Origin of the sequence: Streptomyces taklimakanensis (assembly GCF_009709575.1) — a bacterium.
In the GTDB taxonomy this organism is placed as follows: Bacteria; Actinomycetota; Actinomycetes; order Streptomycetales; family Streptomycetaceae; genus Streptomyces; species Streptomyces taklimakanensis.
In genome coordinates this window covers 1-57671 of record NZ_WIXO01000001.1, presented here as the reverse complement: position 1 = coordinate 57671, position 57671 = coordinate 1, and the positions used below count along the sequence as shown (strand labels likewise).

The window sequence follows — 57671 nt, the reverse complement described above, 5'->3', positions numbered from 1 at the left end:
CTTGGCGCGGCTGACGTGTGGTGCGTTGTTGAGGGCGCGGGAGGCCACCGAGCGGGAGACCCCGGCGAGTTCGGCCACCGCGTCGAGCGTCGGCTGCGGGTGGGGCGCGTCCATTGCCATGAGCCGTGAGCCTTTCCCTCTCGACCGGACGAGAAGCATCTCACTCCGCTCCGCTCTGCCGCCCCCCACTCGACCGATGACGGCGGACAGCAGGTATGGGACAGGTATGGGGCCCTGAAGGGCCGGAGGGCTGGAAGCGCTTCCAGTCCGTGGAGTTTATGAAGCTTGTCGTCGTCACGCGAAGGGCGGCGGTACGTCGACCCTTGACACTTCCACCAGCCCGTCACATGATACCGAGCATCCCTCAAGGTCCTCAGGGACTTTGGGATCGCTTCCAGCGGGACCGCTCCCAGTGTGCTGCTGACGGCCCTTCGGGGAGGTCGTCCCTGCCGACCGGTCGCCGCTGCGGAGGGACGTCGTACCACCGCACTTCCTCAGCGCGTCGCATGTTCGGGACGAGAGCGTGCGGCGCATCCCTGCCAGGAAACCGAGGTACAGCCATGCGCCGCAGAATCCGCGCGCTGGTGGCAGCGTTCTTCGCGCTGCCTCTGGCACTCACCGCCGCACCGTCCGCCCACGCGGCCGACCCGACCACCCTGACCAACGGGTTCTACGTGGACCCCGACTCCAGCGCGAAGCGATGGGTCGCCGCCAATCCCGGTGACGGTCGGGCGTCCGCGATCAACGCCTCCATCGCCAACACCCCGACGGCCCGCTGGTTCGGCTCCTGGAGCGGGGCCGTCGGCAACGCCACGAGTGCGTACACGGGAGCGGCGGACCGCGCGGACAAGCTGCCCATCCTCGTCGCCTACAACATGTACAACCGCGACTACTGCGGCGGGCACTCCGCCGGCGGAGCCTCCTCGCCGTCCGCCTACGCCACCTGGATCTCCCAGTTCGCCGGCGGGATCGGCAACCGCCCCGCCGTCGTCGTCCTGGAACCGGACTCCCTCGGGGACTACGGCTGCATGAACCAGGCCCAGATCGACGAACGCGAAAGCATGCTCACCCATGCCCTCGCCCAGTTCAGCCGCCAGGCCCCCAACACCTGGGTCTACCTCGACGCCGGCAACCCGGGCTGGGCCGGCGCGCAGACCATGGCCGTGCGCCTCCACGAGGCCGGCCTCCGTCAGGCCCGCGGCTTCTCGCTCAACGTCTCCAACTACTTCACCACGGCCGAGAACATCGCCTACGCCAACGCCGTCAACAGGGAACTCGGCGCCCGCTACGGCTACACCAAGCCGTTCGTCGTGGACACCAGCCGCAACGGCAACGGCTCCAACGGCCAGTGGTGCAACCCCGCGGGACGCCGTATCGGCACTCCCACCCAGGTGGGCGGAGGCGCCGAGATGCTCCTGTGGATCAAGGTCCCGGGCGAGTCCGACGGCAACTGCGGAGTCGGGGGCGGCTCCTCGGCCGGACAGTTCCTCCCCGAGGTCGCCTACAAGATGATCTACGGATACTGACGCCGGGATCGCCGTGGTCCGGTCCGTCCCCGTCCCACGGCCGGTGATCCCGGGAAACGGGTGCGGGAGGAGGGGCCCGGCCGTGTCCCTGCGGGCCTCGCCGCGAGTGCGCCGCAGACCTTCCTCCCGACCTCCCGGTCTTCCGGCCGGTTTCGGCGGGCCGACCCGGAAGTCGGCGGACCGCCCGGAAGGACGACCTGCGTACGCGCCGTCTCCGGCCCTGGTCCTCCGGGTTCGTGCCGGTGCTCGTCGAGGAACGTGAGACGTCGGTTCCTCGTGTGCTCCTCTCCGCCGTGCTTGCCGGACCCGCCCCATCCGGCGGTACCGGACACGTTCCGGCTCTGTCGGGGCCGCTCTCACCCTCCCCGGCATCACCGAGAGAGCAGGCTGCCGTCGGCTTCACTCCGTTTGCTGTGCCGGCGAGTCGGTGCAGGTCCTCCGCCTCCAGCCGGGCCACCGGCGCCTCACTGCGCAACACGAGAGCGGGACAAGCCCGTTCGGCGGGCAGCCCCGGAACCGGAAGGCATTGACATGTCCGGAAGCCTCCCTGGTGTCCATGAATGCCCGGCGATGCGAATGGCGTTCGAAATGGCGAACAAGTGCGGTCGTCGCTGCTCAAGGCTGCTCAGGGAAGAAGCAAGCGCCATCTCTTCGCCCCGCTCAGGCCGGCCCTCGCCGTCGATCGGGGCAGGAGCCCCGATGCCCAGGCGGTCGGGCGGGCACTCCTCCGCTTCGTCGCAGCCGCCGCGGGCGCACCGGCGGCAGCGGCCGGCGGCCGGGCGTGCCCCGGTGGCAGCCCGGCCGCGCAGCGCGTCCTCATACGTCGCGCACCTCTGACTCCTGTCCGCCCAGGAGACCACACCCCGGCACAAGGAGAGTGACAGGATGACAAGAGCAAGACCCCTCTTATGGCCCGCCGTGGTGGCGGTGCTGCTCACCCTGACCATGGGAGGCACGGCACTGGGCAGCGGCCACGGCCCGAACACACCGCGCACGGCCTCCGGCCCGGCTGCCACGACTGCCGGCACCACGGCCGCCACCGCCGGATGCGGCAAGGCTCCCACCCTGACGAGCGGTACCCACACGATCCAAAGCGGCGGCAAGAACCGGAGCTTCATCCTGCGGGTTCCGGACGGCTACGACCGGAACCACCCCTACCGGCTGGTCTTCGGGTTCCACTGGTTGGGCGGCACCTCCACCGACGTCGCCACGGGCCGCACCGTGGAGGCGGGCACTTGGGCCTACTACGGGCTCCAGCGGCTGGCGAACAACAGCACCGTCTTCGTCGCGCCCCAGGGCCTCGACAACGGTTGGGCCAACACCGGCGGCGAGGACATCACCTTCGTCGACGACATGATCAGGCTGATCGACGCGGAGCTGTGCATCGACACCACGCAGCGCTTCGCGCTGGGATTCAGCTACGGCGCCGCCATGTCCTACTCGCTGGCGTGTTCCCGGGCGACGGTCTTCCGCGCGGTCGCGGTCCAGAACGGCGGACAGCTCAGCGGGTGCAGCGGCGGCACCCAGCCCATCGCCTACCTCGGAGTGCACGGCGTCCGGGACACCGTGCTCGGCATCTCCGGCGGGCGGGCGATGCGGGACAGGTTCGTCAGGAACAACGGCTGCACCCCCCAGAACCCGCCCGAGCCGGCGCGGGGCAGCCTGACACACCGGGTCACCACCTACTCGGGGTGCGCGGAAGGGTATCCGGTCGCCTGGGCCGCGTTCGACGAAGGGCACATCGCCGCTCCGCAGGACGGAGCCCCCGGTGACAGCGGCTCCCGGACCTGGCTGCCGCAAGAGGTGTGGAAGTTCTTCACGCAGTTCCGGACCTCCACCCCGCCCCCCGACCCGTCGCCCGGGACGTCGACCTGCGAGGTCACCGACACCGTCACCGCGTGGAACACCGGCCTGGTCTCGAACATCACCATCACCAACACCGGAACCACCCCGATCGACGGCTGGTCCCTGGTCTTCACCCTGCCCGGCGGCCAGACCATCACCTCCGGCTGGAACGCCGAGTACGCACCCGCGTCCGGCCGGGTGACGGCCGGGAACACCCCGCACAACGCCACCATCGCCCCCGGCGCGTCCGTCGGCATCGGCTTCCAGGCCACTCACACCGGCGACACCGCCACGCCCACCGCCTTCACCCTCAACGGCACCGCCTGCACCGTCACCTGACCGGCAAACGGCCCGGAAGCGGCATCGGACCGGCTCCGCGGGAGCCCCCGCCACGGCGGGCCACCTTCCTGCCGTCCGGCAATCCTGTCGTCCGGCAATCGGGACCGCGCCAGGAGCAGGCCACCGCGCAGGAATGGTTGCCCCGACCGCTGCACCGGCTCCGTCCGGCCCCTCCGCAACCGATCCAGCGCGCCCGCGGTGGCCGGGGCAGCGGAGGAGCCGGACGGAGCCCACCCTCGCCTTGACACCAACGGTTCCGTCCACGGAACGGAACCGGGAGGAGGCCGGGTCGGTTCGCTGCCCCACCACCACGGCAACACACCAGGCCCCGGACGTTTTCGAATCGAAGGAGAACCATGTTCCGCCACCCCCCGCCCCGAGGCCGTCGCACGGTCGGCCTCCTCGCCACGGCGTTGGTGACCCTGTCGGCCGGCCTGACCGCGGTCGCGTCCACTCACCCGGCCCACGCCGACACCGCCACCCTGGGCGAACTGGCCGAGGCCAAGGGCCGTTACTTCGGCTCCGCCACGGACAACCCCGAGCTGTCCGACACCCGGTACACACGGATCCTGGGCAGCGAGTTCGGCCAGATCACCGTCGGCAACACCATGAAGTGGCAGTACACCGAGCCGTCTCGGGGCCGGTTCGACTACACCGCCGCCGAGGAGGTAGTCGACCTGGCCGAGTCCAACGGCCAGTCGGTGCGCGGACACACCCTGGTGTGGCACAACCAACTGCCGAGCTGGGTCGACGACGTACCGGCCGGTGAACTCCTCGGGGTCATGCGCAACCACATCACCCACGAAGTCGACCACTTCGAGGGCCGGCTGATCCACTGGGACGTGGTCAACGAGGCGTTCGAGGAGGACGGCAGCCGCCGGCGGTCGGTCTTCCAGCAGAAGATCGGCGACAGCTACATCGCCGAGGCCTTCAAGGCCGCCCGCGCCGCCGATCCGGACGCCAAGCTCTACTACAACGACTACAACATCGAAGGCATCGGCCCCAAGAGCGACGCCGTCTACGAGATGGTGAAGTCCTTCAAGGCCCAGGGCGTCCCCATCGACGGCGTCGGCATGCAGGCCCATCTGATCGCCGGCCAGGTCCCGGCAAGCCTTCGGCAGAACATCCGACGCTTCGCCGATCTGGGCGTCGATGTCGCCCTCACCGAACTCGACATCCGCATGACCCTGCCGCGCACCGCCGCCAAGGACGCCCGGCAGGCCACCGACTACGGCGCCGTGGTCGAGGCGTGCCTGGCGGTCTCCCGGTGCGTCGGCATCACCCTCTGGGACTACACCGACAAGTACTCCTGGGTCCCCTCCGTCTTCCCCGGCCAGGGCGCTGCCCTGCCGTGGGACGAGAACTTCGCCAAGAAGCCCGCCTACCACGCCATCGCCGCCGCACTCGACGACGGCAGCCCCACCCCCGGCGGCAACTGCACCGCCACCCACCGCGTCACCAGCCGGTGGCAGGGCGGCTTCACCGCCGAGGTCACCGTCGAGAACGACCACACCGCGCCGATCACCGGCTGGGCCGTCACCTGGACGCTGTCCGACGGCCAGTCCGTCGACCATGTGTGGAACGGAGCTCTCACCGCCGACGGACAGAACGTCACCGTCCGCGACGCCGGCTACAACGGCACCCTCGGCGTCGGCGGAAGCACCACCTTCGGCTTCCGGGGACAAGGCGCTGCCGACGTCCCGACGGACATGGCCTGCGCCTCCGGTCAACCATCCAGGACCCCGGCGTAGTCGGTCGGCGCACGTTGCCGGCGGCTCGCCGTGTCGGGAGGAGGCGGTGAGGTGGGGGACTGCCACGGCCGGATCCGTGCTCCGGTTCCCGGCTCGCCGCCACGAGCGCCCCGGCCGTCGGTTCCGTCCCGGCGGTACGGGCCGCCGTCCGTCGGCGCGCCCGGCCCCGGACCCGAGTCGGACGGTGCGTCCCCCGGCCGAGCGCCGTAGCCGAGTCCCGCGGCGACGCAGCCGCCGGGACGCTTCCGAAAGCGACCGCCCGGTGGAGGGGCGGCCCTTTCGGACCCGACCGGCCCCAAGCGGCAGCGGCCCGCCGCCGAAGACCCGGGGCCGGCGGGGGAGCCTTCAGGACCGGTTCACGGAGGTGTCGGAGTCCTCGGTGCCGAGGCCGAACAGCCGGTTGTCGTTCCACCACTCCGGCGTCTCGTCGACGACCGGGACGAGCTCCAGCAGCGTCACCTCGTTGCGACCCAGGACGAGGTCCACATCGGCGCGCCCGTCGGTGACGGGCACGCTCCGATGCGAGTGGGCGGGTTCGCCGGCTTCGCGCAGGGCGTCGAGCCGGCGGTCGTCGGGCGCGAGCGGCCGCCCCATCTCGCACCAGGCGGCCCAGGCGTTGCCGGCGTCCTCGCTCACGGAGTGGCGGCGCGCGAAGGCGGAACCCCGCGCGTTCGGGGCGCCGACGGGCAGGGACAGCCGGACGGTATGGCCGTCGACGGGCTCGCCGCCGGTCGGGTCGGCCGGTGCCCAGGCCAACACGGTGACGCGCCCGTCACCGTGTCGTGTCACCAGGTGGTCCTCGCCTCGGGCGAGCACCTGCTCGCCCATCTCGGCCATGAACGCGTACAGGTGGTAGGTGGGCTTCTTGATCTGGCGGTGTGTCAGCAGGCCGAAGCCGCCGTGGAACGGCGCGGTGGGGATGCCCACCTCCTCGAACACGTCGCTGAACGTCCAGTACGAGAAGGAGTCCGCGATGTCACCCCCGTTCACCAGCACCGGTGCGAGGTACGCCGCGTGAAACGCGGTGTCGTGGATCGGGTTGTCCGGTCGGTACGAGGAGTTGAACTCGGTGATGTGGACCGGCAGGTCCGCGAGCCCGGTGCCCGCCAACTGCAGCCGTGGGGCGCCGAACTGCTCCAGCAGCGCCGACGCGGGCATGAGCGTCTGGTGAGCGCCGAACGGCACGGGCTGGACGGGGCCGGAGGAGTAGGCGTGGCGGCTCACGAAGTCGATCGGCAGGTCGCGGGCCTCGACGAACTCGGCGAAGCGCCGGATCCACTCGTCCTCGTAACCCGGTGCCAACGAGGGGCCGCCGACCTGGAGGTCGGCGTCGACCTCCTTGACGGCCAGTGCGGTCACCTCGTAGAGGCGGTGGTAGGCGTCCTGGTCCGCCGACCAGAACGGCGCCAGGTTGGGCTCGTTCCACACCTCGATCGGCCAGCTGCGCACCCGGTCGACGCCGTAGCGGTCGACCAGGTGCCCGATGACGGCGCGGACGAGGTCCGCCCACTCCCTCTCGTCGCGGGGAGGAGTGATGTTGCCCTTCCACCAGAACACGGTGTCGTCGCCGGAGGCGAGCCCGGACGGCATGAAGCCGAGTTCGAGGAAGGGCGCGATGCCCATCTCCAGATAGGAGTCCACCACTTGGTCGACGTACGTGAAGGCGTGGCGTACGCGCCGCTCGCCGGCGTGGTCGTAGGGGCGATGGATGCCCATCCCGTCGCTGAGCAGGCCGTGTCCCCGGATGTACCGGAAACCGATCTCCTTCTGAACGAGGTCGAGCGACTCCTGGTAGTCGCGCCGCAGCGCGAGGTCGAGCCGGCCCGTGCCGACGCAGTGGCGCCAGGCGTCGGAGAGCCGGGCTGTCGGCTGCCGGGGAACGACGGTCCGCATGGTGTGGGGATTCCTTTGCTGCGCTGCGGTGCGGGGCGACGCTGGGCGGGGCCCACCGGAGGTTCTCGACATGGAGGTCGGCCTTTCGGACCGGGGCTCGGAAGTCGGGACCCGGCCGGGTGCGACCGAGCCCGTCTCCGGTCGTCACCGCCCCACTCGTGACTGCCTGCGACGGTGGTTGCGTCGGTAACGATTGGGCAACTTGCGAAAACTCTTGGTTGCTTCTCGCTCGTTTTCGACTGTACACCTTAGCTCCCGCTTCGCGGACGGCCCATTATTTTGCGCAAAACAAAAGCAGTTGGATCACTGACAACAGATCAGGGAGTTCCCACGATGATGAGGAAAACCCGCAGCGTGACGGCTGCCGCGATCGGCTTGGGCATCGCACTCGCCGCCACCGGCTGTGCCGGCGGCGGCGACGGTTCGTCCGGCGGTGAGGGCACACTGACCCTCTGGACGAACGCGATGGAAGGGCGCGGCGCGGAGTACTGGAGGAGCGCCGCGGAGGAGTACCACTCGCTGCATCCGGACGTCACGATCGAGATCCAGTCGGTCCAGAACGAGGACCTCGACGGCAAGCTGCAGAACGCGCTCAACTCCGACTCCGCGCCCGACATCTTCCTGCAGCGCGGCGGCGGCAAGATGCAGGCCATGGTCGACGCCGGTCAGATCCGGGCGCTGGACCTGACCGACACCGACAGGGCCAATGTGGGCGATGCGGCCCTCGAGGGCGTCTCGATCGACGGCAAGGTCTACGCGATGCCGCTCGACACGCAGCCCGAGGGCATCTACTACAGCAAGGACCTGTTCGAGAAGGCCGGCATCGCCTCCCCGCCGACGACGATGGACGAACTCGAGGACGCCGTCGCGAAGCTGAAGGCGATCGACGTCGCGCCGATCGCGGTCGGCGCCAAGGACGCCTGGCCGGCCGCGCACTGGTACTACAACTTCGCCCTGCGCGAGTGCAGCCGGGAGGTCATGCAGGAGGCCGCCAAGTCGCTCGAGTTCGACGACCCCTGCTGGATCAAGGCCGGTGAGGACCTGGAGTCGCTCCTGGAGGTCGACCCCTTCCAGAAGGGCTTCCTGACGGCCTCGTCGCAGCAGGGCGCCGGGTCGTCGGCGGGCATGCTCGCGAACCACAAGGCGGCCATGGAACTCATGGGCAACTGGAACCCCGGTGTGATCGCCGACCTGACCCCGGACAAGAAGCCGCTCCCCGACCTGGGCTGGTTCCCCTTCCCCGCCGTCCCCGGCGGCCAGGGCGACCCGACCGCCATCATGGGCGGCGCCGGCGGGTACTCGCTGTCCAAGAACGCGCCGAAGGAGGCCCTGGACTTCCTCCGGTTCGTCGTGACCAAGGACCAGCAGGAGGCCTACGCCGGGGCCTTCGACACGATCCCGGTGAACAAGGACGCCCAGGGGGTCGTCACCGAGTCCTACAACATCTCGGCACTGCGGGCCTTCAACAAGGCCGCCTACTCGATGCAGTTCCTCGACACCGTGTACGGCCAGAACGTCGGCAACGCCATGAACATCGCCGTCGTGAACCTGATGGCCGGCAAGGGCTCCGCCGCCGACATCGTCAAGGACGTCAAAGCCGCCGCCGAGAAGGGCTGAGTAAGCGACATGAGCAACACCCTGGGCACCGACACGGCCGCCGGCCGTCGGCCGCAGGGCGCGCCTCGAGCCGGGGACGCGGACACGGCCACGTCCCCGGCTCCGCCGCGGGCGGCTGCGCACCGCCGGGGCCGTACCAGGACGCGACTGGAGATCGCGGCCCTGTCCGCACCGGCGATCATCACGTTCCTGGCGTTCGTGATCTTCCCGGTCGCGCTCGCCGCGTACTACGGCTTCTACCAGTGGAAGGGCTACGGGGACCCCACCGACTGGGTCGGCCTGAACAACTACAGGCTGATCCTCACCGACCCCGCCTTCCACGACGTCCTGTGGCACAACGGCCTGATCCTGGTGCTCTCACTGCTCATCCAGGGCCCGCTGGCGATCGCCCTCGCACTCCTGCTCAACCAGAGGATCCGCGGCCGTTCGACCATCCGCGTCCTGATCTTCGTGCCCTACATCGTCTCCGAGGTCATCGTCGGCACCGGCTGGAGCCTGATGCTGCAGAGCAACGGAGCCGTCAACGACCTGCTGCACCGCATCGGCCTGGGCTCCCTGGAGGCCGACTGGATCGCCGACCCGGACCTGGCCATCTGGACGCTGATGGCCATCATCACGTGGAAGTACATCGGCTTCGCGGTGATCCTGATGCTCGCCGGTCTGCAGTCGATCCCCGACGAGATCTTCGAGGCCGCGCAGATCGACGGCGCCTCCTACTGGCAGATCCAGCGCCGCATCACGCTGCCGCTGCTGGGACCGACGATCCGCATCTGGGCGTTCCTGTCGATCATCGGCTCGCTGCAGTTGTTCGACCTCGTCTACATCATCTGGGGCCAGTACGTCTCGGGCACCGCGGGCACCTCGACCATGGCGATCCACATGCTCGCCCAGGGCCGCAACGCGGGCAACTACGGCTACGGCAGCGCCGTCGCGGTCGTGATGTTCCTGATCTCGCTCGTCGTCGCGCTGCTCTACCAGCGCTTCGTCCTGCGTCGCGACCTCCGGGGCGCCGTCACCGAAGGGACCGTGTGATGAGTGCGACGACCGCCACCTCCCGGATGTCCTCCACGACGAGGCCGAAGCCGCCCGCCGGCCGCCGCGGCAAGCGTGACAGGCCACAGAAGTGGGGGAGTCCCGTCACCTACTTCGTCGCACTGCTCTTCGTCGGCGTCTGCGTCGCACCGGTGCTCTTCATCGTGCTCGGCGGGTTCCGCACCAACGCGCAGATCACCACGGAACCGGCCGCCCTTCCGAGTCCCTGGGTGGTCGGCAACTACCTCGACGTCCTGAAGTCGACGATGTTCTGGGGGCAGTTCGCCAACTCCCTCGTCGTCGCGATCGCGAGCACCGTCGGCATCGTCGTCCTCGGCCTGATGGTGAGCTTCGTGATCGCACGCTACGACTTCAAGCTCAAGGGCGCGATGTACTCCCTGTTCGCCGCGGGACTGATGTTCCCGATGGTCGTCGCGATCACTCCGCTGTACCTCGTCATCAAGGACCTCGGCCTCGTCGACAACCTGCTCGGTGTGATCATCCCGCAGATCGCCTTCGGCCTGCCGGTGACCGTCATCATCCTGGTGCCGTTCCTGCGGGCCATTCCGAACGAGATCGAGGAGGCCGCCGCGATCGACGGCACGAGCCGACTCGGGTTCTTCTTCCGCATGGTGGTCCCGCTGTCGCTGCCCGGTGTGGTCACCGTCGGCATCCTCGGGTTCGTCGGCAGCTGGAACAACTACATCCTGCCCCTGTACATCCTCAACTCGCAGGCGAACCACACCCTGCCGCTCGGCGTCCAGGTGTTCTCCTCGCAGTATTCCACGGACACCGCGAAGGTCCTCGCCTTCACCTCGCTCGCCATGCTGCCCGCACTGATCTTCTTCTCGGTCTTCGAGAAGCGGATCGTCGGCGGTCTCACCGGCGCCGTGAAGGGCTGAAACCGGAGCCCGAATCGGAACGTTCCGCGCCTGGCCCTACCCCTACCCCTACCCCTACCCCTGCCGCTGCCTGTGCTGCTGCCCCTGCCGCGGCTGCGGCGGGGGCAGGCCGCCGACCGGCGTCGTCGCTCGGCTCACGGCCCACGGCCACCCCGTGTCACCCCTCGGAAAGGACCGCCGCATTGCCCCGCGCCCACATCGAGTTCGACAGGCGGCAGGCCGTCATCGCATCGGTCCGACGCCGCACCTTCGGCTCCGGGGTCCGTCGGGAGGACTCGGTCGGCCCGCGCGAGAAGCGCCCGGTGCGCCGCGACCTCGCCTGGCGCTCGCTCGAACCGAACCGGGTCGGCCTCGACGAGTTCGCCAGGTGGCTCAAGCTCACCGGATCCGAGTCGATGCCGGCGGTCGACGTCGCCGCGCGAGGTGTCCTGCTCGCCCCGGACCTGCTCGAGTACGCCGACCACCCGTCCGACACGACACTGTCGGACCCGCGTATCGCCAACGGCACACCGGACCCGCACGACGTGCGCATGTGGTGCGTCGGCGACGAGACGGACGAGCCCTGGCGGATCGGTTCCACGACGGCGGACGACCACGCCGAGGCATCCGTCGTCGACGCCGTCGCGACCGTCGACGAGGGCCGGGCCGCGGTGTTCCTCGTCAACCGCGACCTGGCCGAGGCCGCGCGGGTCACGATCGATGTGCGCGGCCCCGGCTTCCCGGGTATCGCCGAGGCGGTCACGTTCGCCGAGCGGCACCGGGCGACCCCGGCCGCGAACTCGAGCGCGGCACTCGCCGACGGCCTGCTCGACATCGAACTGCCGCCGGTGTCGTGGACGGCGGGCGCCCTGCGATGAGCGACGACACCGACCCCCGTCGGCAGCCGGCTCGCCTCCGGGACGGCGGCCCGACCCGTGAAGCGCCGGGCCCGACAGCCGAGCACCGCGAGGTGACCTGTGCGTTGCGCGATGGGACACGGCTTCGGACCGTCCTGTTGGTTCCGTACGGGACCGGGCCGTGGCCGGCCCTGCTGACGCGTCATCCCTACGACGCGACCCGTGACGAACACGACGGGACGCTCGACGTCGGGCGTCTCGTCGCCGCCGGATACCTCGTCGCGCTCCAGGACGTGCGGGGACGCTTCGGCTCCGAAGGCGTCTTCGACCCCTGTGTGCAGGAGGTGGCCGACGGCGCCGACGCCGTGGCGTGGCTCGCGGCGCTTCCCGAATGCACCGGCGCCGTCGGAATGTGGGGCGCCTCCTACGCCTCGGAAACCCAGTTCGGCGCTCTTCTGGGCGGCGCTCCGGCTCTGCGGGCGATCGCTCCTGCCATGACGCCGGCGATGTCGGCGCTCGACGGGTTCCGGTTCCGCGGCGGGGTGCCGGAGATCGGAAGCACCCTCGCGTGGACGCACTACGCGATCGCCCCGGACCTGATCACACGCATCGGCTCCGCCCGCGAACGGGAGGCCGAGCGGAAACGGTGGGAGGCGACCGAGCGTGCGATCGCGACCGGGGAAGCGTTCCGGGCCGGAGCTCTGCACGCCTCCCCGGACGCCGAGGCGATCGTGGTGTGGGGACTGGACCGGCTGCGGGAGCCTCTCGGGTCGGCGCACCACCGCGCTGGGAAGATCGTCGACCGGATCGACGCGATCGACGTCCCGGTCTTCCTGGTCGGCGGATGGTTCGACGTCTTCCTCGGGTCGACTCTGGAGATCTACCGGCGTCTGCTGCGCCGTGCGAAGGACACCGGTGGGCCGGTGCCTCACCTTCTGGTCGGCCCCTGGTCACACGACAACACATCGGGCCGGATCGCCGGTGTGGACTTCGGTCCGGGCGCGTCCGCCGACGACCTCGGTGGCAGTGGGGACCTCACCGCGCGGCACGTGCGGTGGTTCGACGCCGCCCTGCGCGCGGGCGCGGCGGACACGCCGCCGGTGCGGGTGTTCCTGATGGGCTCGAACCGGTGGATCGAGCTGGACGAGTTCCCTCCGCGCGACACGCGGACGCTCGAGCTGTACCTGGGCGCCGGGGAGTCACTTGCGGCCGAGCCGGCCGGGAGCGGCGAACGGCGGCTGACCAGCGATCCGGCATCCCCGGTGCCGACGTGCGGCGGAGCGGTGCTCCTCTTCGCGCCGTTCGAGGCGGGGCCCGTCGACCAGGCGGCGATCGAGTCGCGGCAGGACGTGGTCGCGTGGCGCACCGTACCGCTCGCCGAGGAGCTCACGGTGATGGGCGCGGTCCGTGCCGTCGTCCACCTCGCGACCACGGGGACGGACGCGGACGTGGTCGTGCGGCTGTGCGACGAACACCCGGACGGCAGCAGCCGCGTCGTCGCCGATGGTGTGCAGCGGGGGTCGGCGCGGTGCGTCGATCCGATCACGGGCCTGGGCGACAGGCGGCCGGTCGAGCCGGATCAGGAGCAGGAGTTCGTCGTGGACCTCTGGTCGACGGCCCACACGTTCCTGCCGGGCCACCGGGTGCGAGTCGACATCGCACCGAGTTCGTCACCCCGCTGGGAGGTCGGACGCAACGTCTTCGAGCCGGCCGGGATGATCGAGGCGCCCACCGCGGCGGAACACACGATCCGTTATGGCGCTGCCCATACGAGCCGCCTCGTCCTGCGGGTGGTGGCGGCGCCGCGGTGAGATCGATCGGGACGCGCCCGCCCGCGTCATCGACGCGGCGCTGCGGCTGCCGGGGCCGGTCCGGTGGAGGCGCGGACGACCAACTCGGTGGCCAACTCCATGCGGGCGGGGGTCCGGGTGGCGCCGCCTTCGCCCCGGGAGAGCTCGATCAGGAGCTTGACGGCCGCGGCACCCAACTCGGTGCTGGGCTGTCTGACGGTCGTCAGGCCGGGGGTGATGTACTGCGCCTCGGGCAGGTCGTCGAAGCCGATGACACTGATGTCCTCGGGAATCCGCAGACCGCGAGCGTCCAGGGCGTCGTAGATGCCGAGCGCCATGGAGTCCGCGCAGGCGAAGATTCCCGTGATCCCCGGGTCGCTGTCGAGTAGGCTGTGGGTGGCGGTCGTCGCCTTGGCACGATTCCACCCGCCATAGGCCACGGACACCGTGGCGCTGTCGGCGGTCGCCGTGTCGGCCGCCGCGCGGAAACCGTCGACGCGCGCTCGGCTGAAGAGGTGGCGGGCGTGGCCGGCGACAACTCCCATCCGCACGTGGCCGAGGGACAGGAGGTGCTCAGCGGCCGTGCGACCGCCGTCCCAGTTCGCCACGCCGATGCTTGCCACCTCGGGCGGCGGTGTGCTCATCGGGTCGATCAGCACCACGGGGACACCGGCGGCACAGAGCGCGTTGAACTGCGGCGAGGTGGGGTCGATCAGCGTCCCGATCGTGCCGACGGTGCGCCTTCTCAAGACCCGCGACACCCAGTCGCCGTGCGGCTCGGCGAGCGTCAGCACGACGTCGAGTCCCGCTGCTGCCGCCTCTCGCCCGACCCCGGCTATCAGCAGGTTCGCCCAGGACCCCTCGAAGTGGGTGACCACGAGGTCGAGCGTGTTGGACAGGCCGCTCTCGTCCCGGACGCTCTCGCTCTTGGACCCGGCCCGACGGGTGTAGCCGACGGCTCGCACGGCTTCCATGACCTTCGCGCGCGTCTGGGCCGAGACATCGGTTCCGCCTCGCAGCACCTTGGACACGGTGGGCACGCTCGTACCGGCAGTTTTGGCCACCAAGGACAGGGTGGGGCGTGATCCGACGGGTCGGGGGGGCATGGCGACAAGATTAACCGGCGAGGAAGCCGTTCAGGACGCCGGGGCGGCCCCGCGGCCGGCCGAGCCGGCTGCGGGTGGGGGCCTCGAGACGGTCGGGGCGACCGGGGCGGAGGAGGTCTCCTCCCGCCCCGGGCCGACGCGTCCGGCTCCGGGGTGGGGGCGGCCCCGGCCTCGCGGCACGCCGCGTGCGTCGCCCGCGCGGACGCGGGTGCCGCACGCGGCCGCACGTCGAGCGTCACACGGAGGACACCGAGGCCGGGACGTACTCGAACCAGTCGAAGGAGACCGCGCCCTCGGTGGCGTACATGCCGATCACCCGGCCGGTGAAGCCGCAGGCGACCTCGGTGGACAGATAGCGCCCGTCCAGTTCGGCGAGCGGTCGGGCGCCCGGGGCGTCGGGATCGCCGAGCCAGAAGGCGATGGTGTCGGGGCCCGTGGTCCCGCCGTCGGGGAGTTCGGGCGACGCGGGCACGAGGTCGGACGTCCGGATCGTCACGGTGAGGATCAGCGGCCCGGCCGGGACCGGTCGGCCGGCCACGGTCTGGCGCAGTGGACCGATCCGGGCGACGACGCCGGCCTCCCCGTTCCCGACCTCCAGTTCGTAGTGGTGGGCCTCGTCCAGGCGCACGCAGAGGCCGCCACGTCCCGTGCCCGGGTCGATCGCAGCGGTGACGCGGCAGTCGTGGTGCTGCTGGCGGCGGCCGACGAAGGTGTACCCGGGGCGGTCGAGGGTGGGGCCGGTGGCATTGAGGACCAACCGGCCGGGGTGCTCGGTGAGCGACCAGGAACCCTCCGGGCGGGCGAACGGCGAGATCCAGTGCGGCGCGAGGGCGGGCTCGTCGAAGTCGTCGCGGGCGGGCGGGGTCGGGACGGGGTGCCAGGCTCCGCCCGGGGCCGCGTGGCGCTCGGGAACGGGCGCGATGACGGGCCAGCCGTCCTCGTTCCACTCCACAGGGGTCAGGAACGTCTCACGGCCGAGCACGTGCACGTCGGGCGTGAAGCCGCGGGGGCGGACGCCGAGCAGCACCATCCACCAACTGCCGTCGGGAGCCTGCACCAGGTCGGCGTGGCCGACGTTCTGGATGGAGCGGGCGGTACCGCTGTGGGACAGCAGGGGGTTGGCGGGCGCCCCCTCCCAGGGACCGCGCGGCGAGCGGCCGCGGGCGACGGACACGCTGTGGCCGCGTTCCGTGCCGCCTTCCGCGATCAGCAGGTACCACCAGTCGCCGATGCGGTAGAGGTGCGGCGCCTCGGGGTACTTGAGGCCGCTGCCCGACCACGTGGCGAAAGGCCCCTCCAGCACCTTGCCCTCGACCGGATCGATCCGGGCCGTGTTGATGCCGCCTTCGGGCCCGGAGAAGGCGCACCAGCAGGTGCCGTCCTCCTCCCACGCCAGGTCGGGGTCGATCCCGGGCAGGTCGATCCACACCGGGTCGCTCCACGGGCCCTCGGGCCGCTCGGCCGATACGACGAAGGTGCCGCCGCCGTCGATATTGGTGTTGACGACCCGGTAACGGCCGTCGTGGTGGCGGATGGTGGGGGCGTAGAGACCGCCGGACGCCTTGGCGCCGGGGAGGGGCAGCGGCAGTTGCTCGGGTCGGTCGAGCACGTTGCCGATCTGCTCCCAGTGCACGAGGTCCTTGCTGTGGAAGAGCGGCAGTCCGGGGAAGTACTCGAAGCTGGAGCACACCAGGTAGTAGTCGTCACCGACCCGGCACACGCTCGGATCGGGGTGGAACCCGCTGATCACGGGGTTGTCGTATGTATGCACGGAAAACGTGTTCCCTCCGAGCCGCCGGGCGCCGTGAGGCGAGTGTGGACGGCGTCCCCTGAAGGTCCGGGGACGTGTCGGTCGACCTGCTTGTCTGCTCGTCGTTCGGCGCGGGCGCCGTCCTCGCCGAACTCCTCCGGGCGCGGGACCGGCGCCCCATCCGGACATCCCTGCCCGGACCACCAGGATCCCCTGTCGACCGCGGCCGGGTCGCGCTGGACCGGGTCGGGGCGGGCGGCCGCGTACGGATCGGGAATCGTGGTGCGATACCGCCGTCTGCGGTGCCGGCCCGCCAGTTCGGCCGGGCGCATCAGCCGGGCCACCCTGCGGCGCCCGCACTCCTCGCCCCGGCCCACGAGGAGCGCGTGGACGCGCGGGGCTCCGTAGGTCCTGCGGGACTGCTTGTGCACGGTGGTGATCTGCTCGGTCAGCTCGGCGTCCCGCACCGCGCGGGGAGCGGGGAGGCCGGTGCGGCGGGCGGAGAAGGCGGCTCGGGAGACCTGGAGCGGTTCACACGCCCGTTTGACGTTGTGACCTGCGGTTTTCTCTGCCTCGATGAACGGGTGCACCGTCACCGGGTCTTCTTCGCGAAGAAAGCCGTCGCACGCTTGAGGATCTCCACGTCCTCCCGCAGCCTGTGGTTCTCCCGCCGCGGTGCGGCCAGTTCCTCGCGCTCGCCACTGGTCAGGCCGTCCCGTTCGCCCGCATCGACCTCGGCCTGCCTCACCCGGTCCCGCACCGCCCCTTCGGTCCGGTCGAAGTCCTTGGCGACCCGACCGACCGAGCGGTCACCCCGTCGGCACAGCTCGACGATCTCGGCCTTGGACTCCGGCGTGAACGAGCGACGAGGGCGAGGCTTCTTCTTCCCCCTGCTCTCCATGATGGACATCATCCTTCCGGGACCGAAGCCCCTGATCTCCGATGTCCGTCAGAGCGGATCAAGCTCAGACCAGGGCGTACCAGGTATCGGTGTCCACCGTCGCCGCCTCGGCGGGGGCCGGATTCACTCCGGCGAGCAAGCCGATCACGAGGGTCGCCGCCATCACGGCGGCGACCCGTGACCATCAGCGACGACCTCGTGGAGGGGCGGGGGACGCCGCACCGTAGGCCGTCGCCGATTCGCCCTTTCGTCGATGGCAGGCCTTGTCAGGCGCGGGTCCAGCGCTGGTTGCTGCCGTTCGAGCAGGAGTAGAGCTGGATCAGGGTGCCGTTGGCGGTGCCGGCCCCGACGGCGTCGAGGCAGAGGCCGGACTGGACGCCGACGATGGATCCGTCGGAGTTGAGGCGCCACTTCTGGTTGTCGCCACCCCAACAGCTGTAGATCTGGACCTTGGCACCGTTACCGGTGCCGGCGGCGTCCAGGCACTTGTCGCCGTAGACCCTGAGCTCGCCGGCATCGGTGTACGTCCACTGCTGGTTGGTGCCGTTGTGGCAGTCCCACAGATGGAGCTGGGTGCCGTCGGTGGTGCTGGCGTTGGGCACGTCCAGGCAGCGGCCCGAACCGACGCCCTTGATCGTGTTGCCGTCTCCGGGCGGCGGAGTGGTGGAGCCTCCGTTGAGTGCGTCGAGGACGGCGGTGTACGCGGGCTTCTTGCTGCCGTTGTTGTAGAACAACAGCGGGGTGTGCTCCGAACGCCACGAGTCGCTGTCGCGCACGCCCCAGACGGTGACACCGAGGCAACGGGAGACGGCCAGGCAGTCGTTGACCACGGCGGCGTAGGTCGAGGGCGAGGCTCCCTGGATGTCGAGTTCGGTGACGGCCACGTCGACGCCGAGGGCGGCGAACTCCTGCAGCGTGGTGCGGAAGTTGCTGTTGTAGGGGCTGCCACTGTTGAAGTGCGACTGGAAGCCGACACAGTCGATCGGCACGCCGCGCTGCTTGAAGTCCCGCACCATGCGGTACATGGCCTGGGTCTTGGCCCAGGTCCAGTTCTCGACGTTGTAGTCGTTGTAGCAGAGTTTGGCGGACGGGTCGGCGGCGCGCGCGGTACGGAAGGCGACCTCGATCCAGTCGCTGCCGGTGCGCTCCAGGTTGGAGTCGCGCCTGGCTCCCGAACTCCCGTCGGCGAAGGCCTCGTTCACGACGTCCCACTGCGCGATCTTGCCCTTGTAGTGGCTCATCACGCCGTTGATGTGGTCGATCATCGCCTGGCGCAGTGCGCTGCCGCTGAGGCTCTGCATCCAGCCGGGCTGTTGGGAGTGCCAGGCCAGGGTGTGGCCGCGCACCTCCTTGCCGTTCTGCACCGCCCAGTTGTAGACGCGGTCGGCGGCGGTGAAGTTGAACTGGCCCCGCTGCGGCTGGGTGGCGTCGATCTTCATCTCGTTCTCGGCCGTCACCGAGTTGAACTCACGGGCCGCGATCGTCGCGTACGTCGAGTCGCTCAGCCTGTTCGCGGCGATGGCGACGCCGAAGTAGCGGCCGCTCTGCGCCGCCGCGGCACCGAGCGTGCTCTCGGCGGCCTGAGCGGACGGTGGCGCGACCAGTGCGGCGACCACACCGAGGACGCCGGCGACCAGCGCCGGCAGCAGAGCGCGGAGCTTCCGCCGGACAACGGATCTGGGAAGGGCATGAGAGCCCATGGTTGTGCCTCCAAGGTAGGAATAACGGAACCACCGGACATCGCGGTCATGGAAGCCGGGAGGGTCTCGACCGGCACGGACGGCGCCCGGTCGGTCGCCGAGTGACGTACGCCGGGCGGCAGCGGTCTTTCGACACAGGCACGGGGGTACTCCATCGCTGCTCGGCCGGGGGCGTCACGCGGCGTCGCACACCTCCCCGCCTGCACGAGGCGTCAGGATGCGTCGGTGTGAGCCTCACCGGAACGAAAAACGGGGTGGTGCAGGTGTTGCTGTGCGCGGCTCTGCCGTACAACGCAGTCCGCACAGGACTATGGGGTTCGAAATGCCGAACCATGGTCGATCGTCCAGACAAGATAGTGAGGACTTGACAGCGCCTCGTCAACCCTCGCGGCGCGAAAATTTTCGCCCCACGCGCGAAACTTTCGGACCCTCGCGAGCCGGGTGGATCCCTGGACCGGCGAGCCGCGTCGTGAACTTGCGGATGCCCAGTTGGCGTGGCGGCTTGTCGCGTCCGGGGGAAGGAAGGGTTTACGGACAGCTCGGCGACAGGTCTTGACCGGAGGGCCCCGCCTTCCTAGCTTGTGGCGTCACAGAACCGGGACACCTCCGAAACTTTCGAACCTGCCCTTGCCCTCGGCGCGACCGTTCCACGGTTCATCGGCGTCGTCTCACCCCGCCCCCCAGGAGGCCCTCTGATGTGGCTTCGCCACTCGTCTCCAGTCCACCCAAGGTGTTTACTCAGCGTACTTGTTTCCTTACTGCTGGCGGCCGCCTTCCTCGGTGCCCAGCCCGCCGAAGCCGCCACCGTAGACCCCAACGCCTCGTATGTGCTGGTCAACCGCAACAGTGGCAAAGCCCTGGATGTCTACAACATGGCGACCGACGACGGGGCCCGCATCACCCAATGGACCAGGAACGACCAGAGCCAGCAGCAGTGGCAGTTCGTCGATTCCGGGGGCGGCTACTACCGCATCAAGTCCCGCCACTCGGGCAAGGTACTGGACGTCTACAACTGGTCCACCGCGAACGGCGGCTCGATCGTCCAGTGGACCGACCTGAACGGCACCAACCAGCAGTGGCGGCTGGTCGACAGTTCGGACGGCTACGTGAGGCTCATCTCGCGCCACAGCAACAAGGCCCTCGAAGTGCAAGGTGCCTCCACCGCCGACAACGCGAACATCGTCCAGTACGACGACTGGGGCGGCGCCAACCAGCAGTGGCGGCTCGTCACGGTCGGCACCGAAACCCCCGGCCCGTGTGATCTTCCGTCGACCTACCGCTGGACATCGACGGGCGCGCTGGCGCAGCCCAAGCAGGGGTGGGTCTCGCTCAAGGACTTCACCGTCGCCCCCTACAACGGCAGACAACTCGTCTACGCGACCACGCACGACACAGGGACGAGGTGGGGTTCGATGAACTTCGACCTGTTCACCAATTGGTCGGAGATGGCCTCGGCCAACCAGAACGCGATGTCCAATTCCACCGTCGCACCCACGCTCTTCTACTTCGCTCCGAAGAACGTCTGGGTGCTCGCCTACCAGTGGGGCAGGACCGCCTTCTCCTACCGGACGTCGAGCGACCCCACCAACCCGAATGGCTGGTCATCCGAGCAGGTGCTCTTCTCCGGAAGCATCTCCGACTCCGGGACAGGGCCCATCGACCAGACGCTCATCGGCGACGGCACGAACATGTACCTGTTCTTCGCCGGCGACAACGGCAAGATCTACCGGGCCGGCATGCCGATCGGGAACTTCCCGGGCAGCTTCGGCTCGACCTCGACAGTGATCATGAGCGACACGACGAACAACCTGTTCGAAGCCCCGCAGGTCTACAAGTTGCGGGGCCAGAACCGCTACCTCATGATCGTCGAGGCGATCGGCTCGCAGGGCCGGTACTTCCGCTCCTTCACGGCCACCAGCCTGAACGGCTCCTGGACACCCCAGGCCGCGACCGAAAACAATCCCTTCGCCGGCAAGGCCAACAGTGGCGCCACGTGGACCAACGACATCAGCCACGGCGAACTGATCCGCACCAGCCCCGATCAGACCATGACCGTCGATCCCTGCAACCTGCAGTTGCTCTACCAGGGACGCAGCCCCAACTCCGGCGGCGACTACGGCCTCCTGCCCTACCGTCCGGGTCTGCTGACACTGCAGCGCTGACAGCATGACACGATTCCGGCTCCGGTAGGGAGCCGGCGTGGTGGGCTCGGTGGAAGGCCGAGCCCACCACGCCGTAATCTGAACCCCGCCGGCACAGTGAGGTTTTCTCAGCGAAGTGATCTACGCGAAGCCGGGTGAGATTTCGATACCGGGGCAGGCCGGACAGCCCTGCCCCGGTGACGGACAGACGTAAAGCCCCTGGTAGGACGGTTCTCTCTCACAAGAACGTCCGCTGCGATACCAGAGGCTTCACGTTGGTCCCCTGTGTTGCCATGCTCGACGCCCCCGCCCGGTGGTGGTCTTCCTCGCCCGGCTCCTGGCCGCCCACCGCCGCCGGATCGGCACCCCGCGCGGGGCGCGGGCGCCGGCCCCGTTCCGGCAGGCGGTCCTGGTGCTGCGCTGGTTCCGCCACCGCGCCTGCGCAGCCCTGCCCGGCCCGCGACGCCGGGATCTCCCAAGCCACCGGCTACTGGGGGCACCGCCCGGCCGAAGGCTGGGGGAGTATCTTCACGAAGGCATCGACGTCCTCGCCGAGCGCGCCCCGGACCTCCATGACGTCCTGGCACGCTGCCGCGAGCAGGGCCTGAGCCATGTGGTCCTGGACGGCACCCTTATCGCCTGCGACCGCGTGGCCGGCACCACCGAGAAGGGCAACGACCTGTGGTACTCCGGCAAGGGGCGACACCTCGCCGGAAACCTGCAGTTCCTCGCCGCTCCCAACGGCTCGCTGCTATGGGTCTCCGACGTCGAGCCCGGTTCGGTGCACGACCTGCGCGCCGCCCGCATCCATGCCCTGCCGGCACTGTACGCCGCGGCCCGCAAGGGCCTCGACCCTGGCCGATGTCGGCTACACCGGCGCCGGCATCGGCGCCCACACCCCCTTCCGCCCCCACCCCGACATCGCCTCGCCCCTGGCGGCGGACACCCGGACCCACAACCGGCTCCTGCGCGGCATCCGCGCGCTGGGCGAACGTGCGGCGGCCGAACTCAAACAGCGCCGGCGCGCCCTGCAGCATGTGATGGTCAGTCCCAGCCGCATCGGCGCCATCGCCCAAGCCGCCCTCGTCCTCAACAACACATGGCAATGAACTTCGCTGAGAAAACCTCACTGTGCCGGCCCCGTTCTTCTCGCGGAACCAGCCCCTTGACACCGCAACGTCTTTTTGGCTTTTCCGACCCTCGGTCATAGTCGGCGCCATGGACTATGACGTAGTGGTGGCCGGAGGCGGCCCGGTCGGACTGATGCTGGCCTGCGAGCTCCGGCTCGGAGGCGCGCGGGTGGCCGTCCTGGAGCGTCTCACCGAAGTGGACCCGACGATCAAGGGCGGAGCGATCACCACGCCCAGCGCCGAGGCGCTCTACCGCCGAGGCATGCTACCCGCGCTGGCCGAGGTGCAGCAGCAGGCGATGGACCGCCTCCAGGCATTCATACGCGAACGGAACGGCGGGGACGGAGATGGGGTCGCGGGCCAAGGGATCGGGTGCGTCGGGCACTTCGCCGGAATCATGCTGCGCGCCGACTTGGTCGACCGCACGAAGCCGGGCCTCGGCGACGCCGGCCCCGCCGCTGAGATCGCTTTCGTGGCGCAGCAGGACATCGAGCGGCTGCTCGGCGGGAGGGCGGGCGAGCTCGGCGTTGACGTGCGCCGGGGGGTGGAGCTGACCGGCTTCGACGCGGATGACGGGGCCGTCACCGTGCAGACCGGCCACCGGGCCATACGCGCCGGCTGGCTCGTGGGCTGCGACGGTGGCCGCAGCGCGGTCCGCAAGTTCGCGGGGTTCGAATTTCCCGGTACGGACCCGGAAATCACCTGCCACCAGGCGGTCGTGGAGATGACCGGCGCCGAGGACCTAAGACCGTGTCCTACGTGGTGAGGCGGACGTTGTCCCGGTATGGGACGGGGAGCGTGGAACTGGATCGTGCCGGACGGCTTGTGGGAGATCGCCAAGCCGCTGATTCCGGAGCAGCGGACACGGCCGCAGGGCGGCGGGACGCAGAACGCGCCTGATGAAACGGTGTTCGCGGCCATCGTCTACGTGCTGGTCAGCGGGTGCGCCTGGCGGTCGCTGCCGCCCTGTTTCGGGATATCGAAGTCGACCGCCCACCGCCGGTTCCTGATCTGGTCCAGGGCAGGCGTCTGGGGCCGGCTCCACGAGGCCGTGCTGCACCGCCTGCACGATGCCGACCTCATCGACGTCTCCCGCGTCATCCTCGACACCGCCCACGTCAGGGCCAAAAAAGGGGCGATCACACCGGTCCGAGCCCCGTGGACCGGGGCAAGCCGGGTTCCAAGATGCACGTCCTGTCGGACGCGAACGGCCTGCCCCTCCTTGTCGGCGTCTCGGCCGGCAACGTCCACGACAGCGAAGGACTGAAGCCGATGGTGGCCGGTCACCAAACGAGACACGACCCCCACCGCGGCCGCCACTTCAAACCCCAGCGCTTCCACGCCGACAAAGCCTACGACCGGGCCGACCTGCGCAGATGGCTGCGAGGCAAGCGGATCGGCGTGCGGATCGCCCGCAAGGGCATCGAGTCCAGCCAGCGATTGGGGCGCCGTCGATGGGTCGTCGAACGGACGATGTCCTGGCTGTCCGGCTACCGCCGCCTCAGCCCTCGCTACGAGCGTGACCCTCGCAACTACCTGGCCTTTCTCGGTCTTGCCGCCGCCCTGTGCTGCTACAAGCGACTCGTCCGCCTCACCACGTAGGACACGGTCTAAGGAATTGATCACTGCGCGGAGGCCATGTAGCCGCAACAGTTGACCCTGACGCAGGGGCAACCTCTCAGCATGGTCGGCATGACGACGAGAACCAGTGCGATCGAGGTCGCCGGGCTGCGCAAGTCGTACGGCGACCACGAGGTGGTTGCCGGAGTCGACCTGACCGTCCCCGCAGGCACCGTCTACGCCCTGCTCGGACCCAACGGGGCCGGCAAGACCACCACAGTCCGGATCCTGTCCACATTGCTGCCCGCAGACGCCGGTGAGGCTTGGGTCGCCGGGTACGACATACGCCGCGAGGCAGACCAGGTGCGTGCGTCGATCGGAGTGACCGGGCAGTTCTCCGCCGTGGACGAGTTACTGACCGGGCGGGAAAATCTGCGGCTGATGGCCGACCTCGGACACCTCGACCGGCGCCATGCGGAGAGCGTGGTAGAGCAACTGCTGGAGCGGTTCCACCTGGCTGATGCCGCCGAGCGGCGCGCGGTGACGTACTCCGGCGGTATGAAGCGGCGGCTGGACTTGGCCATGACCCTGGTGGCCGGGCCGCGGCTGATCTTTCTCGACGAGCCGACCACCGGCCTCGACCCGCGCAGCCGCCGGGACCTGTGGGGGATCGTGCGGGAACTGGTGGCCGACGGGGTCACCGTCTTCCTCACCACCCAGTACCTGGAGGAGGCCGACCAGCTCGCCGACCGGATCGGTGTGCTCGACGGAGGCCAACTGGTCGCCGAGGGCACCGCGGCCGAGCTGAAGCGACTGGTCCCCGGCGGTCATGTCGAGCTTCAGGCCACCGACAGTGAACGGCTGGCCGAGTTGGCACGCCAGTTCCCCGGGGCGAATACAAACGCCACGGCACTCACCCTGACCCTGACGCACGACGGCAGCCTCACCACGCTGCGACGGCTGTTGGCCGGGATCGACGACGACGCAGTCACCGGGCTCGCCGTGCACACCGCGGACCTGGACGACGTGTTCCTGGCTCTGACTGACCACTCCACCGCCGACGAGTCTCCCGAGGATGTGCCGGCATGAATAGCCCGACGTATGCCGTCCGCGATTCGGCGACCATGCTGCGCCGCAACCTGAAGCACATGGCCCGGTACCCGTCGCAGACACTGATGCTGATCGGCCTGCCGCTGGTGTTCCTGCTGCTGTTCTTCTACGTCTTCGGCGGCACCATGGGCGCTGGTCTGCCCGGAGCCCCGGCAGGGGACCGCGGCGACTACCTGACGTTCATCACTCCCGGGATCTTGGTGATGGCGGTGACAAGCGTGTCCATCAGCACCGCGGTCTCGGTCGCCACCGACATGACAGGCGGAATCATCGACCGGTTCCGAACCATGGCCATCGCCAAGGTCTCGGTGCTCACCGGCCACGTCCTGGGCGCGATGATCCAGACCGCACTGGCACTCGCAACGGTCTTTGGCACCGCGTTCCTGCTCGGTCTGGAGACCGCCGCCTCGGCGATGCAGTGGTTGGGTCTGATCGGGCTGCTCGCGCTGCTGTCGTTCGCGATGACCTGGTTCACCGTGGCGTTGGGGCTGGCCAGCCCCAACCCGGAGACCGCGAGCAACTGGCCGATGATCTTCATCATGCTGCCGTTCGTGGGCAGCGGGTTCGTGCCGGTCGAGTCGATACCGACCGGGCTGCGGTGGTTCGCCGAGTACCAGCCGTTCACACCGATCATGGACGCTTTCCGCAGTCTGCTGGCCGGATCGCCCGATGGCTCGGACGCGCTCTGGGCCATCAACTGGTGTGTGGTGATCGGGCTGATCGGCTACCTCTGGTCGCGACGCCTCTACCGGACCCGAGCTGCGAACTAGGAGACTGGTCTGATGCTGACGATCGGCGAGCTGGCGTCGTACGCCGGAGTGACGGTGCGCGCGGTGCGGCACTATCACGCCAAGGGGCTGCTGCCGGAGCCAGAGCGGGACCACTCCGGCTATCGGAGGTATGGCGCCGGCGCCTTAATCGAGTTGGTCAAAATCCGGACCCTCGCCGAGGCCGGGGTCCCTCTGGCTCGCGTGCGGGAACTGCTACAGGCCGACGAGGAGGAGTTCGCCGCGGCAGTCGCAGATATCGACAAGCGGCTGCAGACGGAGATCCGGGAGCGGCAGCGGCACCGCGAGCGGATCGCCCGCCTCGCCTCCGGAGACAGCCTGGCACTGCCCCAGGAGGTGGTTGAGTACCTTGACCGGCTGCGGGCGCTCGGGGTCGACGAACGGATTGTCCAGGTCGAGCGCGACGGCTGGATTCCACTGGCCGCGCGCTCACCCGAGCGAGTCCCGGAGTGGATGGCACGCAAGCGGGAGCAGATCGCCGACCCGCAGATCATCGACTTCTATCTCACCCTGAGCAAAGCTCTCGACTGCACCGACGACGACCCACGGCTGGTCGAACTGGCCGACAAGTTGGCCGCCTGCATCACGCAGATGGCCAACGAGCAGGGCGAGTTCTACGTCGACGACACCGACATCGAGCCACCGTTCGCCGAGCTGCTGGATACACATGTGTTCGACACCCTGCCGCCGACCCGTCGGCTGATCGAGCTGCTGACGAAGCGAGGCTGGACCGGGTGGACCAAGCTTGAGCGCGTGAACTCAACCCAGGGTTCGGCCGGAACCCGGTAGGAAGACGCTGCGGTGCGGCGTTCCTACCAGGTTGGCCCTGCTGGTATTCACTGCCCCATCTGGCCTCTGCGGCGCCCCAACGCCACATGCACCTGAAGTTCAGTGGGCTGAACCTCAGAGCCCGTACCGTCGCATACTTCAGGGACTTGGAGGGGCCTTGACCCCAGTTCCTGGGCACGGGTTATGCGGCTTGCGTCAGGGTGGTTGATGTCGTTCGGAAGGTGTTCTCGTAGGCGATGGGACTGCGGTGTCCGAGGCGGGAGTGACGGCGTCGGGTGTTGTAGCGGTTGAGCCAGCCGAACGCGTCGAGGCGGGCCTCGCCCTCGGTGGACCAGTGCTTTCGACCCTGAAGCGTCTCGCGTTTGAACGTCGCGTTGAAGGACTCGGCGAGCGCGTTGTCCGCGCTGGAGCCGATCGCGCTCATGGACTGGCGGACGCCGGCCTGGCGGCAGGCGTCGGCGAAGGCGGCGCTGGTGTACTGGGCTCCGTGGTCGGTGTGCAGGACCGCTCCGGCGAGGCCGCCGCGGGTCCGTTCGGCGGCGGCCAGGGCGTCGGTGACGAGGTCGGTGCGCATGTGGTCCGCGATGGCCCAGCCGGCCAGGCGCCGTGAGGCGAGGTCGATGACCGTGGCCAGATACAGGAACTTCCCGCTCTCCAGCGGGAGATAGGTGATGTCGCCGACGTACTTCGTGTTGGGCTCACCTGCGGTGAAGTCGCGGCCGATCAGGTCCGGGGCCTTCGCCGCGGCCGGGTCCGCAACCGTGGTGCGGTGCCTGCGACGTAGCCGCACGCCTGCCAGGCCGATGCTCCGCATCACTCGCGCGATCCGCTTGTGGTTGACTCGCTCGCCGTCGTCGCGAAGTTCGGCGGTGATCCTGGGGACGCCGTAGGTGCCGTCCGACTCACGGTGCACGGCCCGTATCCGGGCGGCAAGGCGGGCGTCGGCCGCCTGCCGGGCGGCCCGGTCCGCGGCCGTCGACCGCCAGTAGTAGAAGCTGGAGCGGGCGATGCCCAGGATGGTGCACAGCCGCTTCACGCCGTAGCGGCGGTGGTGGTCGGCGACGAACCGGAAGCGGTTCACCAGCGCGTCTCCCCGGCGAAATACTTGGCCGCCTTACGCAGGATCTCGCGTTCCTCCTCCAGCTCACGGACCTTCTTGCGCAGAGCGGCGTTCTCCGCCTCCAGCGGTGTCACCCGCTCGGCGGGTGCCTCTGTCCGGCGTCCCCGGGGCCAGCTCGCGCCGGCTGCCCGGACCCAGTTGCGCAGGGTCTCGGGGTTGATTCCCAGATCGGCGGCGACCTGTCGGATCGTCGCCTCGGGCCGCGACTGGTACAGCGCGACCGCGTCCGCCTTGAACTGCGGCGGATAGTTCTTCATGACCACGAGATGTCCGTTCTCAGATCCTCAGGATCCAGTGTCTCGTGTGTCCAAGATCAAGGGTCAAGGCCCCCCGAAGGTCACCCATGCCGCTGCCCGACCGTCTGTCCGGCGCGCCCGATTTCCGCATCAAGCTGCCGCAGGACGGTGCCGAGGCACGCGGGCATTTGCTGACCCAGTACGGCGACGACGGGACGAACAAGTTCCTGTTGCGGAAGGGTTCCCTCGTGACCGCCGAGGAGTGGCCGGGACTCGGCCACCACGCACGCCGGTTCCGGGCGGAACTGCGGGCGAGCGGCGCGCTCGTGGACGCCCCGGCCGGCCCCGGGGCGCGCTGGGTGGCGGCCCGGGACATCGAGTGCAACTCCTTCTCGGCCGCCGCCGCGTTGGTGTACGGCTACGACGCGTACACCGCTGACACCGCCGAGAATCGCATCCTGCGCGCCGCCGGCGAGTGGCTGCTGCGGCTGCCGGGCGTCCCCGGCCCCGTCCGGCGGCGCCTGGCCCACCAGCGGTCCGGCTCGCCGACACCCTGCCGCTGGTGCGGGGACAGGAACTGCCGCACTGACAGCCGTCCCGCCTCGGCTCTCACCACCAGCCCGCGCTGCGGCTCGCCGAGGCCGCCGCGACGGAAGCCGGCGTCCTCCCGGCCTTCACGGCCGCCGAGGACGCCGGGCGGGCCCTGGCACGGGCCGCGAGGACGGATCTACCTGTTGATCCAGATGCCGAAGTCCCGCGTGGCCGTGTAGAAGTCCTGGAAGCCCAGGCGCGCCCCCGCACTACGGGTCACCGTGCCCTTGGCGATCGCGCCGCCGGTGGCCGAGGCGGTGTAGATCGGGCCGCCGCTGTCACCGCTGCGGGCCGCCTCCCGGCCGTCCATCTGCTCCGCCTCCACCAGGTCTTCGGAGTCGTTGTAGAAGAAGAGGACCTTCATGTTGCAGACCGGGCCGCCCGTGGCCCGTGCGCTGGTGATTCCGGACTGGCACAGGTACTCACCCGGGAAGACGTGGTCCCAGCCGTCGACCCGCACGCCCGCGTCGCTGTCGGGTCCCCCGGTGTACATGAAGTTGTCGGAGTTCGTGGGGATGAGCATCACGTCGTGGGCGTCACTGGACTTGGTGGAGGTGCCGATGTAGGTGCCTTGCGGGTTGGTGAACCGATTGCCGCTCCGACCGCAGTGCTCAGCGGTGAGCAGGTAGGTCGCGCTTGCGTCACGCACACCGAACCCGGCCGTGCACGCCCCGCCATTGAAGTTTATCTGTGCTCCGCCCGACCACGGCGCACCGTCGTTCACACGCGAGCGTTCCTGGAGAGGCTCCTCGTTGATCGTCTTCACGGACACGCCGGCGATCCGGTCGACCGTGCTGTGGTCCTGCGCGACGGAGGCGGTGCGTGCTGCGCGGGTGGTGTCCTGTGCCAGGACCAGTCCGCTGCCGTCAGTGGGGATCTTGACGCTGTGGCCGAGCGAGGGGTCCTTCTCCAGCCGGGCTTGTAACAGCTCAGAGGCGTCCTTGAGTTCGGCCAGCGAGTGGTCTGCGGCGACGATGTGCACGGGGGCGGTTCTGCGGGCCCGCTCCGCGGCCCGCTGTACGGGCTCGGGCAGGTCGCCCTTCCACCACAGGGTGACGTGGTCTTCCTGAAGGCCGATGCCCGTGTAGCCCTCGTAGTGGCCCCGCTCCTGGGCCTTGGCCAGGATGCTCGCAGCGGCGACGAGGGGTCGCTGCTCGTTCATCTTCCGCAGGTTGTCGGCGCCGACGGCCTGTGAGATCGGGACGCTTTTCTCGCTGTTACCGTCGCGCTGCTGCTCGGCGCTGGCGCCCGGGGCGAGGGTGCCGACGAGCGCCATCGCCGCGGCCAGGGCCGAACTCGCAGCCCACAGGCTGGTTCTGCCGTATCTCATGAGTATGCCTTTCCTCTTGGCGTAGCAATCTGTGATCAGACGGCACAGGCATCCTCATGGGCCCCGATTTACATTCGATCTACAAATGATTAATATCAACCAGATACTCGGGAGTCGGAAGTGAAACACGGAGTCGCACGTGCAGCCGGGTGCGGTGCCGGGAGAGCCACCTTCTCGACGGACTCCGTGAAGACGTACCGCTCGACGTCCACGCACGGCTGGATGCCGACCGGACCGTCGAACCGAGTGCCGTACCGGCTCCGGTGCGACCGGTAGGGAGCCCGGCTCCACCGCAGCGTGCTCTCCACCGCCGTCGGCCGGAAGACGGCCGGACCCCACGCCCGTCATGCCGACTTCCTGCGCACCTGAAGGACGGACTGCCGCACTCGGCCCGCGACACCCCAAGTGGGCGCCCCGCCGGCACCTTCACCCAGCCGCTGTCGTCCACGCGGCGTCAGGCTCGCCCGGCTTCTCGCGGTCTCCGGCTGTAGTGGAGATCGCGGCAGCCGATGAGGAAACCGCGCCCGCGGTCCAGGAGTTGCCCGCCGCTCCGTGCGATCGCACTGGCAGACCGTACGAGCCTGGAGCCCGGCGAGCCCGGTGAGGGCCTCGGCCATGGCGTTGTCATAGCTGTCCGCGACGGAGCCGACCGAGGCGACGGCACCGGCGTCGGCGAGCCGGTCAGTGTAGCGGACCGACACATACTGCGAGCCGCGGTCGGAGTGGTGGACCAGTCCGGAGTCCTTCTTGATCTTCCGTCTTCACAGAGCCATCTCCAAGGCGTCCAGCGGCAGGTCGGTGCGCATGTGGTTCGCGACCTGCCAGCCGACGATCATCCGCGAGTACACGTCCAGGACGAACGCCACATACACCCAGCCGGACCAAGTGCGCATATACGTCAGGTCCGCCACCCACAGCTGGTCCGGCCGCGTGGCGGTGAAGTCGCGGTTGACGCCCTCCAGACCGAGTTCGCGCGTCAGCCGCTCCACCGTGCAACGGGCCACCGTGACACCCTTGCGCCGCAGCGCACGGGCGACTCGCCGGGCGCCATAGGTGTCGCCCGACTCCACGTGCACCTGTTCGATCAGCGGCATCAGCTGCTCGTCCCGCAGGCGTCGGGCCGACTTCGGCCGCTTCCTGCGGGCGTAGTAGGCCGACTCGCTCAGCTGCAGCACCCGGCAGACGAACCCGACCCCGAGACCCTTGTCCCTGAGATGCTCGATCACCTGGTCGGCCTCGTCCGGGGACGGTCGAGTTCCGCCGCAAAAAACGCGCTGGCGGCCTTCAGGATCTCATTCGCCCGCCTCAACTCCGCGTTCTCCTTGCGAAGTTGCTTCAGCTCCTCACGTTCGGCAGTGGTGAGCCGATCGTCCCGCTCGCCGCGGTCGGTCTCAGCCTGGCGGACCCAGCCACGCAGGGCCTCCTTGTGGATGCCCAGGATCTCTCGCGACGTGCGCGATCGGCCGGCCGGTGGTACGGACCTCGCGGACGGCCCGCTCGCGGAGCTCGTCCGGGTACTTACGCGGTGCTGGCACTGCTCGTGGTTCTCCTTCGGGCCAGGATCATAAGCCTGGCTTCAGGGACTCCACGAAACCGGGGTCAGCTCACTGGGCAGCGTTTTCCACGGCTATGCCTCCCTGGAGGCGGCTGGCGCTTCGACCACACGGACATCGCCGCTCAGCAGTCCTGGGATTGGATCCTGGACTGCCTCGACACTGCATTGCGGAGCCGGTTCACCTCCTGACCGGCCGCCCACCCCAGAATCAAAAGGCTTGAGGCAATGACCACTGAACAGAACCTGATCACCACCCATATCACCGCCGACTTCCTGCGCGGGCACCTCGACGTGGAAGAGACTGCCCACGGTCTGCTGCCGCACCGGCTGCCTGCCTGGGCGCGCCGCCGGATCCCCGACGACCTGCTGGCCGTGGCCGAGGCCCAGCCCTCCGGTGTCCGGCTGGCCTTCCGTACCAGTGCCACCACCATCCGCCTGGACACCCTGCCCACCAAACGCGTCTATCGGGGCTTCCCGCCCCCGCCGGACGGTATCTACGACCTCTTGGTCGACGGCCGCCTCACGGCCCAGGCCACCGTGGACGGCGGGAACCTGCGCACCATCACTGACATGCAGACCCAGACTGCGGAACTCACTCCGGGCCCCGTCGGCACCGCCCATTTCACCGACCTCCCCACCGGCGGGAAGGACATCGAGATCTGGCTCCCGCACGCGGAGATCACCGAGGTCATCGCCCTGCGCACCGACGCCCCCGTCGAGTCCGCCCCGGACAAGGGGCGCCGGGTGTGGCTGCACCACGGCAGCTCTATCAGCCACGGATCCAACGCCGTCTTCCCCAGCACCATCTGGCCCGCCCTGGCCGCCTCCGCAGGCGATGTGGAGCTGATCAACCTCGGATTCGGCGGCAGCGCACTGGTCGACCCGTTCATCGCCCGCGCGATGCGCGACACCCCCGCAGACCTGATCAGCCTCAAGCTCGGCATCAACGTCGTCAACAGCGACGCCATGCGCTTGCGTGCCTTCGTCCCCGCTATCCACGGCTTCCTCGACACCATCCGCGAGGGCCACCCCACAACCCCCTTGCTCCTGGTCTCTCCCATCCTGTGTCCGACCCACGAGAACACTCCCGGACCTCTCATGCCGGACCTTTCCGGTGGAACTCTGAAGTTCAAGGCCACCGGTGATCCGGCCGAGACCGCCGCCGGACGGCTGACGCTCACGATCGTCCGCGACGTTTTGGCCGACACCGTCAAGCAGCGGTCCGTCGAGGACCCCAACCTCCACTACCTCGACGGACTCGACCTCTACGGCGAGAGCGACCACGACGAGTTCCCCCTGCCGGACGCGGTCCACCCCAGCCCCGAAGGACACCGCCGCATCGGCGAGAACTTCGCCAAGCTCGTCTTCGCAAACAACGGGCCCTTCGCCATCACGACTGGCTGACCCGGATAACCCGTGCCCGGTGGGGAGAGCGTGATGGCTGGCTCCCTCGTACCGCACCCCCGTAGGCGAACAGGACTCGACCACACATTCCGGGCCATCCCTCCCGGAAGACTGATGAAGTCTTGCGGGACTGTAAGACGTTCGGTGTAGTAACTCCCGGTCAAGGAAGATGCACCGATGACCAGTGAGAACGTGACCGAGCAGGACGCTGTCGAGTCGGCAACAGCTGTGTCGGTGAAGGCCGTGGACAACCGGCTGATCGAGGAACATGGCGCCGACGAGGGTTGTGGGAGCGTTCGTGGAACGGTCACTGTGACTGAACCTCTTTCATCCTGCGCTGGCGGGTGAAATGGGCTGGTCAGCGGGCGTGGTGACGAGGCAGGGCCCCTCGTCGTTGGCGTGGTGATTCCACTCAACACACCGGCGACCGAAGGGGCCCTGTTGGTTCCGTATCCTGCCACGCTCGACGTCCCGCACGAGCTCGTCGAGCATGTCTCGTGGCTGCTGTACGAACACCGCCGGTCCCGCAACACCCGCTGGCGCAAGCTCGGCTGCTTCGACCAAGCGCTGCTCACGCTGGTCCGTCTACGCAAGAACGAGACGTTCGCCCAGCTCGGAGCCGGTTTCGGGATATCCCAGGCCACTGCCTGGCGATACGTGGACGAAACCCTGGACGTTCTGGTCTCCTGGGCGCCTGACCTCCACGAAGCCCTCACCGGTCTCGGCGAGGGCGACCAGGTCATCGTTGACGGCACACTGATCCCCACCGACCGGATCCGCGCGGACGAGCCGTACTACTCGATGAAGCATCGCAAGCACGACATGAACGTGCAGGTCATCGCCCGCCCCGACGGCACACCGCATGGGGTATCCCCTGCTCGCAGAGCTTGGGGAAGGGTTCTCCCGCGCGACGCCGGGCAGAACCCATGACCTGACCGCGGCCCGTGCCCACGGCATCGTCCAGGCCTGCCTGACCCGGCAGATCCTCGTCCTCGCAGACCGCGCCTACCAGGGCGCCGGCGCCACCTTCCGCACCCCGTACTACCACCACAGTGAACAGCCCGAGCACTACCAGCAGTTCAACCGAGACCACGCCCGACTCCGAGCCCCCGGCGAACGCGCCTTCGCGCAGTTGAAATCCTGGCGGCTGCTCCGACGAGCCAGATGCTCCACACGCCGCATCGGCACCATCGTCCAAGCCGTTCATACACTGCTGACCTGCAGCTATTCAGGATGAAAGAGGTTCAGTGAGCATGCGGATGCGGCGCGCCGGCTGACGCAGAGCGAAACGGGCGGCCTGGGCGGGGTCGGCCAGGTCGGCTCCGGGCCGCAGTCGTAGGCAGGTGCGGACCAAAGCGGTGCGGGCCAGCCCGGTCAGGGTTTGGCGCAGGGATGCGGGAGCGGTCACCCGCGGGCCGGTGAGCTGGTTCATCGCCTGGGTTCTGGCCTTGACGGCCGACGCGCGGGCCACACGCAACTGGCGAAGCGCCTCCACCGTGCCGGTGCGGGACTTGGGGGTGGCGTGGGCCCGTCCCGAGGCCGCTGCCCGGGCGGCAGCGTAGGCGTCGATCGCGTCGGACGTGCCGCGAGCGTGGCGAGTGCCACGGTCGGGGACGTTGACCTCGACCACCATCAGGCCGGCCACGGTCAGCACGCCGGTCAGCCCGGCCCCGTAGGAACCAGTGCACTCCACGCCTACCGTCCGCACGACACCGAACGAGCCGAGCCACGCCAGCAGGGCGCGGTAGCCCTGCGTGGTGGTGGGAAACTCCCGGTCGGCCACAGGCCGCCCCAGCGGGTCGACCACCGCGGCGTGGTGGGTGTCGGTGTGGGTGTCGACCCCGGCGAAGACTTCGCTCTCGGGGTGCTGATCGGTCATGCCGGGCTGCTGCCTTCTCATCGTACGGACAGAGCAGCACGCGCCCGGTCGGGACGGGCGGACACGACAGTGACGGGGCTTCTCGCACAAGCTCCTATGAAGTCACGACGCCCTTCCGGCCGCGTGCGACGGCGTCGCCGATCAGGCCGACAGATCGAGGGAAGGACACGGGAGGCCCGGTCAGTCAGCCCAGGGGTCAGACCTGTCGGCGACACCATTACCCATCATCACTGTCCGCCCAGCACGTGACGCCGACCGCCGTGAGAGCATCGATGATGCCGTGCCCCCGGGCGGTCCGGACGTCGTGGACGGCACCGGGCAGGGCCGGTGACGCCCACAGCAGCCGACTGATGGGGGCACCTCCCAGCCGAAGGCTGGGGGAGGATCGGCCGGGACCTCTGCACATTCATTCCGTGCTTCTTGTGCTTGCCGGCGTAGTACGGACGGTCCGCGGCGATCTCCCCCAGCCTTCGCCGTTGACGGAGGTGGGAGGACAGGAAGCGCAGGGCAGAACTGGACACGTCCAGTCCGGACGGGTGGACAAGCACACGAAGCCTCTGGTGGAGACGGTTCTTCTTGGTCGAAAACCCGTCTACCAGGGGCTTCGCTGTCAGCCCAAGCGCCCGGCCCGCTGGCAAGTTGGAAAACGCTCATGGTGAGCGCGATCACGGTCGGCCGGGGATCGTCAATCGCTTGAGTGTGGTGCCGGGGCCTGGGGCGTGGCGGCCCAGGAGGAGAGCAGGCTTAGGCCCTCTTCGGAGGCAGAACCGGGTTCGGCGGTGTAGATGGTGAGAGTGAGGCCGGGTTCGGCGGCCATTTCCAGGCCCTCGTAGGCGAGGGTGAGGTCGCCGACGGCGTGGTGGTGGAAACGTTTGGTGCCAGTGCCGTGGTGGCGGACGTTGTGGGCGCCCCAGCGGGTACGGAAGGCGTCGCTGCGGGTGGACAGCTCGCCGACGAGGTCGTGCAGGTCCTTGTCGTGCGGGTTGCGGCCGGCTTCGGTGCGCAGGATGGCCACGGCGATGTCGGCGGCCAGGTCCCAGTCGGGGTAGAAGCGGCGCGAGGCGGGGTCGAGGAACTGGAACCGGGCCAGGTTGGCCTGGTTGCCGGCTGTGGCGTAGACGTCGTCGTAGAAGGCGCGGGCGAGCTGGTTGGTGGCGAGGAGGTCCATGCGGCCGTTGCGGACGAAGGCCGGGCCGGCGGTGACGGCGTCCAGGGTCCATTGCAGGCTTCGGTGCGCGGTCCAGGCCCGGGTGGTGCGGCGGGGCCGGGTGAGGGCGTCGGAGCCGTCGGCGGCCTGGGCCAGGTTCATCAGGTGGGCGCGCTCGGCGTCGTCGAGCCGGAGGGCGCGGGCGACGGCTTCGAGGACGGCCGGGGAGGCTCCGGCGAGGTTGCCGCGCTCGAGCTTGGCGTAGTACTCCACGCTCACGTCGGCGAGCGCGGCGACCTCGCTGCGGCGCAGGCCGGGCACCCGCCGGCGGCTGCCTGCGGGCAGTCCTGCCTGCTCGGGGGTGATCTTCGCGCGCCGCGAGGTGAGGAACTCGCGGACCTCTGCCTGGTTGTCCACGCCTTCGACGGTACGTCCTGCCCGCGTCCATAGGGATGTACTGGCAGTACACCTCTTGATGGTGTCTCGCTGCACTCGCGAAGTGCGGGTTACCTGGATGACGCGGTGCTTTCCGCCCGTCCCGTCACGACGGGCGTGCACCCCGCCCTGCACACGGCGACGGTCCCGGACATCCGGCGGCCGCACGTCACGGAACGCAAAGGAACCCCACTCATGCGCGGCGCAGTGATACACGCTCCCGGTGACGTCCGGGTCGAGACCGTGGACGACCCCAAGATCCTGAAGCCGACCGACGCGGTCATCCGCACGGCCGTGACCTGTGTGTGCGGCTCGGACCTGTGGCCCTACCGCGGCGCTGAGCCGATCGGCGACCCGCACCCGATGGGCCACGAGTACGTCGGTTTCGTGGAGGAGGTCGGCTCCGAGGTCACCTCGGTGAAGCCGGGCCAGTTCGTCGTCGGCTCCTTCGCCACCTCGGACAACACCTGCGCCAACTGCCGCAACGGCTTCCCGTCGAGCTGCCTGCACCGCGAGTTCATGTCGACCTGCCAGGCCGAGTACGTGCACATCCCCAACGCCCAGGGCACCCTGGTCGCCACCGGCGAGGTGCCGGACGAGGAGTTCTGGCCGGGGCTGCTGGCCGTGTCCGACGTGATGGGTACCGGCTGGTGGGCTGCGGACGCCGCCGAGGTAAGGCCCGGCTCGACGGCCGTGGTCGTCGGCGACGGCGCGGTCGGCCTGTGCGGGGTGATCGCCGCCAAGGAGATGGGCGCCGAGCGGATCATCGCCATGTCCCGGCACGAGCCCCGACAGAAGCTCGCGCGGGAGTTCGGCGCCACCGACATCGTCACCGAGCGCGGAGAGGAGGGCGTCGAGCGGATCAAGGAGCTGACCGGCGGGATCGGCGCGGACAGCGTGCTGGAGTGCGTCGGCACCGCCGAGGCTGTGCGGCAGGCCCTGCACTCGGCCCGGCCGGGCGGCAACGTCGGCTTCGTCGGCGTACCCCACGACGTCGCGATCGACGGGCAGGAGCTGTTCTTCTCCCACGTCGGCCTGCGCGGCGGCCCCGCCCCCGTACGCCGCTACCTGCCCGACCTGATCGACCGCGTCCTGTCCGGCCGGATCGACCCGGGCAAGGTCTTCGACCTCACCCTGCCCCTGGAGCAGGTCGCCGAGGGCTACAAGGCCATGGACGAACGCCGCGCCGTCAAGACCCTCCTCAAGCCCTGACCCTCCCGCCGCCCGAAGGAGCAACCGTGCAGATCACCCGCAGCTCGATCGACACCGTCAAGGGCCCGGCCGACTGGTTCACCGACGACGTCTACATCGACGCCGTCGCCGCCGCTCCCGCCCCCTCCCGGGTCACCGCATCCCTGGTGCACTTCATGCCCGGGGCGCGGACCCACTGGCATCGCCACCCCCTGGGGCAGACCGTCTTCGTCACCGAAGGGATCGGTCTGTGCCGGCGCCGGGGCGGACCGGTGGAGGTCATCCGGCCCGGCGACCGCGTCCTGTTCGAAGCGGACGAGGAGCACTGGCACGGCGCCGCCCCGAACCGGCTGATGGTCCACATGGCCATCAACGAGGGCGACGACGACCACGCCGCCGTGCACTGGCAGGCCCCCGTCACCGACGAGGAGTACCACGCCACCCCAGCCACCAGGTGAACCCTGCGCCTTGACATCGGCACACCAGCAGAAAGAAGAAGCGACGTGAGTGTCACCTATGACTTCCACGGCAAGACCGCATTCGTTACCGCGCCGCCTCCGGCATCGGTCGCGCCACGGCCCTCGCCTTCGCCCACGCAGGCGCGCGGGTCGCCCTCGCCGGCCTGTCCGCCGACGGGCTGTGCGAGACCGCCCGCCTCATCGAGGCCGACAGCGGCGAAGCCCTCGTCCTCACCTGCGACGTCACCAGCGAGGAAGACGTCCAGGCCGCGGTCGACCGGACGGTCGAACGCTTCGGAAGCCTGGACGCGGCCTTCAACAACGCCGGCGTCGAGCAACCCGTCCGGGCCGCTGCCGACACCGCCAAGGACGACTGGGACCGGATCCTCGGCGCCAGCTTCACCGGAGCGTTCCTGTGCACCCGCGCCCAGATCCGGCAGATGCTCCGCCAGGACGGCGGCGGCTCCATCGTCAACGTCTCCTCCGGCGCAGGCGTCAAGGGTTTCAAGGGCCAGGCCGCTACGCCGCCGCCAAGCACGGGATCATCGGCTTCACCCGCTCCGCCGCCCTCGACCACGCCGCCCAAGGTATCCGTATCAACGCCGTCTGCCCCGGCATCATCGACACCGATATGATCCGCCGCTTCGGCGACACCCGCCCCGGCGGACGCGAAGGGCTCATCGCCGACGAACCCGTCGGCCGCCTCGGCAAGCCCGAGGAGATCGCCTCCGCCGTGCTCTGGCTGTGCTCTACCGACGCCGCTTTCACCACCGGCACCGCCCTCGTCGTCGACGGCGGCCAGACCACCTGATCCCGCTCTCAATCCGGTGAGCCGTCCTCGTCATCCTCGTCCAGCTTCGGCGCGTCCGGGTCACGCTGCGGCCTTGAGGGGACGTCCATCCCAGCGGATGCTTTTCTCGCTGCGGGTGCGGGCGTGTTCGTTGCGGTGGGCGGCCAGGACGTCGCGGTGGCGGGCGTTGGCGTTGCGCCAGCGTAGATAGGCGTGCAGTGCCCGGGTCCGCACGGTGTGGTTGGAATAATTGGAGTTGGCGGTGGTGAACTGCCTCAGCGGTCCGAAGTGCGCTTCGATCGGGTTCGCCCGGGAGGCGTAGGTCGGGGTGAAACACAGCTCGACCTTGTGTTTCTTCGCCCAGCGACGGATGTCGGAGCCCTTGTGGGCGGACAGGTTGTCCAGAATCACGTAGATCGGGGCGCCGTCGGGGCGGGCGGCTCGGGTTGATTTCAGCGCGGCCAGCGTGTTCACGGCTCCCTTCTCTCGCCGGTTCACGCCCCCACAGGCGGTCGTCGCCGACTGAGTAGCGACCGTGGAAGTACCGGACCCCGTGGGTGCGGTGATAGGTGGCCGGCACCCGGTCGGGATGCTTCCGTTTCGCCCGGCTCGAGCCCGCGGTGGGTCGGATCCCCAGCGGGCCGAACTCGTCGAAGGCGAAGACCCGGTCCGGGAAGCGGTCCATAACGTGCTCGATCCGGTCCAGCTTCGCCTCTCGCTCGGGATTCGGGGACTCCTTCCAGGTCTTGGCGCGCCGGAAGGTGACGCCGCGGCGGGCAAGCAGGACCGTGATGCCTCGCGGCCGATGCGGATCACTCGGCCGTGGGGCCTTGACCCTTGATCTTGGACACACGAGACACTGGATCCTGAGGATCTGAGAACGGACATCTCGTGGTCATGAAGAACTATCCGCCGCAGTTCAAGGCGGACGCGGTCGCGCTGTACCAGTCGCGGCCCGAGGCGACGATCCGACAGGTCGCCGCCGATCTGGGAATCAACCCCGAGACCCTGCGCAACTGGGTCCGGGCAGCCGGCGCGAGCCGGCCCCGGGGACGCCGGACAGAGGCACCCGCCGAGCGGGTGACACCGCTGGAGGCGGAGAACGCCGCTCTGCGCAAGAAGGTCCGTGAGCTGGAGGAGGAACGCGAGATCCTGCGTAAGGCGGCCAAGTATTTCGCCGGGGAGACGCGCTGGTGAACCGCTTCCGGTTCGTCGCCGACCACCACCGCCGCTACGGCGTGAAGCGGCTGTGCACCATCCTGGGCATCGCCCGCTCCAGCTTCTACTACTGGCGGTCGACGGCCGCGGACCGGGCCGCCCGGCAGGCGGCCGACGCCCGCCTTGCCGCCCGGATACGGGCCGTGCACCGTGAGTCGGACGGCACCTACGGCGTCCCCAGGATCACCGCCGAACTTCGCGACGACGGCGAGCGAGTCAACCACAAGCGGATCGCGCGAGTGATGCGGAGCATCGGCCTGGCAGGCGTGCGGCTACGTCGCAGGCACCGCACCACGGTTGCGGACCCGGCCGCGGCGAAGGCCCCGGACCTGATCGGCCGCGACTTCACCGCAGGCGAGCCCAACACGAAGTACGTCGGCGACATCACCTATCTCCCGCTGGAGAGCGGGAAGTTCCTGTATCTGGCCACGGTCATCGACCTCGCCTCACGGCGCCTGGCCGGCTGGGCCATCGCGGACCACATGCGCACCGACCTCGTCACCGACACCCTGACCGCCGCCGAACGGACCCGCGGCAGCCTCGCCGGAGCGGTCCTGCACACCGACCACGGAGCCCAGTACACCAGCGCCGCCTTCGCCGACGCCTGCCGCCAGGCCGGCGTCCGCCAGTCCATGAGCGCGATCGGCTCCAGCGCGGACAACGCACTCGCCGAGTCCATCAACGCGACCTTCAAACGCGAGACGCTCCAAGGCCGCAAAACCTGGTCCACCGAGGGCGAGGCCCGCCTCGACGCGTTCGGCTGGCTCAACCGCTACAACACCCGACGCCGTCACTCCCGCCTCGGACACCGCAGTCCCATCGCCTACGAGACAGCACTCGACACAACATCAACTACCCTGACCCAAGCCGCATAGCCCGTGTCCAAGATTCCGGGTCAAGGCCCGTGCACGTTCCGCAGGTAGGCGACCAGCTTGCGCAGCGACCAGCGGGTGAACGGCCGGCCGAGCTCGAACGGGCGGGTAGTGGCTGTCGCGATGACGAAGTCCTCGTCGTCATCACTGAGTCGGCGGGGACGGCCTCCCGCCCACTGAGGGTCCAGGCAGGCCAGACCCTTTTCATTGAAGGCGTGGGTCACATCCCGGACGGTGTCCTCGGCAGCCTGCACCAGCTGGGCGATCACCGGCCCCCGGTTCCCGCCGGCCGAAGCCGGCAGCATCAGCGCCCGCCGGTAGCGCACCGAGCTGGTGCTGCCCCGGCGCACGATCTGCTGCAGTTTCCGCCCTCCTGGTCGGTCGGTCCGCGCACACGGACAGGCTCGGCCACCGCGCCTCCAGCGGTCGGATCGGACGTCACCCCACATCCAACCGCCACGACCACCAACCCGGCGAACCTATGCGGCCACAGCACTAGCGTGAGCCGACCACGGAGAGCGACCGGGCGGAGACCGACATGGTCAACGACACCGAAGATGGCGGACGGCGAACCGAGACCGTCGACGTACCACCGCCGCGCCGTACGGCACTCCGGCCCGCACCCGGCCCAGCCGGGTCACCACCGGCCCTGGGCGTGCCTGACGTTCCTTCGCCGCGACGGCGTTACATGGCCGAGATCGCCGCGGTCTCCCCGGTCACCGACCGACACGGCTTCGAGGAACACGACCGTTGCTTCCTCGGGGTGAGCATGGGGAATCCCAGCTTCGAGGACACAGAGCTCGAGGCGATCCTGCGGTGGATCTCACGCCGTTTCTCCCACTGCACCGTCCTGGTCGGTGACGTCGTCTACCGGCTGACCCTGCAGTCCACCCGGGAACTGTCCCCTGAGAGCGCCCTGCACGAAGCCTTCACGGTGGGCAGACGCTTCGTCGACGGTCAGCGCCGCCGGCTCGACACCTTCCGGGACTGCACCGACTTCACCTTCCTGACCTGTGGGGAGGTGCAGGCTGGCCCGACTACGCCACGCACCGGCAGCGGCTCCAGCAGCTCCACGACGACGACCTGGCCTTCCGCTCCTCGGTGCAGGACTTCGCCCGCGTCCACCAGCGGAAGAACAGTCCCGGCGCGGACCACCGTGTGGTGGAGTCCCGCATCGCCTGGTCCGTCCAGTACTTCCTGGAGGAGTTCTCCATCTTCGCCCGTCCGAAGACCCGGGGCTGACCCGTAATGGCCTACCCCGGTTCCTTCGGTACCCTCCCCGAGATCGCGGCGGGTCGGCACCCCGGCGCGCCCCGGCAGCTATGAGAACCCACTACGGATTTCCTCCAATTTAAGGGCCGATGACCCGCCCCCTGAACACCACCGTCGGCTACCGCCGGCCGCGACGTCTCCGCGCGGGCGCCCGGGGCAGGTGGCGGTAGAGGCGAACCGCCGACAATCGATCACGTGTTCCCGGGCATATCGCGACCGTCCCTCGTTCGGGTGGCTCCTGGTGCTATCGCCCCGTGCTGGGACGTGTCGTCCACCCATGCTCCTCGCGGGGCCGCGCCCTCGCTGCCCCAGGAAGAGGTGAAAGCACAAGATGAGCGCGACACGACGAGGAATCATAGGAGGGGCGCTGGCCGCCCCTCTGCTCGCCTGTCTCACGCCGACGGCCTCCGGCGCCTCTGCGAACCCAAAGCTGGGCAGGGTCTCGGACGCCTGGGTGGATCTGCGGTGGAACAAGCACACCCAGGACGAGTTGGACCGTCTCGGGGTCACCGTGGAGCCGGTCGCCCCCGCCACCGGGAACCAGAACAGCGGCGGGGGAAGGGTTCGCTTCCCGGTACGTTCGGCGACCGGCGACCCCTCGGTGGACGATCCCGGGCGAGCCCGGGGCACCGCGGTCCTCGAAGGGGGCCTGGTGCTGCGGAATCCCGCCGGTGAGTTCCGGCTGTCCGATCTGGTGTCCTCGCTGGAGGGTGAAACGGTCTCCGGGGAGGCCACGGTCAACGGTCTGGTGGCCGCCCTGCAGTCGGTGTTCACCTTCACCGTGGGCGAGGGGCGCCTGGACGCGGTGCCGGTGCCGTCCGGTCGGCCGATGAGGATCCAGGTCGTCGGCGTGCCGATGCGCCTGACCGAGGCGTCGCTGGAGGTGTTCGAGGCCACCTTCGGTCCGTCGAATCTGACCACGAAGACCGTTCTCGGGCACCTCACGGCCGGGGGCGTGTACACGCCGCCCGAGCCGTGATCGGCTGACGACCGGGACTCAAGGAGTCCCGGTCGTCTCCGCAGTCGGTTGACGCGGGATGCCCTCGGTGCCGGCCGGCTGCGCCGGGTCGGCGGCGGCACCACCGAAGCGGCGCAGCCGGCCGGCGTAGGTGTCGATGGCGTCCCGCAGGTGCCGGTGACCGAAGTCGGGCCAGTGCACCGGCTCGAACACGAACTCGGCGTAGGCCAGGTGCCAAGGCAGGAAGTTGCTGAGCCGCTGCTCCCCGGAGGTGCGGATCAGCAGGTCGACGTCGGGCAGGTCGGGCGTGTACAGACTCCTGGCGACGTCCTCGGGGCCGATCCGCTGCGGCTGGATCCTTCCGGCGACCGCCTCGGCGGCCAGGGCGCGCGCGGCGGAGGCGATCTCCTCGCGTCCGCCGTAGTCGGCGAAGATGTTCAGTGTCAGCGTCGTGTTGCGGGACGTCATGTTCTCGACGATCGCCAGCGTGGACGCCAGCGACGGGTCCAACCGGTCGCGCCGCCCGCACCACCGCACCCGGATGCCGCGCTCCTGCATCCACCGGGCGAACAGGGTGAGTCCCTCGGTCATCGTGGCGAACAGATTGGTCACTTCCTCCGTGCTGCGGATCCAGTTCTCGGTGGAGAACGCGAACACACTCAGCTGGGGCACACCCAGCCGCAGCGCGGAGTGGACCAGCCGCAGCGCGGCCCGCGCACCGGCGACGTGACCGTCGGACGCGGGTAGGCCGTGTGCCGCGGCCCACCGTCGGTTCCCGTCCATGATCACGGCGACATGACCGGGTATGCGCTTCGGCACGGGGAAGGTCGGAGAACCGCTCGCCTGGTGGCTGAGCAGCGCGTTCCGGTCGATGCCCTCGGCCAGCACCCGTGCTCCCAGGTGGTCGGCTTGGTCCAGCACGTGCTCCACTCCGAGGAGGAGGCCGTGGGCGAACGGCCGGCATGACGCGTGCAGCTTCCCTGTAACCGGTGTGGCCTGGATCAGCAGGTCACGGGTACGGGCGACCTGGACTCCGACCAGTTCGTCCAACGCGTCCCGGCGCGTGGGGTCCAGGAGGTCGCCGGGGCGCAGACCGAGCCTGCCCAGATCCTCTTCCGGCAGGTAGCACCGGCCCCGGCCGAGGTCGATCGGGAAGTCCTGGAGGATGTCCGCCATCTGGCACGCCTCGCCCAGCACCCGCAGCAGATCCACCGCCTCCCGGGGGCGGGGCGCCAGCAGCGGGGCCAGCAGTCCGCTGGGCGCGCCGGTCACACTCCGCAGGTAGCGTCGCAGGTCCGCGGCCGTGCCGAACACGGGCGGGGTCGCGCTGTCCCTCCGGACGGCGTCCAGGAACTCCTCCAGCAGCGCGACGTCCAGCTCCCGGCTGCGGACGGTGTGCACCAACGCCCGCCGGAGCGGATGCTCGCTGTGCCCCGCGCGCACCTCGGCCAGCGAGTCGGCGCACCACCGTGCCAGCCGCGCCCCACGGCCGGCGAGGCGACCCTCGTCGGCTATGCCATCGGTCGTGTGCCAGTAGGCGACGAGTGCGCGGACATGCGGCCGAATCTCGGCGGGCAGCGACTCCGTGGCCGTCCAGAGCAGCCCGGACAACCGCTGCCCCACCTCCTCGCACCGAGCGTACGATTCGCACAGCTCCGGTGTGGTGATGCCGGCTTCCTCGTATGCGGACACCCTTACCTCCCCTGTCTGAACGGACCCCGTCGGCCCCTCCCTGTGGCCGGACGGGGTCCAGCGGCCTCAACACTCCTCTCAACGAGTCATCCGGTGACAAGGCACTGCCCCGCCCCCACCCGACGCCGCGCCGCACTGGAGGCGCTGGTCACCGGCCACCGTCCGACGGCGACGGCGGGTGGGACTGCTGCGTGATCGGGTGACGGTCGGGTTTTACGCGGCGAGTGCTGTGTGAGGGGCCATGACGGTTTCGTGCTCGACGGGCGTCAATCGGCCCGGGCGGGGCTGGCGCCGTCGGCGGTGGCGGGTGCGTTCGACCCAGATCACGATGGCGATCCGGAGTTCGTTCCGGGTCCGCCGCGCCATTCAGGGACAGGCACTGAGGTTGGCATTCACCGTCCGGCGTCGAGGACGGAGTCTTGCCTGGACGTCAGCTCCACGCGTTGAAGAGCACTCCGCCCAGTGTCGAGATGCCGTAGGAGCGGACTTCCCGCCACTCGCCCTGGGTCAGGACCGAGGTGTCGATGTCCGAGAGCGACAGAATGAGCTGCGCGCGATCAAGCACTACGAACCCCAGATCGGCAAAGACATGGGCCCACGGTGGCGGTGCGAGGAACTCCTCCGTGTACCAGTTGCGGCGTTCCTGAGCGAATGCGATCCAGGGGTGGTAGGCGTGACACAGGACGACACATTCGCCTGTGCCCTTGATGACCGTTGCGGTGTGGAATGTACGGGGGTACGTCTGTTCCTCTATCTCGCCCACCCGGCCTCCGGACGCCCGGGCGGCCGCATACAGCGCTGTTCGGAATGTCCGCTGGTCGGTTTGCGGTAGCGGCCCGTCCTTCGGCTGGAAGAAGCCCGTGGCGCCTCGCGGCAGTGTGAACGCTGCGTCCTTGTCTACGGCCATGTGGCTGGGTGTCCTCTGACAACGAAGTTGGACGGCTTGCCGGCGAAGTTGGACCGTGTCCCGTCTTACGTGATCTGGTTCGGTGTCGGGCCGCTGACGTGCGGCGGTCAGTTCAGTTGATCACCCCTTCCATGTGCCGTCGAATTGGAGATGCCAGACGACCACGATCGGGGAATCGTCCAAGGCCGCGGCCGACGCTTCCGGGCACCAGTGCAACAGGTCCCAGGACATGTGGGTCGGGAGTGAATCCGGGGCGGTGCCGGAGTCGAGGGAGTGGCGTGGGCGGCGGGGTTCCTCGCAGTGCCGGACCTGGAAGCCCAGTGGGAGGGCTGCGGCGAGGTAGGCGCTGAGCGGGCGGTGGTATTCGGTGAGGAGGGACGGGTGGCCGTCCGGGCCGGGACGGCAGGCCAGGGTCGGCCGGAGGTAGGACACCAGCAGGTGGGCATCCGAGATCACAAGGTTCCCGCCAGGGCGCAAGACACGCGCGAACTCGGCCAACACGGCGGCCAGATCGGGGACGTGAGTCAGGGCGAGCGCGCAGACGACGGTGTCAACCGCGTTGTCGGGAAGCGGCAACCGATGCAGCTCGGCCTCATGAAAGTCGACATCTGGCAGGCCCATGCGGGCCTGGGCGAGCATTTCGGGCGAGGCGTCGACACCGATCACATCGTGGCCGAGCTCATGCAGGTAGGTGGTGTGACGGCCGGTCCCGCAGGCCGCGTCCAACGCCGCGCCGACAGGCAGGCTGTCCAGGATGCGCCGGACAACGGGCTGCTCGACGTCGATCATCTGGTTGCCGGGGGCGTCGTAATGCGGCGCCCACTCCTGGTAGACGTCGGCCGCGCTGATCGTGCCCGGCTGCGCCGTGACTCCTTCAGCATGCGCAAGGGCGGGCACATCCAGCAGGGTGCGGATCTCGGCGATCCGTGTCTCGACGAACGCCCGGTCGGCTCTCCCTTCCTTGATACCACGCAGCAAAGCAGCACCCTCGATGCCCAGCAGATATCCCAGGGGACTCAGATACGTCATCCCGCGGATGGTATGGACTCATGCTCCAACGGCTCCACTGGTTTTCCGGCGCTTCGAGCGGCCGCCATCGGTGGACCAGATCACCTGCGACCACGTAGGACACGGTCTAAAAGCCGTCGCGTTCGACCAGCGAGCCGTCAGAACTCAGTGTGTAGAAGCGCGGCGAATCCATGGTCTCCACGGTTCTGAGCAGTTCCGCTTCCTGCTCGGCGAGGTCGGGCCCGTGTGGGGCTCGCACGTGGAATCCGTACAGCTCGATGGCATCCGCATCGACGTCGTCGGGCTCGGGACGGCCCTCCTGGATGAACCCGCAGAGCGCCCGCAGCGCCTCCTCGCCCAGCTCCAAGGGATGGAAGGGCAGGGCGTACGGCTCTTCTTCCTCGCCGGGCCAGGGAATGATGTCCGCTGGGCGGTCGCCGGCCCAGTAGGGCAGTTCGAAGGGAAGCGGTTCGCCGATGTTCTCGATGATGCCGCTGTCCGGCGACAGGCTCAGGGAGCGGACGAGGCGACCGTCCTCCCACACGGCGAACGCCAGCCAGTCGACGACGCTGTGCATGGCGTGCAGGACGAGCCGTCGGCCGGCACTCGCCGCCACGAGGTGTTCCGGGAGCTCGGAGGGGGCATCGATCATCACTTCCTGATCACCGATGACCTCCACGCCCGGCCAGTTCGCTGCGCACACCGTCCCCTCCGGCGGGTACACGCCGTCCCAGAGGTTCGAGCCCTCGCACTGCTCGATCTCCCGGCCCGGGTAGAGCCGCCGCATCATGGCGACCGTCCGGTCAAGGTCCGCTGTCCCCACACGCCGTAGCAACTCTGGCACGTCGCCGTCCGCGTACACCAGCAGCCCCGTCTTAGCTCCCAAAGCCCCTCCCCGGAGCGTTACGCCTCATGATGGGCGCACCCTAGCCGCGCGCACTGACAAGCCGGCTCAACCTGCCTGCCCAGCTGGGCCGTTCCTGGGCCGTCCGAGGCCGCTCGACAGTGAGCCCTTTCAGTCTGGGCCCCGTGTGGGTGACGGGCGGGCCGACCGCAACGCACAGAGCTCCCGCGCCGTTGAGCGAGGTGTTCGACGTCTCAACTCGACAGTCCGGAAGCCCCGTTGGTTCCATATCCTGCCGCACTCGACGCCCCGCATGCGCTGGTTGAGTGGGTCACGATGCTGATCGTCACCCGGGAGGGTGACCGTCGCTGCAAGCTGAGCCCTTCCGGGCGGGCGCTGATCGCTCTGGTCTACCTGCGCCGGCACGACACCCTCGCGCAGTTGGCGGCCGGGTTACAGGTGTCCGTCGGCACCGCCCACGCCTACGTCACCACCGTCGTCCGGCATCTGGCGGACCAGGCGCCGGGGCTACTGAAGGTGCTGCGGGAGACGGACCCCGATTACGCCCTGGTGGACGGCACCCTCGCCGAGTGCGACCGGGTCGGCGACGGGCGGGCCGACTACTCCTCCAAGCACAAGCGGCACGGGGTGAACGTGCAGGTCGTCACGGATCCGGCCGGGGGGGGGGGGATCCTGTGGTTGCCTCCCGCGCTGCCGGGCCGGACCCACGACCTGACAGCCGCCCGCACGCACAGGATCATCCGGATCTGCGAGCGGCAGGGCGTTCCGGTCCTCGCCGATATGGCCTACCTCGGTGCCGGTGACTGGGTCACCACCGTGAAACGCCGCCCGCCGAACGGCGAACTCACACCCACCGAGCGGACGGTCAACCGGGCTCTGTCCGTCGCCCGGGCACCCGTCGAACGCGGAGTCGCCCGTCTGAAATCCTGGCGAATCTTCCGACACGCACGCTGCAGCCCCACCCGCCTCACCGCAGTCGCAGCCCCCATCCTCACCCTGGAGAGGCAACGCTGAAAATGCTCAATGCTCTGACCTGCGACTGAGCCGTCAATGGTTGTCGTCGTTGGTCGCTGCTGGCCACCCTTCCACGGCCCAGCGACGGCCCAGGAAGCCAGACGACACATGTCGCGAGTCGCCTCGGGCAAGCATCACTAACGCGCCCCCTTCGTCCCGAACTGTCGGCGACAGGGGCGCTGAGGTCTCCTTGGCCGGTCGACCAGCCGTCTGGAGCCGCTGATGGCCGGCCGCGGTCACGCTGATTGCGGTGCTTCGCCGCTGCCCTGCTGCCGTCACCAGTCACGCCACGCGTCGGTGATCTCGGCGCGCCCCATGCCGTTCTTCGCTGCCAGGGCCGCCACGTCGATGCCATGTTCGCTCAGAGTCTGGTCGATGTACTCGCACAGCTGCTCACGCTCGTCCGTGGCGTACCCGGCACCGCCGTGCTGCTCGTCCTCGTTGACCGCGTTGAGGCGCTGGACGACTCGCTTGATCGTGTCGAAAACCTGCTCGTCGAACGGCGCCACCAGTGCGTGCACGTCCTTCTCGAAGGCGTGGAGAGCATCCTCCGTGGCGCGCAGCAAGGACTCCGGGTAGAGCTGGGCCATGCAAGCACACTCCGGGTCCAACGCCCCGGCCGCCAGCTCACGAGCCTCCTCGGCTATGCCTGCACGCCAGTTCTCAGGTGGTCTGATCGCCATACGCGGACCGTACGCTCCGGGACTGACAGACCTGGGCGCACGCTTTCCAAGCCTGTGGGCGGCCTGCCGACAGTCGTCCACCGCCGTTCACCTGCGTTCACCTGCGTTCATGGACGGTTCGTCATAAGGCTGGGACCGGCTCCAGTTCTCGGCTGAACGTCGGTGAACCGGCCTGAATGAGACGGAAACTGAGACGGTCCGTCCGACGGTCACTGTCAGTGGCCTCATCTAACCTCCGGCCATGAGCATGATCGGTGAGTACCTGCGTGTCACGGCTGCCGAGCTTGACCGAGCGGTACAAGACCATGACTGGGCGCTGGACTTCGTCGAAGAGGTCCAGGACGCCGAAGACGAGGCGGAGCCTGCGCCGGCCGAAGCGCGCCACTTCAGCACGTATAAGGCCTGGGACCTGCTCCGCTTCCTCCTGGCGCGCGCCGACTTCCCGGTGAACGTTGTCCATGGTGAGGAGCCGTTCGCCGAGGATGAGGACTGGGGCTATGGGCCGCCGAGGTACCTGCGCCCGGAACGGGTCCGGATCGCGGCGCAAGAGCTTCGCACCACCCCCTATGATCAGCTCATCAGCGGCGTGGACTCTGCTGACCTGACCAGGGCCGAGGTGTATCCCCTCGGGTGGGAAGAGTCCGGAGTCCTTGAATGGGGGCGCCACTGGTACGGCGGCCTGACGCAGTTCTTCGAAGCTGCCGCTGCGGCAGATGACGCAATGCTCGTGTGGCTCGACTGACCGCTGCTTTACAGGTTCGACCGCTGCTGTCTGCGGGCCTGCGACAACGTAGGCCCCAGGCTATTGCCGTCTTCCGGGGCCGGACGGCAGAGTACGGAGTTGTCCGGCGATGTTGATGCCAATCGGTGATGTCAGGTTGAGGGACCTCACAGGCAGAAGGGGCTTCAAGTGGCCATGCCCCGTAGGGGCTCTCGGCTCATCACAGTGGACGGTACGACCTACCGATGGAAGGTTCGCCACAAACCCACCTACAGCCGTCCTACAGTCGCCCCTGACCATGTTCGGGCAGGTGTAGTCGTACTGCTGGCCGTACTTGCCGATCCGGGTCTCGGTGTGGCCCGGACGTCAGGTCTGCCGCGCGTACACGTCCTCGTCGCACTCCTCGCACCGGGCCACGGGCCGCGGGGCGATGTCCGGAAGGCGCATGCCGACCCGGGTGAAGACGATGTACAGGCGGTCCCTCCACCGGGGGGGGGGCGGCCGGGTTGAGTCCGTCGCCGACGTGCGCGGAGCTGACGCAGACGATCTGGTAGTTGTAGCCCAGCTTGACCATGCCGCTGAGCCACCAGTCGAACAGGATCCAGTCGGTGACGTTCTCGATGAGCACCGCCATGTACCGGTGCACCTCGACCGCGCGGATGACGCCGTAGGCGGTCGCACGGGTCCGCTCGAATGCGGCGTCGGGCAGCGAGCGCAGCTCTTCCTCGGTCAGCCCGCTGATCTTCTTGCTGCGGCGGCGGCGGCCCCCGGCGGGTGAGATCTCGGTGCAGATGGGGCTGGCCCACAGTACGTTGGTGCGCGGCAGGCGGCGCATGTCGTAGTTCGAGACGTTCGCGCAGACGTGCTCGGCCTGCGGGTGGTTCGCCGAGTGGGTGTCGATTGCGGTCTGCCAGTGGTTGGCGGCCAGTTTCAGCTCCTAGCCTGCGTTGACCAGGCCGGTGCTGGCGCCGCCAGCACCACAGAAGATGTCAGTGAAGGTGATACTCAACGTCCGTCCTTGCACGCCGTGCGGTGGTGGAGTCGACGTGCCGGGCCCGGTTGCCCTCCGGGCCCGGCACGGTGGTGCGATCAGCTCAGTGAGCGTTTTCCAACCTCATGCTGATGTGGCGAGGTGAAGGGTGAGGAAGGCCTGGACCAGGCCGGTGATCCGGGTGGTGCTGCAGCGGAGCTTGCGCAGCAGCCGCCAGGACTTGAGGGCGGCAACCGCCTGTTCGCCCAATGGCGAGGATGCGGGCATGGGAGCGGTCGTGGGCCTGCTGCCCGGCCGAGAGCTTCTCCCAGCGGCCCCAGTAGGGCACTCGTGTGGTGCCGCCGGCGCCTCGGTAGCCTTTATCGGCCCAGCAGGCCGCGCTGGCCTCGGTCAGGGCGTCGATGATGCCGTGCGTGCGGGCCGCGCGGAGGTCGTGGACCGCTCCGGGCGGGACGGGTGAGGTCCGGAGGTCCCTGCGGAACGATCTGAACCTTCGAGGAGGTCCTCCTCGGGCATGGCGAACGGCCCGCGGTGAGGGTGCGCGCGATCCGTCGAGTGTGGGGGCGTTGGTGGTCATTACCCCACATAAGGCAGGCTTGTCATGAGTTGCAATCGATTAGGGAGTTTCCGAAGAGCTCAGGGCAACAACCGGGACACAACTCGGACCACGTCGCCCGACCGAGCCATTGAACGGTGAACATAGGGAATATCCGGCCGAACACCGATCCGGGTGGGGCGTGGTGAACGAGGGGGAAGCCTTTGATCAAGTGCAAGGGCAGCGGGTGCAACAACACGGCACGGTCAGAGCCATACGCGGAAGGGTTCTTCTGCCGCCGCTGCTATCAGGCGAAGTACGGGGGCTCCGAACCAAAGCGGAAACGGCGTGCACCGCGGGAGCTCCGAGACGCCGCAGCACGCAATGCGCTGGAGGCGAGGGTGCCTCAGCCATGGTTGCGTTCAACCACAGGGAGCAAAGCAAAACCGTCGACGATTGCCCACACACCTCCGGGGCCACTGCGGGAATTGAAGCCAGGGTGGTGGCAGGTCAGCGATCGTTGGTAAGGCGCGGGCCAGGACGACGGCGGTCTCCCGGTGGAGGACGGACTCCGGGTCGGTGACGTCCGCCAGGAGCGCGCCGGTGCGGTCGGCCACGATGCGGGCCGTGACGGCCGCGCGGACGAACCGGGCAGCGTCCTCCACCAGTCCCCGGCCGCCGGGGCGTGCCTCGAGGACGCCGGAGGCGTCGGCCAGGGCGGCGAGGGAGAGGTGTGGCACACCTCTGGCACTTTTTCACACGGGCCGCGTCGAGGTGTCCGCGTGGGGGCGTGTGGGACAGTCCAGAAAGTCCAACGCCCGCGCCGTGTCGTGGAACGCGGAAGAGGCCCCCCGGCCGCCTCCCTTGCGGGAGGAGCGGACCGGGGGCCTCGGTGGTGGTGCGGTCAGCGCTCCCCGTAGGACGGGGTGCCGTGGCCCGCGCGGACCTCGGCGCGGGAGAGCTGGGACGCCTCGGTCCTCGGGGTGCGCGGCGGTGCACCGGTCGGTCGTAGCGGTCATGTCTCCTCCTGGTGGTGGGAGTGCCCGCCCCGGACACCGGCGCAGGGGGCCGGAGGGGACGGCAGAGGCACCAGAGGGGTCACAGGCCCCGGACATCCGCGAGGGCGGCGGCGTTCAGCAGACCCACGGCCGTGCGGCCGTCAGGGATGCGGTGGTCGTTGGCCTCGGGAACAGTCCCCACCTCGGGCCACTGGCGGCGGATGACCTCCAGGAGCACGGCCAGGGCGTCGCTCTCAGCCCGGCCCGTGTCGCTGGCGGCCTCCGTGTGGACGGCGCCGGAGAGGTCTCCGCCGTCGAAGACGACGTCGGTGAAGTCGAAGTCGTGGCCCTGCCAGGAGCGGGGATGTTGGGGTGGGAGGCGGAGGTGGTCGCGGAAGAGGCGGATGATGGTGTGCCGCACCTCCCGCAGGGCCGCGCACCGGTCACTGGCCGGGCTCGAACAACTTGCTCTCTTCGAAGTCGGCCCCGGCGGCCCGTCCGCGGGCGCGGACCGCCGCCCGGTCGATCTGGAGGCGCTGCGTACCGGCCTGGACGCCCTCCAGTTCACCGTCGACGAACTGCGTCGGATGACCGAGGCGTTCACCGCGACCGGCATCGCCGCACGGCGACGGACACACCAACGCCCGCGCCCGGCCGCCGATGACAAACCGCGTGCCCACCGCCAGGACCCGTACCGCCCGCCGGAGGCCGGACCCGACCATACCCGAGGCCCGCGGCGGTGAGGGCCGGGAGGCTGCCGGACATGGACGCGCACGAGCTCCTGCACGCCCGGGTCTACGGCCCCGGCTCGGGCGATCCCGACCCCGGCCCCTTCGGCCCGGCCACGTCTACCGGGAGCTGGTGGGCGGCCCGCTGGACGGCCGGTTGCCGGACGTCCAGCGGCTGGAGCGCGGACGAGTTGGCCGGAGGCGCGATGCTGATGGCCGAGGCTGGCGCGTTCGGGCCCGGTGGCCGCGCCGACTGTGAGCCCCGCCCGGGCGACCCCGACCGGTGGGACTGGTGCGGCGACGTCCCCCGACCGTGGCCGGTGGCTGCGGTTGGCCGACCGGCCAGTATCGGTGGGGCAGAGCCCGCGAAGACCTCCCAGGCTCCCAGCTCACCTGGGAGGTTGACGGCGAGAACCCCAGGTAACTGCGCTCCTGGGAGGCGAGCTGGGGACCTGGGAGGACCCCGCGTCCGCTGGACGCGCCGCGTGTCGACAAACCACCCAAGGTGAAGGGTTCGGACCCGCCGGGGCCGGGCCTTCGCCGGGTCACAGCGCTCCCAGTTCTTCCAGCACCTTGGCCCGCTCGTGGGGGAGCCTGCCGCGCCGCTGTTTCTGGTTGCTGATCCACACCCCGAGCCGGATCGGGTGCTCCTGCCCGGTCTCGTCGTGGACGGCTTCGACCCACTTGCGGGGCACTTTCACGTGTCCCTCCCGTGCCTGGTACTGGCGCAGCGCGGCCAGGGCGCGTTCCCAGGCGGTGGCGCTGGCGGGCACTACCACCGCCTCCGCCGCCTGGTCTGCGGCGCCGGCTTCACGACCCGGCGCCGGGGTGGTGGGCTGGACGCCCAGCGCTTCCAGGCGTTCGCGCTGCCCATCGGCCAACCGCTCCCACCCGGTGCGCTGCCTGGCCAGCCAGAGCCCGACGTCCTCCCCACCGACGGTCACCCCCGGCCGGATCTCGGCCGGCGTCGCCCCGCCCTCGATACAGGCCCGCAGCTTGGCGTAGTGGCGTTGCCAGTCGACGGTCCAGCCCTGGGCGGCCGGGTTCCAGTCGGGGTCGATCTCCGCCAACCGGGCGGCCCGCTCCGCCGCCCGCTGCGAGTCTTTGCCCAGCCCGCCGGGGCGGCGGCAGTTGGTCAACCACTGACCCACCGGCCGCCCCTCGGCCACCGCCGTTCGGGGCGCGCACAGCGTGCCGTGAACCGCGAAGTAGGAGCGCGCCGCGGCGAGGTTCTCCTCGAAGGCGGCGTCGGGCACGGACCAGACCATCCCGGCCTCCTCCAGCAACTCCACCCGCCACGCGGCCAGCGTTCCGGCCCGGTAGGCACGCCGCTGCTCACTGACCCACTGACCGAGGGGGAAGGGGCCGACGCGGGCGTCCAACGGCACCGCCACCGCCCTCTTACCACGCTCCTTACCACCCTGCTCCTGGTCCTGGCGCTCGTCCTCGTTTCCGTCGCCGTGCTCCTGGCCGTGTTCCTTGTCTTGGTTCTGGTGCTCGTCTCCGCCCTGCTCCTGTTGTTGGTGCCATTTGCGGAGGGCGTTGAGTCCGGTGAGCCAGAGGTGGGATTCGGGTCGGATGACGCGGGTGCGGACGAACTGTGCGATGAGCTGTGGGTCGCGGGGGGTGGAGAACCGCAGCAGGGGCACCCTCTCCGTACCTCCGTTCTGGCCGTCGTCGCTGCCATCGCGTGCGGGGTCGAGGTCGGTCACCGACGCTCGTGGTGTGCGGCTGGGTGCGGACGCAGCCGTGAGCTGTTCCACGAGCGCCTCGGAGTGGCTGCGCAGTCCTTGTAGTACGGCGACCAGGGGTTTGTAGGAGGCGGAGGCGAGCATGTCGTCGGGCGCCTCCCCGGGCTCCAGGAAGACCGGCACCACCAACCGGGCCACTTTGCCCTGGCCGGGTTTCTGTCGCAGGGCCCGGCCGACGGCTTGGACGATGTCGACCGCCGATCCGCGCACGTCCGCGAAGACCACGCCGTCGACACCACGCCGGCCGGTGATGTCGATGCCTTCGCCCAGGACGCGGACGTTCGCCAGCACCGCCAGCTCGGTCTCCCAACCGTCCTCATCAAGGCCGTCGGCGAACCGGCCCAGCACGGCCCGCCGATGGGCCGGCTCGTGCTCCCCACACAACCAGTCGGCCCACACCCGCCGCGGATACAGCGCCGGATCCTCCGCGTGCAGCCGCGCCGCGGTCTGGGGCAGGGCCCGGGCGAACGCCATCGCCTCGGCGGTGCGGTGGTGGAAGCTGATCAGCGACCGCACCCCGGTGGTGGCCGCGTGCTTGACCAGAGCGGCCTGCAAGGCGGCCAGCCGTCGGCCCCGCTTCTCCTCCTCGCTCCCGCCGTCGCCCAGGTCTGGCGGGTGGATTTCCAGCACGTCGATCTCGAACCGCGCCAGGATGCCCCGGTCGATGGCCTCGGTGAGGGTGAAGGCGAACACGTGCGGCCCGTAGAGGCGTTCGTCGTCCATGCTCGCCACCAGCCGCCCGGAGGCCACCGCAGTGGCCTCCGGGGCGTCTTCTGTGGCCTTCTGAGCCCTGTTCCCGCCCTCTGCGGCCTCTTCCTCATCTTTTTCCTCTCCTGGGCGTCCGGCAGGTTCCCAGATGCGGGGTGTGGCGGTCAGGTACAGCCGCCGCGCGGCCGGGATGCGGGTGTTGTCGTGGATCGCCGCCCAGGGTTTGGCCAGGTCCCCACTGGTGCGGTGGGCTTCGTCGACCACGGCGAGCCCGAACGGGGCCAGGCGCTGCCCGTAGGCGCCTTGGAAGGCCGTCTCCAGCGGTCCCGGTGCCTGGACCGGCTCCCCGTCCGGGTCGGCCGGATCGATGTCCTGACGTGGGGCGAGGGAGGCGTAGGTGGCGAACATGGTCACCGGCCCGCTCCCGGCCCACAGCGCCAGCCGGATCGGGTTGGTGGTGCACCGCACCCCCAGCGCCGCCAGAGCGGTGTCTCCTTCCAGGGAGCACACCGCGACTGCCGGGCCGGTGTGGCCGGCCATCCGCCACGCCTGGACCGTCTGCGTCAGCAGATCCAAAGTCGGCACCATGACCAGTACCCGCCCCCGTGGCTCCAGCCTTCGGGCGGCCTCGGCCGCGATCAGGGTCTTGCCCGCTCCGGTGGCGGCCACCGCGGTGGCCCGCAGCCCTTCCGCCGGCACCTCGCGTCCTGCGCGGTATTCCAGCGCGTGGACGATCGCGTCCACCGCTTCGGCCTGGTGCGGCCGGAGCCTGATACCACTCACTTATGTCTCTTTCTGCCAGTGCCGATCATGCTTGCTTCCTCGCATTTCAGGGAGGGCAGGGTCAGCGGTTGAGCAGTGATTCCGCGACGACGAGGGAGGAGGGGGCGAGGGTGGCTTTCCCGTCGGCGATGTCCCACAGCGAGTTCTGCAGCAGCCGTCCCAGGGTCCAGCCGGTAGCGCGGGCGCGGTCCAGGCCGAGAGCGTCGGTGAGCAGGTCGAAGCGGCGCCGCACCACGTGTAGCGGATTGCCCTGGGCGACGACGTCGTCCCATCGGCTGTCCAGGGCGGGCCACAGGTCGAAGCCGGGGTCTCCGGCCAGTGGTTCGGGGTCGATGGCCAGCCACGGTTCACGCTGCGCGGCCAGGACGTTGCCGTAGTGCAGATCCCAGTGCAGCATCCGGTCGCCTGGTTCGCCGGCCAGCTCGGCCACCGCTGACGCCCAGCCGCGCAAGATCTGCCGGTGATCCGGCTCGGCCAAGGCCGCGACCGCTTGCGGGACCTGTTGCAGCATGTCGGTGGCGATCTCACCCAAGCTCCGCAGCCCCTGCGGCGCAGGGAAGCAAACCAGCCGTGCCTGCAGCTCGGCGAGGATCCCCATCGCGACATCATCGTCCTCAACGGAGGCCAGCGTGCGGGCGCTGTCCAGCCGCTCCAGCAGCATAGTGCTGCTGACAGGGTCGTGATCGAGGAGCCGCACCACCCCCTCGCCACCCCAGACACGCAGCCCGATGAGCGCAGCGGCGGTTTCCTTCCGGGGCATCTGGAACTTGAGGACCGCGCGCGTGCCGTCCCTGCGCAGCACCGGCAACACCAGCGATGCCTCTCCTGCCCTGGCCTCACCATCTCGCCGCAACTCCCAGCGGCCCAACAACTCCGCAGCGAGAGCCGGCAGTGAGGCAATCCAGCTCCTCCCCTTACCCCCGAACTCCCTGATATACGAAGCCGCCAGAGATTCAGGAATCTCGAACGGTCTCAACGCACCCATACCAATATTCCCTCCAACGGGAGCTGGTTCTCAAAGAAGAGAAAGCAGCCTCTCACTGACTCCGGGGATGGCGTGCTTTCCCAAACTCTACACACTGATGCATCCCCACACCTGAGGAACCCGCCAACCCAACCCGACCCACTCCCTCGCCCCGTGACCGCCCGTCACCCTCACCGCCGCCCCACACCCCTCCCTCTCCGTAACCAGCCTGGCCCACACAGCGGGCTCAACCTTCGCCCCCCCCCCCTTGCCTGCTGACGTCCGCCCACCCCAGCTGCCCGCACGGGTGGTTGCCGGGGGTGGAGCGCAGCGGAACCCCCACCCCGCCACACAGGCCCTC

The 57671-nt window shown here is 69.4% G+C and carries 44 protein-coding genes and 12 pseudogenes (1 of these 56 running past the window's edge); 29 read left to right on the top strand and 27 right to left on the bottom strand.

Annotated elements, in window-relative coordinates; translation table 11 throughout:
* Window positions 1-120: the 5' end (the start) of a LacI family DNA-binding transcriptional regulator gene (locus F0L17_RS00275; protein WP_155069215.1), read on the bottom strand. It extends 894 nt beyond the left edge of the window; only the first 120 of its 1014 coding nucleotides appear in the window; its start codon is at window positions 118-120; its stop codon lies off the left edge, out of view.
* 440 nt (window positions 121-560) lie between these two features.
* Here F0L17_RS00275 and F0L17_RS00270 point away from each other — a divergent pair, with 440 nt between their 5' ends.
* The 3 genes from F0L17_RS00270 (at window position 561) to F0L17_RS00260 (ending at window position 5461) form a co-directional block, all read left to right on the top strand.
* Window positions 561-1526, top strand: coding sequence for a glycoside hydrolase family 6 protein (locus F0L17_RS00270; protein WP_155069214.1), 966 nt, complete (start codon window positions 561-563; stop codon window positions 1524-1526).
* An 885-nt stretch (window positions 1527-2411) separates the two neighbouring features.
* A complete protein-coding gene (locus F0L17_RS00265; protein ID WP_155069213.1) occupies window positions 2412-3710 on the top strand; it encodes a CE1 family esterase in 1299 nt (432 codons plus the stop codon).
* A 356-nt stretch (window positions 3711-4066) separates the two neighbouring features.
* On the top strand, window positions 4067-5461 hold the full coding sequence (locus F0L17_RS00260) for a glycoside hydrolase family 10 protein (RefSeq protein ID WP_155069212.1): 1395 nt from the start codon (window positions 4067-4069) through the stop codon (window positions 5459-5461).
* A gap of 345 nt (window positions 5462-5806) precedes the next feature.
* Here the strand turns inward: F0L17_RS00260 and F0L17_RS00255 are convergent, their stop codons facing one another.
* Window positions 5807-7354, bottom strand: coding sequence for a GH39 family glycosyl hydrolase (locus F0L17_RS00255; protein WP_155069211.1), 1548 nt, complete (start codon window positions 7352-7354; stop codon window positions 5807-5809).
* Window positions 7355-7708: 354 nt separating this feature from the next.
* On the opposite strand from F0L17_RS00255, the gene F0L17_RS00250 reads away from it, so the two are divergent.
* The 5 genes from F0L17_RS00250 (at window position 7709) to F0L17_RS00230 (ending at window position 13552) form a co-directional block, all read left to right on the top strand.
* On the top strand, window positions 7709-8971 hold the full coding sequence (locus tag F0L17_RS00250) for an ABC transporter substrate-binding protein (protein WP_338017893.1): 1263 nt from the start codon (window positions 7709-7711) through the stop codon (window positions 8969-8971).
* Window positions 8972-8980: 9 nt separating this feature from the next.
* Window positions 8981-10003 (top strand): carbohydrate ABC transporter permease, encoded by a 1023-nt coding sequence (locus F0L17_RS00245; RefSeq protein WP_155069209.1) that lies wholly within the window; start codon window positions 8981-8983, stop codon window positions 10001-10003.
* Window positions 10003-10905, top strand: coding sequence for a carbohydrate ABC transporter permease (locus F0L17_RS00240; RefSeq protein ID WP_155069208.1), 903 nt, complete (start codon window positions 10003-10005; stop codon window positions 10903-10905). Before F0L17_RS00245 ends, F0L17_RS00240 begins: the two co-directional genes overlap by 1 nt.
* A gap of 182 nt (window positions 10906-11087) precedes the next feature.
* A complete protein-coding gene (locus tag F0L17_RS00235) occupies window positions 11088-11762 on the top strand; it encodes a hypothetical protein (RefSeq protein WP_155069207.1) in 675 nt (224 codons plus the stop codon).
* A 104-nt stretch (window positions 11763-11866) separates the two neighbouring features.
* Window positions 11867-13552 (top strand): CocE/NonD family hydrolase, encoded by a 1686-nt coding sequence (locus tag F0L17_RS00230; RefSeq protein ID WP_238419190.1) that lies wholly within the window; start codon window positions 11867-11869, stop codon window positions 13550-13552.
* 26 nt (window positions 13553-13578) lie between these two features.
* On the opposite strand, the gene F0L17_RS00225 is transcribed toward F0L17_RS00230, so the two are convergent.
* From F0L17_RS00225 to F0L17_RS00205, 5 genes are all read right to left on the bottom strand, one after another.
* Window positions 13579-14595, bottom strand: a complete 1017-nt coding sequence (locus tag F0L17_RS00225) for a LacI family DNA-binding transcriptional regulator (RefSeq protein WP_338017892.1) — start codon at window positions 14593-14595, stop codon at window positions 13579-13581.
* A 277-nt stretch (window positions 14596-14872) separates the two neighbouring features.
* Window positions 14873-16408 (bottom strand): family 43 glycosylhydrolase, encoded by a 1536-nt coding sequence (locus tag F0L17_RS00220; RefSeq protein ID WP_162465608.1) that lies wholly within the window; start codon window positions 16406-16408, stop codon window positions 14873-14875.
* Entirely contained in the window at window positions 16384-16983 is a 600-nt protein-coding gene (locus F0L17_RS00215) for an IS3 family transposase (RefSeq protein ID WP_155069204.1), read from the bottom strand. The genes F0L17_RS00220 and F0L17_RS00215 overlap by 25 nt, the downstream gene beginning before the upstream one ends.
* Complete coding sequence (locus tag F0L17_RS00210) at window positions 16980-17288, bottom strand: transposase (protein WP_162465607.1); 309 nt, start codon at window positions 17286-17288, stop codon at window positions 16980-16982. Before F0L17_RS00210 ends, F0L17_RS00215 begins: the two co-directional genes overlap by 4 nt.
* Window positions 17289-17554: 266 nt before the next feature.
* On the bottom strand, window positions 17555-18988 hold the full coding sequence (locus tag F0L17_RS00205; RefSeq protein ID WP_155069202.1) for an endo-1,4-beta-xylanase: 1434 nt from the start codon (window positions 18986-18988) through the stop codon (window positions 17555-17557).
* Window positions 18989-19683: 695 nt separating this feature from the next.
* Between F0L17_RS00205 and F0L17_RS00200 the strand changes: the two genes are divergently transcribed.
* The 7 genes and pseudogenes from F0L17_RS00200 (at window position 19684) to F0L17_RS00170 (ending at window position 26506) form a co-directional block, all read left to right on the top strand.
* Window positions 19684-21150 (top strand): non-reducing end alpha-L-arabinofuranosidase family hydrolase, encoded by a 1467-nt coding sequence (locus tag F0L17_RS00200; RefSeq protein WP_155069201.1) that lies wholly within the window; start codon window positions 19684-19686, stop codon window positions 21148-21150.
* A gap of 262 nt (window positions 21151-21412) precedes the next feature.
* Window positions 21413-22238: pseudogene (locus F0L17_RS00195) on the top strand (transposase family protein).
* A gap of 109 nt (window positions 22239-22347) precedes the next feature.
* Window positions 22348-23007 (top strand): annotated as a pseudogene (locus F0L17_RS00190) (FAD-dependent monooxygenase); the annotation flags it as partial.
* 36 nt (window positions 23008-23043) lie between these two features.
* A protein-coding gene (locus tag F0L17_RS00185) for an IS5 family transposase (RefSeq protein WP_155069200.1) occupies window positions 23044-23861 on the top strand; the annotation gives its coding sequence in 2 pieces (ribosomal slippage) (window positions 23044-23392 and window positions 23392-23861; 819 coding nt in all).
* Between the two features lie 90 nt (window positions 23862-23951).
* Entirely contained in the window at window positions 23952-24908 is a 957-nt protein-coding gene (locus F0L17_RS00180; protein WP_155069199.1) for an ABC transporter ATP-binding protein, read from the top strand.
* Window positions 24905-25699: an ABC transporter permease gene (locus F0L17_RS00175; RefSeq protein WP_155069198.1), complete on the top strand. Its 795-nt coding sequence runs from the start codon at window positions 24905-24907 to the stop codon at window positions 25697-25699. Before F0L17_RS00180 ends, F0L17_RS00175 begins: the two co-directional genes overlap by 4 nt.
* Window positions 25700-25711: 12 nt before the next feature.
* The gene (locus tag F0L17_RS00170; protein ID WP_155069197.1) at window positions 25712-26506 is read left to right on the top strand and encodes a MerR family transcriptional regulator; all 795 of its coding nucleotides are present in this window, start codon (window positions 25712-25714) and stop codon (window positions 26504-26506) included.
* A gap of 181 nt (window positions 26507-26687) precedes the next feature.
* On the opposite strand, the gene F0L17_RS00165 is transcribed toward F0L17_RS00170, so the two are convergent.
* Window positions 26688-27889, bottom strand: a protein-coding gene (locus F0L17_RS00165) for an IS3 family transposase (protein WP_162465606.1) whose coding sequence is annotated in 2 segments (ribosomal slippage) — window positions 26688-27598 and window positions 27598-27889 — 1203 coding nt in all. Because the reading frame shifts where the segments join, the coding sequence is not laid out codon by codon here.
* An 80-nt stretch (window positions 27890-27969) separates the two neighbouring features.
* Between F0L17_RS00165 and F0L17_RS28450 the strand changes: the two genes are divergently transcribed.
* Entirely contained in the window at window positions 27970-28632 is a 663-nt protein-coding gene (locus F0L17_RS28450) for a hypothetical protein (protein ID WP_420802359.1), read from the top strand.
* On the opposite strand, the gene F0L17_RS00155 is transcribed toward F0L17_RS28450, so the two are convergent.
* From F0L17_RS00155 to F0L17_RS00145, 3 genes and pseudogenes are all read right to left on the bottom strand, one after another.
* The gene (locus F0L17_RS00155) at window positions 28590-29783 is read right to left on the bottom strand and encodes a trypsin-like serine protease (RefSeq protein ID WP_155069195.1); all 1194 of its coding nucleotides are present in this window, start codon (window positions 29781-29783) and stop codon (window positions 28590-28592) included. The genes F0L17_RS28450 and F0L17_RS00155 overlap by 43 nt on opposite strands.
* 593 nt (window positions 29784-30376) lie before the next feature.
* Window positions 30377-30961 (bottom strand): annotated as a pseudogene (locus tag F0L17_RS00150) (IS3 family transposase); the annotation flags it as partial.
* Between the two features lie 44 nt (window positions 30962-31005).
* Window positions 31006-31215: a transposase gene (locus tag F0L17_RS00145; protein ID WP_420802457.1), complete on the bottom strand. Its 210-nt coding sequence runs from the start codon at window positions 31213-31215 to the stop codon at window positions 31006-31008.
* Window positions 31216-31563: 348 nt separating this feature from the next.
* On the opposite strand from F0L17_RS00145, the gene F0L17_RS00135 reads away from it, so the two are divergent.
* The 3 genes and pseudogenes from F0L17_RS00135 (at window position 31564) to F0L17_RS00125 (ending at window position 33979) form a co-directional block, all read left to right on the top strand.
* Window positions 31564-32742: a GDSL-type esterase/lipase family protein gene (locus F0L17_RS00135; protein WP_155069192.1), complete on the top strand. Its 1179-nt coding sequence runs from the start codon at window positions 31564-31566 to the stop codon at window positions 32740-32742.
* A gap of 177 nt (window positions 32743-32919) precedes the next feature.
* Window positions 32920-33090, top strand: coding sequence for a hypothetical protein (locus tag F0L17_RS00130; RefSeq protein WP_155069191.1), 171 nt, complete (start codon window positions 32920-32922; stop codon window positions 33088-33090).
* 51 nt (window positions 33091-33141) lie between these two features.
* Window positions 33142-33979, top strand: a pseudogene (locus F0L17_RS00125) (transposase family protein).
* On the opposite strand, the pseudogene F0L17_RS00120 reads toward F0L17_RS00125, so the two are convergent.
* The 3 genes and pseudogenes from F0L17_RS00120 to F0L17_RS00110 form a co-directional block, all read right to left on the bottom strand.
* A pseudogene (locus F0L17_RS00120) lies at window positions 33980-34621 on the bottom strand (IS110 family transposase); the annotation flags it as partial.
* A 232-nt stretch (window positions 34622-34853) separates the two neighbouring features.
* Window positions 34854-35088, bottom strand: a pseudogene (locus F0L17_RS27235) (hypothetical protein); the annotation flags it as partial.
* Between the two features lie 218 nt (window positions 35089-35306).
* Entirely contained in the window at window positions 35307-36185 is an 879-nt protein-coding gene (locus F0L17_RS00110) for an MmyB family transcriptional regulator (protein WP_162465605.1), read from the bottom strand.
* A 213-nt stretch (window positions 36186-36398) separates the two neighbouring features.
* On the opposite strand from F0L17_RS00110, the gene F0L17_RS00105 reads away from it, so the two are divergent.
* From F0L17_RS00105 to F0L17_RS28195, 3 genes and pseudogenes are all read left to right on the top strand, one after another.
* Complete coding sequence (locus tag F0L17_RS00105; RefSeq protein ID WP_155069190.1) at window positions 36399-37415, top strand: zinc-dependent alcohol dehydrogenase family protein; 1017 nt, start codon at window positions 36399-36401, stop codon at window positions 37413-37415.
* Window positions 37416-37441: 26 nt separating this feature from the next.
* Window positions 37442-37852: a (R)-mandelonitrile lyase gene (locus F0L17_RS00100; RefSeq protein ID WP_162465604.1), complete on the top strand. Its 411-nt coding sequence runs from the start codon at window positions 37442-37444 to the stop codon at window positions 37850-37852.
* A gap of 45 nt (window positions 37853-37897) precedes the next feature.
* Window positions 37898-38663: pseudogene (locus tag F0L17_RS28195) on the top strand (SDR family oxidoreductase).
* Between the two features lie 60 nt (window positions 38664-38723).
* Here the strand turns inward: F0L17_RS28195 and F0L17_RS00085 are convergent.
* A pseudogene (locus F0L17_RS00085) lies at window positions 38724-39467 on the bottom strand (transposase); the annotation flags it as partial.
* A 66-nt stretch (window positions 39468-39533) separates the two neighbouring features.
* Between F0L17_RS00085 and F0L17_RS00080 the strand changes: the two are divergent.
* Window positions 39534-40735, top strand: a protein-coding gene (locus F0L17_RS00080) for an IS3 family transposase (protein WP_162465603.1) whose coding sequence is annotated in 2 segments (ribosomal slippage) — window positions 39534-39825 and window positions 39825-40735 — 1203 coding nt in all. Because the reading frame shifts where the segments join, the coding sequence is not laid out codon by codon here.
* Window positions 40736-40761: 26 nt separating this feature from the next.
* Here F0L17_RS00080 and F0L17_RS00075 read toward each other — a convergent pair.
* Window positions 40762-41144, bottom strand: a pseudogene (locus F0L17_RS00075) (helix-turn-helix domain-containing protein); the annotation flags it as partial.
* A 126-nt stretch (window positions 41145-41270) separates the two neighbouring features.
* Here F0L17_RS00075 and F0L17_RS28440 point away from each other — a divergent pair.
* The 3 genes and pseudogenes from F0L17_RS28440 to F0L17_RS00065 all read left to right on the top strand — a co-directional run.
* Window positions 41271-41756: pseudogene (locus tag F0L17_RS28440) on the top strand (tRNA-dependent cyclodipeptide synthase); the annotation flags it as partial.
* 77 nt (window positions 41757-41833) lie between these two features.
* Entirely contained in the window at window positions 41834-41974 is a 141-nt protein-coding gene (locus F0L17_RS27225) for a hypothetical protein (protein ID WP_238419182.1), read from the top strand.
* Between the two features lie 361 nt (window positions 41975-42335).
* On the top strand, window positions 42336-42983 hold the full coding sequence (locus F0L17_RS00065; protein ID WP_155069186.1) for a hypothetical protein: 648 nt from the start codon (window positions 42336-42338) through the stop codon (window positions 42981-42983).
* An 18-nt stretch (window positions 42984-43001) separates the two neighbouring features.
* On the opposite strand, the gene uppS is transcribed toward F0L17_RS00065, so the two are convergent.
* The 4 genes from uppS to F0L17_RS00045 form a co-directional block, all read right to left on the bottom strand.
* Complete coding sequence (gene uppS / locus F0L17_RS00060) at window positions 43002-44654, bottom strand: polyprenyl diphosphate synthase (protein ID WP_338017891.1); 1653 nt, start codon at window positions 44652-44654, stop codon at window positions 43002-43004.
* A 430-nt stretch (window positions 44655-45084) separates the two neighbouring features.
* A complete protein-coding gene (locus F0L17_RS00055) occupies window positions 45085-45561 on the bottom strand; it encodes a hypothetical protein (RefSeq protein WP_155069185.1) in 477 nt (158 codons plus the stop codon).
* 120 nt (window positions 45562-45681) lie between these two features.
* A complete protein-coding gene (locus F0L17_RS00050) occupies window positions 45682-46590 on the bottom strand; it encodes a class I SAM-dependent methyltransferase (protein ID WP_155069184.1) in 909 nt (302 codons plus the stop codon).
* 106 nt (window positions 46591-46696) lie between these two features.
* On the bottom strand, window positions 46697-47455 hold the full coding sequence (locus F0L17_RS00045; protein WP_155069183.1) for a DUF6928 family protein: 759 nt from the start codon (window positions 47453-47455) through the stop codon (window positions 46697-46699).
* A gap of 237 nt (window positions 47456-47692) precedes the next feature.
* Between F0L17_RS00045 and F0L17_RS00040 the strand changes: the two genes are divergently transcribed.
* Window positions 47693-48448, top strand: coding sequence for a transposase family protein (locus tag F0L17_RS00040; RefSeq protein ID WP_155069182.1), 756 nt, complete (start codon window positions 47693-47695; stop codon window positions 48446-48448).
* Window positions 48449-48723: 275 nt separating this feature from the next.
* Here F0L17_RS00040 and F0L17_RS00035 read toward each other — a convergent pair whose 3' ends face one another.
* Window positions 48724-49038, bottom strand: coding sequence for a hypothetical protein (locus tag F0L17_RS00035; RefSeq protein ID WP_238419181.1), 315 nt, complete (start codon window positions 49036-49038; stop codon window positions 48724-48726).
* A 334-nt stretch (window positions 49039-49372) separates the two neighbouring features.
* Here F0L17_RS00035 and F0L17_RS00030 point away from each other — a divergent pair, with 334 nt between their 5' ends.
* Window positions 49373-49873 (top strand): YfbM family protein, encoded by a 501-nt coding sequence (locus tag F0L17_RS00030; RefSeq protein ID WP_202917818.1) that lies wholly within the window; start codon window positions 49373-49375, stop codon window positions 49871-49873.
* A 259-nt stretch (window positions 49874-50132) separates the two neighbouring features.
* Here F0L17_RS00030 and F0L17_RS00025 read toward each other — a convergent pair whose 3' ends face one another.
* The 4 genes and pseudogenes from F0L17_RS00025 to F0L17_RS26760 form a co-directional block, all read right to left on the bottom strand.
* Complete coding sequence (locus tag F0L17_RS00025) at window positions 50133-50687, bottom strand: hypothetical protein (protein WP_238419180.1); 555 nt, start codon at window positions 50685-50687, stop codon at window positions 50133-50135.
* Between the two features lie 279 nt (window positions 50688-50966).
* Window positions 50967-51318: pseudogene (locus tag F0L17_RS00020) on the bottom strand (transposase family protein); the annotation flags it as partial.
* Window positions 51319-52476: 1158 nt separating this feature from the next.
* Window positions 52477-52797 (bottom strand): hypothetical protein, encoded by a 321-nt coding sequence (locus tag F0L17_RS27215; RefSeq protein ID WP_238419179.1) that lies wholly within the window; start codon window positions 52795-52797, stop codon window positions 52477-52479.
* 22 nt (window positions 52798-52819) lie between these two features.
* On the bottom strand, window positions 52820-53056 hold the full coding sequence (locus F0L17_RS26760; RefSeq protein ID WP_162465593.1) for a hypothetical protein: 237 nt from the start codon (window positions 53054-53056) through the stop codon (window positions 52820-52822).
* Window positions 53057-53139: 83 nt separating this feature from the next.
* On the opposite strand from F0L17_RS26760, the pseudogene F0L17_RS27210 reads away from it, so the two are divergent.
* A pseudogene (locus F0L17_RS27210) lies at window positions 53140-53409 on the top strand (hypothetical protein); the annotation flags it as partial.
* Window positions 53410-53649: 240 nt separating this feature from the next.
* On the opposite strand, the gene F0L17_RS00010 reads toward F0L17_RS27210, so the two are convergent.
* Window positions 53650-56346: a Helicase associated domain protein gene (locus F0L17_RS00010; RefSeq protein ID WP_162465601.1), complete on the bottom strand. Its 2697-nt coding sequence runs from the start codon at window positions 56344-56346 to the stop codon at window positions 53650-53652.
* A 61-nt stretch (window positions 56347-56407) separates the two neighbouring features.
* The gene (locus tag F0L17_RS00005; RefSeq protein WP_155069180.1) at window positions 56408-57331 is read right to left on the bottom strand and encodes an aminoglycoside phosphotransferase family protein; all 924 of its coding nucleotides are present in this window, start codon (window positions 57329-57331) and stop codon (window positions 56408-56410) included.
* Window positions 57332-57671: the final 340 nt, after the last annotated feature.

What these genes read in the sequence shown, in the direction of transcription:
- F0L17_RS00270 (WP_155069214.1), top strand. Translation starts at nt 561, where the DNA reads ATGCGCCGCAGAATCCGCGCGCTGGTGGCAGCGTTCTTCGCGCTGCCT.
- F0L17_RS00265 (WP_155069213.1), top strand. Translation starts at nt 2,412, where the DNA reads ATGACAAGAGCAAGACCCCTCTTATGGCCCGCCGTGGTGGCGGTGCTG.
- F0L17_RS00260 (WP_155069212.1), top strand. Translation starts at nt 4,067, where the DNA reads ATGTTCCGCCACCCCCCGCCCCGAGGCCGTCGCACGGTCGGCCTCCTC.
- F0L17_RS00255 (WP_155069211.1), bottom strand. Translation starts at nt 7,354, where the DNA reads ATGCGGACCGTCGTTCCCCGGCAGCCGACAGCCCGGCTCTCCGACGCC.
- F0L17_RS00245 (WP_155069209.1), top strand. Translation starts at nt 8,981, where the DNA reads ATGAGCAACACCCTGGGCACCGACACGGCCGCCGGCCGTCGGCCGCAG.
- F0L17_RS00240 (WP_155069208.1), top strand. Translation starts at nt 10,003, where the DNA reads ATGAGTGCGACGACCGCCACCTCCCGGATGTCCTCCACGACGAGGCCG.
- F0L17_RS00210 (WP_162465607.1), bottom strand. Translation starts at nt 17,288, where the DNA reads ATGGAGAGCAGGGGGAAGAAGAAGCCTCGCCCTCGTCGCTCGTTCACG.
- F0L17_RS00205 (WP_155069202.1), bottom strand. Translation starts at nt 18,988, where the DNA reads ATGGGCTCTCATGCCCTTCCCAGATCCGTTGTCCGGCGGAAGCTCCGC.
- F0L17_RS00200 (WP_155069201.1), top strand. Translation starts at nt 19,684, where the DNA reads ATGTGGCTTCGCCACTCGTCTCCAGTCCACCCAAGGTGTTTACTCAGC.
- F0L17_RS00180 (WP_155069199.1), top strand. Translation starts at nt 23,952, where the DNA reads ATGACGACGAGAACCAGTGCGATCGAGGTCGCCGGGCTGCGCAAGTCG.
- F0L17_RS00175 (WP_155069198.1), top strand. Translation starts at nt 24,905, where the DNA reads ATGAATAGCCCGACGTATGCCGTCCGCGATTCGGCGACCATGCTGCGC.
- F0L17_RS00170 (WP_155069197.1), top strand. Translation starts at nt 25,712, where the DNA reads ATGCTGACGATCGGCGAGCTGGCGTCGTACGCCGGAGTGACGGTGCGC.
- F0L17_RS28450 (WP_420802359.1), top strand. Translation starts at nt 27,970, where the DNA reads ATGCCGCTGCCCGACCGTCTGTCCGGCGCGCCCGATTTCCGCATCAAG.
- F0L17_RS00155 (WP_155069195.1), bottom strand. Translation starts at nt 29,783, where the DNA reads ATGAGATACGGCAGAACCAGCCTGTGGGCTGCGAGTTCGGCCCTGGCC.
- F0L17_RS00135 (WP_155069192.1), top strand. Translation starts at nt 31,564, where the DNA reads ATGACCACTGAACAGAACCTGATCACCACCCATATCACCGCCGACTTC.
- F0L17_RS00130 (WP_155069191.1), top strand. Translation starts at nt 32,920, where the DNA reads ATGACCAGTGAGAACGTGACCGAGCAGGACGCTGTCGAGTCGGCAACA.
- F0L17_RS00105 (WP_155069190.1), top strand. Translation starts at nt 36,399, where the DNA reads ATGCGCGGCGCAGTGATACACGCTCCCGGTGACGTCCGGGTCGAGACC.
- F0L17_RS00065 (WP_155069186.1), top strand. Translation starts at nt 42,336, where the DNA reads ATGAGCGCGACACGACGAGGAATCATAGGAGGGGCGCTGGCCGCCCCT.
- F0L17_RS00055 (WP_155069185.1), bottom strand. Translation starts at nt 45,561, where the DNA reads ATGGCCGTAGACAAGGACGCAGCGTTCACACTGCCGCGAGGCGCCACG.
- F0L17_RS00050 (WP_155069184.1), bottom strand. Translation starts at nt 46,590, where the DNA reads ATGACGTATCTGAGTCCCCTGGGATATCTGCTGGGCATCGAGGGTGCT.
- F0L17_RS00035 (WP_238419181.1), bottom strand. Translation starts at nt 49,038, where the DNA reads ATGGCCCAGCTCTACCCGGAGTCCTTGCTGCGCGCCACGGAGGATGCT.
- F0L17_RS00030 (WP_202917818.1), top strand. Translation starts at nt 49,373, where the DNA reads ATGAGCATGATCGGTGAGTACCTGCGTGTCACGGCTGCCGAGCTTGAC.
- F0L17_RS00025 (WP_238419180.1), bottom strand. Translation starts at nt 50,687, where the DNA reads ATGCGCCGCCTGCCGCGCACCAACGTACTGTGGGCCAGCCCCATCTGC.
- F0L17_RS00005 (WP_155069180.1), bottom strand. Translation starts at nt 57,331, where the DNA reads ATGGGTGCGTTGAGACCGTTCGAGATTCCTGAATCTCTGGCGGCTTCG.